Annotated in this window: 53 protein-coding genes (1 of these 53 only partly in view); 38 read left to right on the top strand and 15 right to left on the bottom strand. The window is 52.1% G+C overall.

Going from position 1 to position 57,513, the window contains the following annotated elements:
• Positions 1–1,704, bottom strand: the 5' portion of a protein-coding gene (locus ACO0LK_RS20790; protein ID WP_422978419.1) for a phytase. 165 nt of this gene lie to the left of the window's left edge; 1,704 of the gene's 1,869 nt are visible here — the first part of the coding sequence; it begins with the start codon at positions 1,702–1,704; its stop codon lies off the left edge, out of view.
• 14 nt (positions 1,705–1,718) lie between these two features.
• Complete coding sequence (locus ACO0LK_RS20785) at positions 1,719–4,256, bottom strand: TonB-dependent receptor (RefSeq protein ID WP_422978417.1); 2,538 nt, start codon at positions 4,254–4,256, stop codon at positions 1,719–1,721.
• A 494-nt stretch (positions 4,257–4,750) separates the two neighbouring features.
• Between ACO0LK_RS20785 and ACO0LK_RS20780 the strand changes: the two genes are divergently transcribed.
• Both ACO0LK_RS20780 and ACO0LK_RS20775 read left to right on the top strand, forming a co-directional pair.
• Positions 4,751–5,767: a GGDEF domain-containing protein gene (locus ACO0LK_RS20780; RefSeq protein ID WP_422978415.1), complete on the top strand. Its 1,017-nt coding sequence runs from the start codon at positions 4,751–4,753 to the stop codon at positions 5,765–5,767.
• Positions 5,767–6,810, top strand: coding sequence for an AraC family transcriptional regulator ligand-binding domain-containing protein (locus ACO0LK_RS20775; protein WP_422978413.1), 1,044 nt, complete (start codon positions 5,767–5,769; stop codon positions 6,808–6,810). The genes ACO0LK_RS20780 and ACO0LK_RS20775 overlap by 1 nt, the downstream gene beginning before the upstream one ends.
• Positions 6,811–6,828: 18 nt before the next feature.
• Here the strand turns inward: ACO0LK_RS20775 and ACO0LK_RS20770 are convergent, their stop codons facing one another.
• From ACO0LK_RS20770 to ACO0LK_RS20755, 4 genes are all read right to left on the bottom strand, one after another.
• Entirely contained in the window at positions 6,829–7,140 is a 312-nt protein-coding gene (locus ACO0LK_RS20770; protein ID WP_422978411.1) for a hypothetical protein, read from the bottom strand.
• A 782-nt stretch (positions 7,141–7,922) separates the two neighbouring features.
• Positions 7,923–8,216: a hypothetical protein gene (locus ACO0LK_RS20765; RefSeq protein ID WP_422978409.1), complete on the bottom strand. Its 294-nt coding sequence runs from the start codon at positions 8,214–8,216 to the stop codon at positions 7,923–7,925.
• A 195-nt stretch (positions 8,217–8,411) separates the two neighbouring features.
• Positions 8,412–11,099 carry a prolyl oligopeptidase family serine peptidase gene (locus tag ACO0LK_RS20760; RefSeq protein ID WP_422978407.1) on the bottom strand — a complete coding sequence of 896 codons (2,688 nt, stop codon included), beginning with the start codon at positions 11,097–11,099 and terminating at the stop codon, positions 8,412–8,414.
• 200 nt (positions 11,100–11,299) lie between these two features.
• Positions 11,300–12,103, bottom strand: a complete 804-nt coding sequence (locus tag ACO0LK_RS20755; protein ID WP_422978405.1) for a helix-turn-helix domain-containing protein — start codon at positions 12,101–12,103, stop codon at positions 11,300–11,302.
• Positions 12,104–12,208: 105 nt separating this feature from the next.
• On the opposite strand from ACO0LK_RS20755, the gene ACO0LK_RS20750 reads away from it, so the two are divergent.
• The gene (locus tag ACO0LK_RS20750; protein ID WP_422978403.1) at positions 12,209–12,901 is read left to right on the top strand and encodes an aspartate/glutamate racemase family protein; all 693 of its coding nucleotides are present in this window, start codon (positions 12,209–12,211) and stop codon (positions 12,899–12,901) included.
• Between the two features lie 13 nt (positions 12,902–12,914).
• Here ACO0LK_RS20750 and ACO0LK_RS20745 read toward each other — a convergent pair whose 3' ends face one another.
• Complete coding sequence (locus ACO0LK_RS20745; RefSeq protein WP_422978401.1) at positions 12,915–13,808, bottom strand: DUF2785 domain-containing protein; 894 nt, start codon at positions 13,806–13,808, stop codon at positions 12,915–12,917.
• A gap of 305 nt (positions 13,809–14,113) precedes the next feature.
• Here ACO0LK_RS20745 and ACO0LK_RS20740 point away from each other — a divergent pair, with 305 nt between their 5' ends.
• From ACO0LK_RS20740 to ACO0LK_RS20730, 3 genes are read left to right on the top strand one after another with little or no spacing between them, the layout of a single operon-like run.
• Complete coding sequence (locus ACO0LK_RS20740) at positions 14,114–14,482, top strand: GntR family transcriptional regulator (RefSeq protein WP_186947569.1); 369 nt, start codon at positions 14,114–14,116, stop codon at positions 14,480–14,482.
• 32 nt (positions 14,483–14,514) lie between these two features.
• On the top strand, positions 14,515–15,372 hold the full coding sequence (locus ACO0LK_RS20735; RefSeq protein ID WP_422978607.1) for an ABC transporter ATP-binding protein: 858 nt from the start codon (positions 14,515–14,517) through the stop codon (positions 15,370–15,372).
• Positions 15,369–16,316: a hypothetical protein gene (locus ACO0LK_RS20730; protein WP_422978399.1), complete on the top strand. Its 948-nt coding sequence runs from the start codon at positions 15,369–15,371 to the stop codon at positions 16,314–16,316. Before ACO0LK_RS20735 ends, ACO0LK_RS20730 begins: the two co-directional genes overlap by 4 nt.
• 61 nt (positions 16,317–16,377) lie before the next feature.
• On the opposite strand, the gene ACO0LK_RS20725 is transcribed toward ACO0LK_RS20730, so the two are convergent.
• From ACO0LK_RS20725 to ACO0LK_RS20710, 4 genes are all read right to left on the bottom strand, one after another.
• Positions 16,378–17,250: a DMT family transporter gene (locus ACO0LK_RS20725; protein WP_422978397.1), complete on the bottom strand. Its 873-nt coding sequence runs from the start codon at positions 17,248–17,250 to the stop codon at positions 16,378–16,380.
• A 191-nt stretch (positions 17,251–17,441) separates the two neighbouring features.
• Positions 17,442–18,020 carry a superoxide dismutase [Fe] gene (gene sodB / locus ACO0LK_RS20720; RefSeq protein ID WP_186947572.1) on the bottom strand — a complete coding sequence of 193 codons (579 nt, stop codon included), beginning with the start codon at positions 18,018–18,020 and terminating at the stop codon, positions 17,442–17,444.
• 178 nt (positions 18,021–18,198) lie between these two features.
• A complete protein-coding gene (xseA, locus tag ACO0LK_RS20715; protein ID WP_422978395.1) occupies positions 18,199–19,560 on the bottom strand; it encodes an exodeoxyribonuclease VII large subunit in 1,362 nt (453 codons plus the stop codon).
• A gap of 677 nt (positions 19,561–20,237) precedes the next feature.
• Positions 20,238–20,441: a hypothetical protein gene (locus ACO0LK_RS20710; protein ID WP_422978393.1), complete on the bottom strand. Its 204-nt coding sequence runs from the start codon at positions 20,439–20,441 to the stop codon at positions 20,238–20,240.
• Between the two features lie 290 nt (positions 20,442–20,731).
• Between ACO0LK_RS20710 and ACO0LK_RS20705 the strand changes: the two genes are divergently transcribed.
• The 21 genes from ACO0LK_RS20705 to ACO0LK_RS20605 all read left to right on the top strand — a co-directional run bounded on the left by ACO0LK_RS20705 (position 20,732) and on the right by ACO0LK_RS20605 (position 40,053).
• On the top strand, positions 20,732–21,337 hold the full coding sequence (locus tag ACO0LK_RS20705; protein WP_186947574.1) for a MotA/TolQ/ExbB proton channel family protein: 606 nt from the start codon (positions 20,732–20,734) through the stop codon (positions 21,335–21,337).
• Between the two features lie 2 nt (positions 21,338–21,339).
• Entirely contained in the window at positions 21,340–21,789 is a 450-nt protein-coding gene (locus ACO0LK_RS20700) for an ExbD/TolR family protein (RefSeq protein WP_186947575.1), read from the top strand.
• Between the two features lie 119 nt (positions 21,790–21,908).
• Positions 21,909–22,946: a tetraacyldisaccharide 4'-kinase gene (lpxK, locus tag ACO0LK_RS20695; RefSeq protein WP_422978390.1), complete on the top strand. Its 1,038-nt coding sequence runs from the start codon at positions 21,909–21,911 to the stop codon at positions 22,944–22,946.
• Positions 22,927–23,115, top strand: coding sequence for a Trm112 family protein (locus tag ACO0LK_RS20690; RefSeq protein WP_186947577.1), 189 nt, complete (start codon positions 22,927–22,929; stop codon positions 23,113–23,115). Before lpxK ends, ACO0LK_RS20690 begins: the two co-directional genes overlap by 20 nt.
• Before the next feature lie 56 nt (positions 23,116–23,171).
• Positions 23,172–23,930 (top strand): 3-deoxy-manno-octulosonate cytidylyltransferase, encoded by a 759-nt coding sequence (gene kdsB / locus ACO0LK_RS20685; protein ID WP_422978387.1) that lies wholly within the window; start codon positions 23,172–23,174, stop codon positions 23,928–23,930.
• Between the two features lie 195 nt (positions 23,931–24,125).
• Positions 24,126–24,782: an adenylate kinase gene (adk, locus tag ACO0LK_RS20680; protein ID WP_422978385.1), complete on the top strand. Its 657-nt coding sequence runs from the start codon at positions 24,126–24,128 to the stop codon at positions 24,780–24,782.
• Positions 24,783–25,037: 255 nt separating this feature from the next.
• Positions 25,038–27,260, top strand: a complete 2,223-nt coding sequence (locus ACO0LK_RS20675; RefSeq protein WP_422978383.1) for a sodium-translocating pyrophosphatase — start codon at positions 25,038–25,040, stop codon at positions 27,258–27,260.
• A 242-nt stretch (positions 27,261–27,502) separates the two neighbouring features.
• A complete protein-coding gene (locus ACO0LK_RS20670; protein WP_422978381.1) occupies positions 27,503–28,261 on the top strand; it encodes a 3-hydroxyacyl-CoA dehydrogenase in 759 nt (252 codons plus the stop codon).
• 311 nt (positions 28,262–28,572) lie between these two features.
• Positions 28,573–28,851 (top strand): type II toxin-antitoxin system ParD family antitoxin, encoded by a 279-nt coding sequence (locus ACO0LK_RS20665; protein WP_422978379.1) that lies wholly within the window; start codon positions 28,573–28,575, stop codon positions 28,849–28,851.
• Entirely contained in the window at positions 28,829–29,140 is a 312-nt protein-coding gene (locus ACO0LK_RS20660; RefSeq protein WP_422978377.1) for a type II toxin-antitoxin system RelE/ParE family toxin, read from the top strand. Before ACO0LK_RS20665 ends, ACO0LK_RS20660 begins: the two co-directional genes overlap by 23 nt.
• Positions 29,141–29,265: 125 nt before the next feature.
• A complete protein-coding gene (locus tag ACO0LK_RS20655; RefSeq protein WP_422978375.1) occupies positions 29,266–30,471 on the top strand; it encodes a patatin-like phospholipase family protein in 1,206 nt (401 codons plus the stop codon).
• Positions 30,472–30,693: 222 nt separating this feature from the next.
• Complete coding sequence (locus tag ACO0LK_RS20650) at positions 30,694–31,080, top strand: ribonuclease domain-containing protein (RefSeq protein WP_186947638.1); 387 nt, start codon at positions 30,694–30,696, stop codon at positions 31,078–31,080.
• A 2-nt stretch (positions 31,081–31,082) separates the two neighbouring features.
• Positions 31,083–31,505, top strand: a complete 423-nt coding sequence (locus tag ACO0LK_RS20645; protein ID WP_422978373.1) for a barstar family protein — start codon at positions 31,083–31,085, stop codon at positions 31,503–31,505.
• Positions 31,506–31,614: 109 nt separating this feature from the next.
• Positions 31,615–32,220: a phosphoribosylglycinamide formyltransferase gene (gene purN / locus ACO0LK_RS20640; protein WP_422978371.1), complete on the top strand. Its 606-nt coding sequence runs from the start codon at positions 31,615–31,617 to the stop codon at positions 32,218–32,220.
• Positions 32,221–32,404: 184 nt separating this feature from the next.
• A complete protein-coding gene (locus ACO0LK_RS20635; protein WP_422978369.1) occupies positions 32,405–33,664 on the top strand; it encodes an RsmB/NOP family class I SAM-dependent RNA methyltransferase in 1,260 nt (419 codons plus the stop codon).
• Between the two features lie 70 nt (positions 33,665–33,734).
• The gene (locus ACO0LK_RS20630) at positions 33,735–35,033 is read left to right on the top strand and encodes a mechanosensitive ion channel family protein (protein ID WP_422978367.1); all 1,299 of its coding nucleotides are present in this window, start codon (positions 33,735–33,737) and stop codon (positions 35,031–35,033) included.
• 169 nt (positions 35,034–35,202) lie between these two features.
• Positions 35,203–36,381: a DesA family fatty acid desaturase gene (locus ACO0LK_RS20625; protein WP_422978365.1), complete on the top strand. Its 1,179-nt coding sequence runs from the start codon at positions 35,203–35,205 to the stop codon at positions 36,379–36,381.
• A gap of 170 nt (positions 36,382–36,551) precedes the next feature.
• Positions 36,552–37,484 (top strand): chromate resistance protein ChrB domain-containing protein, encoded by a 933-nt coding sequence (locus ACO0LK_RS20620; RefSeq protein WP_422978363.1) that lies wholly within the window; start codon positions 36,552–36,554, stop codon positions 37,482–37,484.
• An 11-nt stretch (positions 37,485–37,495) separates the two neighbouring features.
• Positions 37,496–38,665 carry a chromate transporter gene (locus tag ACO0LK_RS20615; RefSeq protein WP_422978361.1) on the top strand — a complete coding sequence of 390 codons (1,170 nt, stop codon included), beginning with the start codon at positions 37,496–37,498 and terminating at the stop codon, positions 38,663–38,665.
• A gap of 10 nt (positions 38,666–38,675) precedes the next feature.
• Positions 38,676–39,596 carry a Fe-Mn family superoxide dismutase gene (locus ACO0LK_RS20610; RefSeq protein ID WP_422978359.1) on the top strand — a complete coding sequence of 307 codons (921 nt, stop codon included), beginning with the start codon at positions 38,676–38,678 and terminating at the stop codon, positions 39,594–39,596.
• Position 39,597: 1 nt separating this feature from the next.
• Entirely contained in the window at positions 39,598–40,053 is a 456-nt protein-coding gene (locus ACO0LK_RS20605) for a chromate resistance protein ChrB domain-containing protein (protein WP_422978357.1), read from the top strand.
• A gap of 241 nt (positions 40,054–40,294) precedes the next feature.
• Here ACO0LK_RS20605 and rpmG read toward each other — a convergent pair whose 3' ends face one another.
• The 3 genes from rpmG to radC form a co-directional block, all read right to left on the bottom strand.
• Entirely contained in the window at positions 40,295–40,462 is a 168-nt protein-coding gene (gene rpmG / locus ACO0LK_RS20600; RefSeq protein WP_110257750.1) for a 50S ribosomal protein L33, read from the bottom strand.
• Positions 40,463–40,487: 25 nt separating this feature from the next.
• Positions 40,488–40,724: a 50S ribosomal protein L28 gene (gene rpmB, locus ACO0LK_RS20595; protein WP_186947587.1), complete on the bottom strand. Its 237-nt coding sequence runs from the start codon at positions 40,722–40,724 to the stop codon at positions 40,488–40,490.
• A gap of 274 nt (positions 40,725–40,998) precedes the next feature.
• Positions 40,999–41,673, bottom strand: coding sequence for a RadC family protein (gene radC / locus ACO0LK_RS20590; protein ID WP_422978355.1), 675 nt, complete (start codon positions 41,671–41,673; stop codon positions 40,999–41,001).
• Between the two features lie 116 nt (positions 41,674–41,789).
• Here radC and ACO0LK_RS20585 point away from each other — a divergent pair, with 116 nt between their 5' ends.
• The 6 genes from ACO0LK_RS20585 to ACO0LK_RS20560 all read left to right on the top strand — a co-directional run bounded on the left by ACO0LK_RS20585 (position 41,790) and on the right by ACO0LK_RS20560 (position 47,409).
• Positions 41,790–42,245 (top strand): FKBP-type peptidyl-prolyl cis-trans isomerase, encoded by a 456-nt coding sequence (locus tag ACO0LK_RS20585; protein ID WP_186947589.1) that lies wholly within the window; start codon positions 41,790–41,792, stop codon positions 42,243–42,245.
• Positions 42,246–42,254: 9 nt separating this feature from the next.
• Positions 42,255–43,190 carry a 4-hydroxy-3-methylbut-2-enyl diphosphate reductase gene (gene ispH / locus ACO0LK_RS20580; RefSeq protein ID WP_422978353.1) on the top strand — a complete coding sequence of 312 codons (936 nt, stop codon included), beginning with the start codon at positions 42,255–42,257 and terminating at the stop codon, positions 43,188–43,190.
• A 580-nt stretch (positions 43,191–43,770) separates the two neighbouring features.
• Positions 43,771–44,700 (top strand): branched-chain amino acid ABC transporter permease, encoded by a 930-nt coding sequence (locus ACO0LK_RS20575; RefSeq protein WP_422978351.1) that lies wholly within the window; start codon positions 43,771–43,773, stop codon positions 44,698–44,700.
• An 11-nt stretch (positions 44,701–44,711) separates the two neighbouring features.
• On the top strand, positions 44,712–45,902 hold the full coding sequence (locus tag ACO0LK_RS20570; protein WP_422978349.1) for an ABC transporter permease subunit: 1,191 nt from the start codon (positions 44,712–44,714) through the stop codon (positions 45,900–45,902).
• An 11-nt stretch (positions 45,903–45,913) separates the two neighbouring features.
• Positions 45,914–46,684 (top strand): ABC transporter ATP-binding protein, encoded by a 771-nt coding sequence (locus tag ACO0LK_RS20565; protein WP_422978347.1) that lies wholly within the window; start codon positions 45,914–45,916, stop codon positions 46,682–46,684.
• Positions 46,684–47,409 carry an ABC transporter ATP-binding protein gene (locus tag ACO0LK_RS20560; protein WP_422978345.1) on the top strand — a complete coding sequence of 242 codons (726 nt, stop codon included), beginning with the start codon at positions 46,684–46,686 and terminating at the stop codon, positions 47,407–47,409. Before ACO0LK_RS20565 ends, ACO0LK_RS20560 begins: the two co-directional genes overlap by 1 nt.
• 213 nt (positions 47,410–47,622) lie before the next feature.
• Here ACO0LK_RS20560 and ACO0LK_RS20555 read toward each other — a convergent pair whose 3' ends face one another.
• Positions 47,623–48,189 (bottom strand): phasin family protein, encoded by a 567-nt coding sequence (locus tag ACO0LK_RS20555; protein ID WP_422978343.1) that lies wholly within the window; start codon positions 48,187–48,189, stop codon positions 47,623–47,625.
• Between the two features lie 355 nt (positions 48,190–48,544).
• On the opposite strand from ACO0LK_RS20555, the gene ACO0LK_RS20550 reads away from it, so the two are divergent.
• The 5 genes from ACO0LK_RS20550 to ACO0LK_RS20530 form a co-directional block, all read left to right on the top strand.
• The gene (locus ACO0LK_RS20550; RefSeq protein ID WP_422978341.1) at positions 48,545–48,979 is read left to right on the top strand and encodes an acyl-CoA thioesterase; all 435 of its coding nucleotides are present in this window, start codon (positions 48,545–48,547) and stop codon (positions 48,977–48,979) included.
• A 66-nt stretch (positions 48,980–49,045) separates the two neighbouring features.
• Positions 49,046–49,738: a nitroreductase gene (locus tag ACO0LK_RS20545; protein ID WP_422978339.1), complete on the top strand. Its 693-nt coding sequence runs from the start codon at positions 49,046–49,048 to the stop codon at positions 49,736–49,738.
• Between the two features lie 184 nt (positions 49,739–49,922).
• On the top strand, positions 49,923–50,945 hold the full coding sequence (pbpG, locus tag ACO0LK_RS20540; protein WP_422978337.1) for a D-alanyl-D-alanine endopeptidase: 1,023 nt from the start codon (positions 49,923–49,925) through the stop codon (positions 50,943–50,945).
• A gap of 619 nt (positions 50,946–51,564) precedes the next feature.
• Entirely contained in the window at positions 51,565–52,413 is an 849-nt protein-coding gene (locus ACO0LK_RS20535) for a sulfotransferase (protein ID WP_422978335.1), read from the top strand.
• A gap of 2 nt (positions 52,414–52,415) precedes the next feature.
• Positions 52,416–57,513 (top strand): DUF4347 domain-containing protein (locus tag ACO0LK_RS20530; protein ID WP_422978333.1); only part of this gene is annotated, 5,098 nt, incomplete at its 3' end.

Below are 57,513 nucleotides of genomic sequence, written 5' to 3'. Positions count from 1 at the left end.
GCCATCAATACCCTTGGCCAGGTTCATGCCTATGCGGAACTTGCCGCGCAGGCGATAGGGGGCTTGTGCTTCCAGCACCAGATAGCTGCTGTCACCCTGGCTCGATACCAGCAGGTAATTTGCCTGTTCACCAAAGTAAATGGCTAGCCCTTCGACGTCGGCGACCAGTTGCTTGCCCACGGGCATGACCATCTGCAAATCGGCAGCTTGATCCGCTTTGGCCGAAGTAACCCAGATGCCACGCTTTTCTTCACCCATGAACAGACGGTCAGTCTTGTCATCAGCCACACAGCCCTCAGGCTGGCTGCCCAGTTTGAAGCTGCGCACCAGGCCGCTGCTGAAACCCTGTTCATTGTGCGTAATGCGAAACTGCTGGTATGTGCCATCCTTGTCGTTCACAAAAGCTTCCAGGCCACCGCTACGTGGCTGGTACAGGCAAAAGCCATAAATCTTGTCCAGCGTGGTCGGAAAGCGTGCCGCCTCGGCCACGTCACCCTGGGCATTGATGACATACAGCACCAGGCTGTTTTCATCACGCTGGGTAGCCATGGCAATATCAAAACGCTGCTGGCCCCATAGTATGTTCTGGCGCACATCAACATTGTTCAGCCTGCCACTTTCAAGCAACTGGGTTTGCTTGCCCTGCATGTCATACACCAGCAAACCCTGTTTCTTGTTGGTGCCAAGCACACGGGAAAGTCTGGCATCATGCGGATGCACCCAGATGGCCGGATCATCAGCGGCATCGCCATGACGGGCGACGGTGTCGGTTTGTACTATCGGTTCGATAACAGCCACTTCCGTGTTTGACCGGGCTGCCGGCTTCCAGTTTGCGCTATTGGCGCGCCAGGTTTTTGCCTTTTCATCCTGCAACAGAATGTCCAGTTTGCCGGACGTTCCATGTACTGACCGTGCATACACATGGGCCGCGCTGTATGGCAGGTTCAGCACCTGCACCGACTGGAAATGATGTTCATCCTTTTGACTGAACAGATGCAGGGTTTTGCCGCTGGCATCGAGTACTGCCACGCCACCGGGCAAGGCACTGATGGCGCTGGCACCACCGTGCAGTTTCCCGAATGGTGCGGGCATGGCGACAGGATTCAGTTTGGCTGCGGTTTCTGCTTCTGCCGTAAATGCCCATACACCACTTTCCGGCACGCTCAGGTACAGGGTCTGGTTCAGGTCATCAACGCGGCAATGCTTGCTATGTGGTGGCAGTGCCAGCTTGCGCACCAGTTGTGCACTGCCATTATGCATGACCCATTGCTCACTCAAGCCCTCTTTACCGATCAGGAAGACATGATCCAGCTGTTGCGCGTCGCGATACAGACAAAGGCTTTCCAGTGAAAAATCCGGCGATGCCATCGTGGTTTGCAAACGCAGTTGCCCCGTTTTTACATCCACTACATAGGCATAGGTTTTTTGCGTATCCGCATCCGTCAATACCGACAACATGCCATCCGCATGTGGACGCGCATCCAGGTGTTTTGCCCGCATACTGACTTTGTTGCGTTCTTTACCGCTGGCGTCCAGCAGACGCAGACCCTGCTTGTCAAGCATGAGCCAGCCACCATCGGGTAGCGCCACGATTTCCTGGGCTCGACCAACGGCAGCCGGTGGCAGGGTTGTTGCGGCTGTGGATGTTCCGCAAGACAAAGCTGTCATTAATGCCAGACTGGATAATAGATATTTTGTTTTCATCGTTTTTCTTAGCATCAGAATGCACTGGCTTTTAGGCTGATTTTATAAGTGCGCCCATATTGTTCATACTGCGCGTTGTATTGATGTGAACCTTGGTAGACGTAGTATTTTTCATTGTTCAGATTTGCTGCTTCAAAGATCAGCTGGAAATTTTTATTGATTTGATAGGCTAGTGAAAAATCGATCTGCTTTTGGGTATCAACGATGCGGTCCTGATCGGCACGCAAAATATCCGTGCCCAGTTCCAGCAGGTAAGCTGATTTGTAATTGACAGCCAGACGGGTACTGACCGGGCCATGTTCATAACCCAGCATCAAGTTCATGACGCGATCAGACTGACCGGGCAGATTGATGGAGCGGCTGCGGAACTTGCCGAGCGCCGTATCAAAACGCGCAATGTCAGCGTTGGAACGGGTGAAGCTGGCATTGGCACCGACCAGCAGATATTTCCATGGAGCTGGCAACATGCGCAGTGGCTGTGAATAAGACAGTTCTATACCCTTGACGTTGCCGGTATCGCCATTTGCATAGGAAACGGCGCTGGTATAGCCTTTCCATGCATCAGAGCCGGCCAGATTGGTGGTGTAGGTGAAGTTCTTGATTTCTTTGTTGAACAGATAGACAGAAACACTGCCGTCATGGCTAAGGATTTTTTCGATGCCCAGATCCAGATTGCTGGCTTTCAAGGGTTTCAGATCCGGATTGCCTATGGTGGCTTCTGTCGTGCTGGTCAGATTGATACCGGGTGCCAACTGACTGAAGTTGGCACGGACTACCGCATTGGTCCAGGCAGCGCGCACGCTGGTTTTCTGGTCCAGGTCATAGCGCAGGTGCAGCGAAGGCAGCCAGTCAGAATAACTGCGCTGACGGTTGATGGCCTGCAGGCTGGTGCCGCCAGTGACTTGTGTGCCGGCAGCATCAAACTGTGTGCGCTCTACACGTGCACCTGCCAGTATGTGCAAGGCATCCATGTCAAAACTGTTTTGCAGATAGGCAGCGTCAATGTTTTCATTGATCTTGTAATCATTGATGGCAGATTCCAGCACCAGACGGGCCGCATTTCTGTCCAGCCCGGCCACGCGGGCGCGTATCAGGTCAGCGCTGATGGCCGTGCCTATAGTGCCCAGCGGATAATCGAGCGACTGGTTTTGCACAAAGGCTGTCATAGAGGTAGAGCCCGGCCCCCAGTAATTGCCGCTGGTAGTCTTGCTGCTGTTATATGTCCATTGATTGGTGTCGTTGGTTTTCTCACGACGGCTGGTCTTGGCACCAAATTTCAGATTCGATTCAAACTGGTCGAAATGGAATTTGCGGGCCAGATCAAATTTCAGATGCTGTTCAGTGTCCTTGGAAAAGCGCTGTTGCAGGCTGATGGCATTCAGACTGTAATTCGCCGGATCGTAGAGGCTGGCAGGACCGATGATCTTGGGAACTTCACCATTGGTAAAACCGACGCCCGCAAAATTGGCATTGCCGCGGAAGCGGCCATCGTTCAAGGCTTCTGGCGTGTCTTCGCTGGCGCGGCTGGAACCTGCTGCCAGATCCAGTTTCCAGTCCTGAAATTTTTGCTCAGTACCCAGCACGACAGAGCTGATGACCTGGGTATATTTACGCTGGCGAATGCGGCGTTCGGCCCTGGCCGTGCTTGTTGCACCTTCGGCCAGTGTGCCGCTGGCAAAGCTGCCTATGGTGAGACGGTCGCGGACTTCATCATCGCTGAAGTCACTCAAAAAACCATGCATGAAATAGGATTGCGCAGAGTTGGGTTTGTAATCAAGATTCAAGGCATAAGCGTGGCGTTCACGTACAGGCAGGTAATCGCGCAATTCAAAACTACCCAGTTTGCCATTGTCCCAGGCACCGCCGGTTTCCACATTGTCGGAACCAAACTTGCGTTTTTCAGCACTGATGCCAGCAGCAATACCCAGCTTGCCATCAGCAAATCGGTCTGCCCACAAGACACTGGCGTTCGGGCTGGTTTTACCGGTTACCTGGTCATAACTGGCACCGGTATTGAGTGTCAGAATTTTGCCTGGCAAGTCAAACGCGGTCAGGCTCTTGACTTCCACGGCACCGCCAAGTGAACTGGCATCCTGCTCCGGACGCAGGGTCTTGGTCACTTCCAGAGAACGTATCATCCCGGCCGGCAATACATCCAGTGCTACTGCACGGCGACTGGCTTCGGGGGAAGGCACCACGGCACCATTGATGGTCACAGCATTGAGATCAGCACCCAGGCCACGTACAACTATATAGCGTCCTTCACCCTGATCGCGCTGGACCGCGATGCCAGGCAGGCGTGCCAGCGCTTCTGCGGCATTTTTATCTGGCAAGCCACCGATATCGTCGCTGCTGATTACGCTGACGATGTTGTCGGCTTTTTCCTGCATTTCCAGTGCCTTGCGCAAGCTGGCACGCTGACCGCTGATGACGACACTGCCAGCATTGCTGACAGTCACATTCGGCCCTTGTGCATGCGCATTCAGCATGGCTGAAATGCCCAGCATCATGATGGAGAGTTGAGGAACAGATTTTTTCTTCAGAGTTTTCATGGATAAGGTTTCCGCAAATAGTGAATGGCAAAAGAGTGGGCGGATTCTAGGGGGCGTATATGTCGCTTCTGTGACAGGCTGGAGCAGGATTTTCTGTATCGCGAAAATACTGGAATGAATGACGGGAATATGAGCTGAAATGACTTTCTTCAGCCTGGGTAGTTATTTTTTTAAAACCAAAAATCTCACCACAGAGACACAGAGGCACAGAGGCACAGAGAAAGACAAGGAGAAAAGAACGTGGAATTGGAAGACGTAAGTTTCCTTAATCTTGCTAATCGATCTTATTGCCCTTCCTCTTGCTTTTCTCTGTGTCTCTGTGCCTCTGTGTTGAGAGGTCTTCTGTTTTTTTAATCTGGGCAGATTAATAAAAACTGAGCCGTTTGCACCCCCGTTGTTTTTCATCCATAAGCCGCGCAAGAAAACACCCATGTCATCGTCCTGTCATGGACTTCCATTAGTCTCGCGCGACCTGACCTTTGGATGTGAATGCAATGCTTAAAAATTCCATGTTGCGCCTGCATAGAAACTTCATCATCACTGCCTGTGTTGCCTTGATCGCCTTTATTTTTCTGTACGCCTATATGGGTACACCCAAGCCCTTCATTAAATGGAAGTGGATGGATATCGTTGGTGAAGGCGGTACCTCGTTGATGTCTGGCCTGTGGCTACTGATCATGCTCAGCAGCCGCCCCAAGGGCCTGGTGACGCGCCTGTTTGCGTTTGGTCTGGCAGCCATCATGCTGGGGTCATGGGCAGATTGTCTGGACGAGTTTTTTGCTATTCCCAAGGAAGATGTCTGGGACAACTGGCTGGAATCCATGCTGGTATTCGCCGGCATGCTGATCGTCACTGCCGGCATGTATTACTGGCGCGAAGAACAGTTCACGCTGAATGAACATCTGCAAAAGCGCGAACGCCTGTTTCGCGATCACCGCGCATTTGACCGGGTGACCCAGCTCAGCAATGCCGATTATTTGCGTCTGCAAATCAAGCTCGAACTGGACAGCCATCCCGGTGTGCCCTGTGCATTGGTGCTGCTGGACATAGACCAGTTCCATCTCATCAACCGTCAGTATGGCCAGCATGAAGGCGACCGCGTCTTGCAGGCAGTCAGTCATATGCTCTTGCTGAACTTGCATAATGACGATGTACTGTGTCGTTATGCAGGTGACAGGTTTGCCCTGGTCTTGCATGACACCAGCCTGGAAGACGCGCAGGCTTTGGCCATACACCTGTGCGATATGGTCAGACAGATGCGTTATTGCGCAAAAGAGGCAACGCTGGAAATCAGTATGCGGCATGCCTGCACCATGGCAGATGATGCGCCGGATGCCTTGCTGAGCAAGTTGAGCCGTGCAGTGGAAGCGAGTGCAACGGTAGACACTATTGCCACGGTCACCGCAGCCAACATAGCCAATACAGCCGACATAGCCAACATAGTCACCTCAGCTCCCACAGTCACTGCACCACCCGGCCTGCCAACGCCATTGGCAACGGGAGCACTCTAATGCGCTTCCATCAGGCTGCGGATATCTGCCTGCCGGGTGAATACCATGCGGCGCAGATACTGGCCTATACGCGTAGCCGCGAGCTCGATGACAATCTCATCCTGCGTGGCAGTGGGCTGGATGCCAATCGCATCACGCAGGGGCAATGCCGCATCAGTCCTTTGCAATATCTGCAATTGCTGGACAACGCACTACAAGCCTTGCGCAGTGCGGACAGCAGTTTCATGCTGGGCCAGCAAATGTTGCCCGGGCATTTCGGTAGCGTCAGCCATGCCTTGTTGCAGACGCAGAATCTGCGACAGGCTCTGGAGATATTATGTACCCACTCCAGCCGTCTGTGTCCCTTGCTGCGACCCAGGTTTAGCGAAGGGCAGGATGTCTCGGTCTTCTATTGGATGGATAGCTATGGCGCACCCAGCCTTCGTCCAGCCATCGTCGAAATGCATATGACAGCCGTGGTTGCCATGTGCCGCTGGCTGAGCGGTATGCGGCTGCCTTGGCGTTTCTGTTTCAACCGCAGCGCTGCACGGCATACCGAGCAACATGAAGTACACCTGGGTAGTGAGCTGCGTTTCAATTGCCATCTCGATGCCATGCTGATCGCCACAGAATACCTGGATCTGCCCTGGCCACGTGGAAATGCGCTGGCTGCGACACTTGCCTGCCAACAGGCGCAGCAAGAAGCCTTGTTGGCCGACGAGACGCCGAGCCTGCTTAATGCTGTCTATGATTATCTGCTGACGCATATACGCTGCACCCCCAGCCTGGAACAACTGGCGGCAGCATTCGCCGTCAGCCCGGCCAGCATGAAGCGCTACCTCGCCAAACAGGGCACACATTTTCAGGCCGAACTGGATCAGGTCCGCACCCATGTCGCCCTGTATTTATTCCAGAGCCGCCGCTATGACAACGAAGCCGTTGCCATGCACCTGGGTTTTCATGATGCGAATAATTTCCGGCGTTCTTTCAAGCGCTGGACAGGGTTGACGCCAAGTATTTTGCGAGACGGATTGGTGGCCGATTTGTTGGCGTTAGGGCGTTAAACCTGCGCCCTGTGTTGCTTATCGTTTTTCAGTATGTTGTTCAACATAAATAGTCTGAGCCGGCCTGCTTTTCGGTTTCGCTCTGGCTTGATTCTGGCCCATGCTCATCAAGACCACGGCCAGCAACAGTTTCAGCAGCACAAAGACGATAAACAAGGTAATGATCAGCGGGATGATGGCGATCAGCAAGGCGATGCCTACGCAGACCATCAGTACTTTGGGCAAAGGCGTACGCAACAGGCGTTCGCCGACTTTTTGTCCTATCTGACGAAATTCCTGTGCTACTTGTCTAAAAACAGAATACAGGTATTGGCGGGCGCTACTTTTCATGAGGGACTCCTGAGATGGTGCTTGCTTGCTATGAAGCGGTGTTGCCATTATCAGTAGACTGCCGCGAATAGTCTACGGTAATTTTCAAGAGAAATTGCCGATAACTGATGCTGATAGCGCAAGTACAAATAGAACTCATTTCATAAATAGGGGTGAGATGCGTTTGCCTCATAACGTGGGCTGGCAAGACGGACGAGGCAGTCAATAGCGGGTCTATTGACAACGAGTCCAACGCAGTCCAGCACGCGTTATGAGGCAAACCCTCCGGGAGCGGGCGATTCGGGCGCATTGCTGTGTTGCGCCGCTTGCCAAGGCACCAGCCTTGGCTACGCGACGCGCCTTGCACTGCATCCCGAATCGCCTTGCTCGCACTCATCCCTATTTATGAAATGAGTTCTAGTTATTGCGTGAGCCTGGATTCATAAAACTTGAGTGACTGTGTAAATTGCAGGCAGGTTTTATGCGTGCGTCTGTCTGCCAGTCTGCGTTTGTCTATGTCATCCATTTTCTTCCATACCTCAACCATGGCTAGAACTCATTTCATAAATAGGGGTGAGATGCGTTTGCCTCATAACGTGGGCTGGCAAGGCGGACGAGGCAGTCAATAGCGGGTCTATTGACAACGAGTCCAACGCAGTCCAGCACGCGGTATGAGGCAAACCCTTCGGGAACTGACGATTTGGGCGCATTGCAGCGTTGTGCTGCTTGCTAAGGCACCAGCCTTAGCAGCGCATCACGCCTTGCACTGCATCCCAAATCGTCTTGTTCGCACTCATCCCTATTTATGAAATGAGTTCTAGTCTGACTTCCGGTTTTGACAAACCCTTGTCTGTCATGAGGTGCTGCTCGATGGTGTTGATGGTTCTTTTGAGTACAGGGTCATTCTGGCGCTGCCATTTTTTCAGCGCAGGCAGAGCCTGGATGTTGAGTTTGTTTTCGCAGTAATCACCCTCATTGGAAGCTGCCTGAAAAAATATCAGATTATTGTAGGCTTCATTGACTGTCATCGCATCGACCTTGCCATGCAGACCGGCTACCATCAGTAATCCGATGACTGATATATGAGTTAGTTTCATGTTTGAACAGTCGGCATGGGGAGTGGGTACAGCACGCATTATCTGAAATTGGGCAAATTTTATCTACGGTAATCTTTGCACAACATTACCACTGCCGTCTTCGTCGCCTTTCATAGTACGCGGACAGAAAAAAAGCGGCTGAATATATCACTCAGCCGCTTCTTCACTTACCCATTTATTTACCCAGCTACTTACTTATTTAGCCTTGCCCAGATGTTGCAGGAAGAAGGCTTCATATTTCTTGTGCAAAGCCTTGGGTTTGACTGTGCCACCCAGGCCATGTTCGCCGTCCGGATCAAGGAACAGGTCAACCAGGGTTTCCTTGCCGTTTTCCAGCAGGGCGCGATAGACATTGACGGTGTCCTGGTAGAGTACATTTGGATCTTGCATGCCGTGTACCAGCATCAGTGGTTTTTTCAGGCCGGCTGTCAAAGGCAGCAGGGAGTATTTGCGCAGGTTAGGCTTGCTGCGTTCGGTCTTGCCTATGGTGCGACCGCTGTACCAGCTATTGTAGTTTTCCCATTCTGTCGGGCCGGCGCCGGCGATACCGGCAGCGAAGGTGTCAGGGCTGGTGTACATCGCGTACTGGGTCTGGAAGCCGCCAAAGCTCCAGCCTGTCAGACCTATGCGTTTACCGTCGACGCCCAGGTTCTTTTGCATGTATTTCGCCAGGTCTTCCAGGTCTTCGGTCTGCGGTTTGCCCACCTGTTCCCAGTTGGCGTCGCTGAACTTGCGGCCATAATTGGAATGACCGCGCGGGTCCACAGCCACGGTCACATAACCGTGTTTGGCTGCCATGTACATGCCGAACATATAGGCGGTTTGCTGGAAGCTGTCGGTTTCGACGATATGCCTGTCATTCAGCGGGCCGCCATAGGTGTAGACGATGGCAGGGCGGTGGTCGGATGAACTGAGCCCGGCCGGTTTGAAGACATAGGCCTGTATCTTGTCGCCATGGCGATTGGTGAAGCTGAAACGTTCAGGGCGTTGCAGGTCTATCGCGTTCCATTGCGGGTCATGGCTTTGTGTCAGTGTGGTGGACTTGGCTTTGCTGATGTCCACCAGTTTCAATTCAGGACGGCTGGCCCATTGCCCTGCCATGCTGGCCAGCTTGTCGCCGCTGTCGGTGACGGTGCTGGTACGGTGGAAATCACCGGTCTGGCCGACGGCCTTCATGTCGCCTGTTGCCAGATCAACCTTGTAAGCATTCATGGCTGCAAAATCATCCTTGTTGGCAAGTACAAACATGGATTTGCTGTCTGCGCTGAAACCGATAATATTGTGCGCTTCGAAATCGCCCTTCAATACCGGCCTGGCGCTGCCATTGCTGACATCAATCACATACGGCTGGCGATAACCCTGGTCATCCAGTACGGCGATCAATTGCTGGCTGTCGGGTGTAAAGCGGGGGGCCAGTACGTTGACAACTTCATGGCCGACATTGCCGCGTCTTTCCAGTACCATTTGTGGTTTAACGCCTTCTTCTGCCTTGCCGACATAGATGCGCAGCAAGTCTTTTTCGCGTTCCCAGGTAGAGAAGGTGTAGCGGCTGCCATCCTTGGCCCAACTGACCGGGCTCATTTCAAACCAGACGTCGCCACCATCATTGGTGAAGACGGGTTGTGGCTGACGTGCAGAGGCATCACCCACGCGGCGTATGTACAGTGCGGTTGCCGGTATCTTGCGTTTGTCATCCGACACTTCGCGCGGTACTTTTTTTGCCGTGGCGAAGCGTTCGCTGTAGTTCATGATTTCGACCTGGCGTTCAGACGGTGGTGCCGGTTTGCCGTTTTCTGGTTTTGCATCCGGTGCTTCAGCAGAAATGGCCATCCATTGCTTGTCTTCGCTCAGCACGGTATTGGCGATGCGGTATTTTTTGTCGGCATCGTCAGGGTGTATCAGTTCACGATTCAACTGGCGGATGGCGCTCTTGTCAAAGCTGGCGTTGTACAGGCGTTTTTCATCCATGTAGATATAGCCATTGTCATCTGCCTGATAAGCGACGATGCGTTCTGGTTTGTCGGTCTGGGTCAGGCGTTCTATCTTGCCGTCAGCCGCGTTCAGGCGGAACAGGTCGCCACGGTACTGGAAGATCAGTTCATTCTTTTTATTTGCCCAGACCAGGGCATCGACGCCAGGGTAGAGGTCAGTGGGTTTGAGCTTTTCTTTTTCGAGTTTCTTTTTCAGTTCGTCACGCAGTTCCCAGACTTCTTTTACCTTGTTGTCGTCTTTCTTTTCATCCTTCTTTTCGTCTTTCTTGTCGCCGTCGGCTTTGGCTACGCTGGCGGTACCGGTTTTAGCTGCTGCCGCAGCCGCTTTTTCCCTTGCGGCTTCGGCATCGGTTTCTGCTTTTTTAGCGGCGTCTTTGGCTTTTTTCTCAGCCAGTTCACGCTTGACCTCTTCCAGCGCGGCTTCTTCCCACTGCATCAGGTTAACTTTTTCACCACGCAGATAAGCGGCCTGGGCTTCGGCTTTGGCCTGGCGTTCGGCTTCTTCTTTTTCTTTTTGTGCGGCTTTTTTGTCGAAGCGTTCCCAGTCTTCTGGCGCATCGTAGGTTTTCATCAGGGCGGGTGAGGTAATGCGTTTGGTTTCACCGGTCTGGGTGTCATGCACATATAAATCAAAACCATTTTCACCGAAAGGATTCCAGGTGTAGGCCAGGTAACGGCCATCCTTACTGAACTGAATCACGCGCGCTGGCTGGCCTGCATAGCCTTTGGCGCGGTATACCTGCTCCAGCGTCAGGTCGGCTGGCTTGATTTTGGCAACATTGGCAACAGCGGATACTGCCGGTGCAGCCTGTGCCGTTTCTTGCGGCAACAGCAGACTGGCCGCGCCGCTGAAAGCAAGCGCAATACTGACAGTGAGAATTTTCGGAGACATAGTAAGAACCTTGGTTTTAGTTTAATTAGCAGGTATGGGGTGGATAAAGAGGTGATGCGCAAATAGCGATGTTATCAAGCAATAGACGAAATTAACGCATTTTCCATAGACAAATGTCTGTGAAAACAGTTCCTCAGGAAAATGTTTTCGATGAAAATCGGTAGAAAATTTGCTTTTGCATTGTCTGAACGCGGATCGGTTCAGTTTTTTGCTTGAATCAGCGCTGATTTGCGGTATTGAAGGGGGCTAGCACCCAGCCTGGATTTAAAGTGACTGCCGAGATGGGATTGATGTGCAAAACCACAATCCGCAGCGATATCGGCGATGCTTGCATTGCTATTCTTCAGCAAGTGCCTGGCTTTTTGCAACCTGCGTTCGGTAATGTAGGCATGGGGTGTGCTGCCCGTGGCATGGGTAAAACTGCGCAAGAAACGTAACAAGGGCATGTCTGCCAATGATGCCAATTCTTCCAGATGAATCTGGGTATCGAGGCTATCTTCGATGTAGTCGAGTATGCGTCCATGCAATGTGCGATCAGCCGCATAATCATTGGCAGTGGCACTGTGCTGGCTTGCCAATGATGCAAGCTTAAGGCCGCGTTGTAAAAACAATCCTGCTTTTTCTTCCAGAAGCAGAGGATCACAATTTGTCTGATGCAGCAGATAACGTAATTGCATGGCCAGCGTTACAGCCTGTTTGTCGCCACGGAAGATCTGGCGCGGCAAAGTGGTATGCAAGTCAGGCTGCAAGTCTGGTTTGGTGACATGCATCAGCAGATATTCACCCCCATGAGATGATTCTGAAAACACCGGCAAACCAGTCGCAGCAAGGGCCAGGTCACCGGGCCAGGCATCAAAGTCCTGGCGCACATCGCTGTCTATGGCGTGTACACCGGTCTGGCGTGCAAATGCCAGGCCCAGGCTGGGGCAGTACGATACACCATTCACTGAATAGGGCGCGGCAGGCAATAATTCAAGTGTGGCCCAGTTTGTTTCCATCTTCATGGCTAAAGCTTCCTGCTGAAATTTCCTGATAGCGTAGAAAAAGCGGTCTGCCTATTATAGAGCCGGAATCAAACGTAGAAATCAAATCAAATTACAGGAGTTGCGATGAAAACCATAGGCCTGATAGGCGGCATGAGCTGGGAATCAACGATACCTTATTACAAGCAAATCAATGAAACCATCAAGGAAAAACTGGGCGGCCTGCATTCGGGCAAGATCATTTTGTACAGTGTGGATTTTCATGAGATAGAAAAACTGCAATCGGCGGGTGACTGGGATGCCGCTGGCCTCATCCTGGCACAGGTTTCCCGTTCGCTGGAACTGGCGGGTGCAGATTTTCTGGTGCTGTGTACCAATACCATGCACAAGTTGGCAGCCAGTATTGAGTCTGCGGTGGCCATTCCGCTATTTCACATTGCCGACCCGACTGCGCAAGCCATCAAGCTGGCCGGCTTTGGCAAGGTGGGTTTGCTGGGCACGCGCTTTACCATGGAGCAGGATTTTTATCGTGAACGCCTGCATAGTCAGCATGGCCTGGAAGTGCTGGTACCAGCGCTTGCCGACCGTGACATCGTGCATCAGATCATTTACGAAGAACTGTGCCTGGGTAAAATCAATGCAGCTTCGCGTGAGCATTATCGCCGCATCATGGCGGGGCTGATAGAGAACGGGGCCGAAGCCATCATCCTCGGATGTACCGAAATCTGCCTGCTGGTCAGCCAGGAAGATGCCGGCGTGCCTCTGTTTGATACGACGGCCATTCATGCACGCGGTGCCGCAGAATGGTCCTTGTTATGAGCGTAAGGGCGTTTTAATTTACCTTGCGCAATGCTTCCCGCAACGCCGGCAAGAAATTTTCTTTCATTACCGGATCGGTGTTCTCTCTGACAGAAAAATACAGTGGCAGCAAAAAGGAGCTGACATTATGTCTTTGTGCCAGCCTTGCCTGTGTATACGGACCGGCTTGTATGCTGTTTTCCATCAGTTTATTGAACCATACATTCCAGTCGCGCATGCCGAAGCTGGGTGTTTTTGCCAGAAAAAACACCGCTGTCATCAGGCGCACGCCTTCGCCATATTGATAAAAATGTGTGGAAGGCGCAATTTGCGTAGTGATGGCTGTCAGCATGGTTTCATGCTGCGGTTTTTCTATCGCAGGATTCATCGCCAGTTGTAGCATCAGGTCGGCGCTGTGGGCAATGCCGTGGCGCCAGCCCTCTTTTTCATCAAAGCCACGATAGTCACGCAGGTTAGTCAGGTAATGGCTGCCGGCATTGACGATGTCTATACGTTCTTCTGCTGTCAGGTAGGGTTTGCGCCTGTCCACACGTACCAGTTCGGCCAGTGTCAGGATGGCAAACGGGCGCAGGAAGCTGGTTTCTTCTGCTGCGGGTGCCTGCACGGCATTCAGCATCCTGATACGCAGGGCAGTCAGGGTAGGCTCTGTCAGTTTCTCGGCGCGCATCCATGCTGACAGCGCGTCAAAGGCCAGTTCGTCCCGCAGTTCCGGGTTGCTCACACCCAGGCAGTCTGCTGCTGACAGTGCCAGTTGCTGGCGCTTGTCATCGTCGGCCAGTTTCCAGCCATCCGCTTTAAGGGCTTTCAACTCATTGTGCAGAGCTGAATTTGGCTGGCAATCAGCATGGGCTGTTGCCGTTAATGCCAATAGTAAGAACAGGCAGAGCAGTGACTTCAGGTGACGCATGGTGAATGTCCGTATCAAAGATGCAGGAAAGTGAGCTAGAGGCTGTTGCAAAATTAAGCTGGCTAGGCGTCGTTGCCGCAGACAGTACTTTAGTACGCCAAGGCAACGCAACAACGCCAGATTAATTTTGCAACAACCTCTAAGTTTGCCACGTCAGGTAAGTCTTGTCATAGCCCTCAAAAAAACTTGTGCATAAAGTATTGAGTTGGTGTTATAGTTAACTACAACACTAATCGACAAATGGTGAGACACGAGATAAGCGGGATTCGTGTTGTCTCACATAGTCCATAAAGGAAGGTGCAAGCATGAGTGTTAACTGGAACGATCAGACGCCGATTTACCGGCAATTGAAACAGCGCGTGCTGGGCATGATGCTGGACGGCTTGTTAAAGCCGGGGGATGCCTTGCCTTCGGTAAGACAGGTTGCGGCAGAGTATCAGCTCAATCCTATCACCGTCCTGAAGGCGTATCAGGAATTGGTGGATGAAGAATTGGTCGAAAAACGAAGAGGGGTGGGCATGTATATGACAGCAACAGCGCTCGATAAATTACTGGCAAATGAACGCCAGCGTTTCATTGATGAAGAATGGCCAGCCATGCTGGAACGCATACGCAGACTGGGGCTGGATGTGCAGCAATTGCCGGGCTTGCAGGATAAGGGAGAAGCCAAATGAACAGCGTAGCGGATACCTCTCAGAACAGCAGAATGAATAGCGTTATTTCAGCCCGCAACATCAGCAAGCAATATGGAAAACAGCGTGTACTCGATAACCTGAATTTTGAGATTGCACCCGGTCGCATCGTCGGCCTGATAGGGCCGAATGGTTCAGGCAAGACCACGACACTCAAGGCGATACTGGGCCTGGGTGATTTTGATGGCGACATGCAGGTGCTGGGCCTGGACCCACGCACCCAGCGAGATGCGCTGATGAATGATGTCTGCTTCATCGCCGATGTGGCTATTCTGCCGCGCTGGCTCAAAGTCAAGGATGCGATTGCCTTTGTCGAAGGTGTACACCCCAAATTCAACCGTGCCAGAGCTGAACAATATATCGCCCATACCAAGTTGAAGCCAAACATGAAGGTCAAGGCCATGTCCAAGGGCATGGTGGCGCAATTGCACCTTGCCCTGATTATGGCTATCGACGCGAAATTGCTGGTGCTGGATGAACCGACTTTAGGCCTGGATATTTTGTACCGCAAACAGTTTTATCAAAATCTGCTGGAAGATTATTTTGATGAAAACAAGTGCATCGTCATCACCACCCATCAGGTGGAAGAGGTCGAGCATATCCTCAGCGATGTGATCTTCATCGATGAAGGAAAAATCGTGCTCGATACCAGCATGGAGCAACTGGCAGAACGCTTTGTCGAGGTCTTGATCAGCCCGGATCGGATAGCGCAGGCGACGGCTTTGAAACCATTAAGCCAGCGTACGGTTTTCGGCAAATCAGCGATGCTGTTTGAAAACGTAGGTACAGACATATTGCGTGCCCTGGGTGACATTCGCCAGCCGGGCATTGCAGAAATTTATCTCGCCACCATGAAAGGAGTGCAAGCATGAAAAAACTGATGTGGTTGATACGCCGTGAGTATTGGGAAAACAAGGCCATGCTCCTCTGGTCAAATGCAGCGGTGGCTGCGCTGCTGGTGATCGTGTTTGCCTCACTCAGGGGCAGGCCCAGCTATCAATTTGAAGGGCAGGTTGTAGAGCCTGCGGTCATGACTGCAGCGCAGATCAGTTATGTGATCAAGGGGCTTAACGAATCTTTTTATCTGCCATTGTCGCTGCTCGGGGTACTTTTGCCCATACTCATTGGCGTGTATTGTCTGGGCTCTTTATATAATGAGCGGGATGACAGAAGTGTGCTGTTCTGGAAGTCGATGCCGGTCTCGGGAACTACCACTGTTCTGTCCAAAGTGCTATTTGCCTTGTTGTTGTTTCCGCTCGCGACTTTGGTGTTTTCCCTGATCGCTGGCATACCGATCTTTTTGAGTTTTGGCATACGCTTGCAAACGAGTGGTATCCAGACGAATGTATTCAGCGCAGCTTTCAAGGACAGTGATATGTTACTGACGCCTTTGAAAATGATCTCGCTTTTGCCAGTTTATATGCTGTGGGCTTTGCCTACGGTTGGCTGGTTGATGATGGTGTCAGCCTGGGCCAAAGCCAAACCCATCCTTTGGGCAATATGCATACCGATGCTGACAGTATGGTTGATCTACATAGTTAGTAAGAATCTGGATCTGGGTTTGAATATTCGCTGGTTGAACTTCAATATCATCGGTCGTGGTTTGATGAGCATTCTTCCTGCGTCGTGGATCGCTTATCAGAAAGTCGACAGCCCGCAAATTGACTATGCTCACTCCCTCACTGCCTGGTCAGGGGATATGTATGGGCCGTCGTTGGAGATGCTGGGAAAATCCGAGCTATGGGTAGGTGCCATCATCGGTATCGCCATGCTGGCAGTTGCCGTCTTCCTGCGGCAGAAAAAGGATGTGAGCTAAATATGAAACAGACGCGCAGCAAGCTCTTGTTGCGCGTCTTTCCTTGTCTTTTCTTGTTTTCTTATTTTGCCGGCCTCACCACCAGCGCTACACCGGCCAGTGCCACGACCATGCCAAGTATCGCTGTCATTGTCAGCTTTTCACCAAACATCAGCCAGGCCATGGCGGCAGTGACTGCTGGCACCAGGTACATATAGCTGGTGACCTTGGTGGCTTCGCCATGCCGTATCATGATGAACAGCACCGAGATACCAACGCCGGACAAGACAAATACCGACCAGGCCATGGCAGCAAAAAATTGCGGTGTCCAGATGATGGTCTGGGTTTCCAGCATCAGCGCAAACGGCAGAGTGACGATGAGGGAAGCGGCAAACTGTATGACTTGCCCGGTCCTGACATCAAAGCTGGGGCATGTTTTTTTCTGATACAGCGTGCCTATGGTCATTGCAGTCAGTGCCATGACAGCCAGTGCCACGCTGCTGCCAGACAGGCCGATGACCGATATTTTATTTGCCACCACCAGTGCCACGCCACAAATGCCGAGTGCCAGCCCGGCCCATTGTTTGCCGTAAATGCGTTCACCGATGGCGGGGCCCAGCAAGGCCGTGAAAATGGGCTGGGTATTGGCGATCAACGCGGCTACACCTGCCGGCATGCCGAGCTTGACGGCGCACCAGATGCCGCCCAGATACATGGCCTGCATCATGATGCCTGCAATCGCGATGGGTAACCAGGCACGGCGTTCTGGCCAGGGGGCGCGCATGGCCAGTGCCAGCACCAGCATGAAGATGATCACGCCCAGGTAACGCAGGCATAAAAACGTCAGCGGCTCGGCATAGGGCAGGCCATATTTGGCAACCACGTAACCGGATGCCCAGATGAAAATGAAAATGGCGGGGAGGAAGCGTAACAGGGGTGAGGCTTTGGTATGCATGGATGTAAGTAGTGGCAAAGAGTTGTTCAGAATGATTATCCGTCAACCCGTGAAGAGGCATGATCTTCGCACATCCACATGAAACGATGGGTGAAAAAAAACCTGCGATGCTTGTGCAAGCGCAGGTTTTTTTTCATCTGTTACGCATATGTTACGCGTATGTCACGATGCTGGCATCATGACAAGCTGGCTCAGCCCAGGTTTGCTGTCGCAAAATCCCAGTTAACCAGTGCCCAGAATGCTTCCAGGTATTTTGGACGTGCATTGCGGTAGTCGATGTAGTAAGCGTGTTCCCACAGATCGCAAGTCAGCAGCGGTGTGTCGGCTGTTGTCAGTGGTGTGGCTGCATTGGATGTGTTGACGATATCCAGTGTGCCGTCGGCTTTTTTGACCAGCCATGTCCAGGAAGAACCGAAGTTACCTACGCAAGACTTGGTGAATGCATCTTTGAATGCATCGAAAGAACCCCATTTGGCATTGATGGCATCAGCCAGTTTGCCGCTTGGTGCGCCGCCGCCTTCAGGTTTCAGGCCGTTCCAGTAGAAAGTGTGGTTCCAGATCTGGGCTGAATTATTGAACACGCCGCCAGAAGATTTCTTGACGATTTCTTCCAGTGTGGAATTTTCAAATTCTGTACCCTTGATCAGGTTGTTCAGATTGGTCACATAGGTCTGGTGATGCTTGCCATAGTGATATTCCAGCGTTTCTTTGGAAATATGTGGAGCCAGAGCGTCCAGTGCATAGGGCAGTGCCGGTAAGGTATGTTCCATATCGCGTCCTTTTATAGTGAGTCTATCCATTTCCGGCAATCCGGAAAAGCCAGACCAACATTGTAAGCTTTTGTACAAAAGCTTGCACGCAGACTGATGCAAAGGGGCCTGCTACTTTCCAAAATGATCAAGTGGATGAGTTTCAACCAGGCTGGCGCTTTTTTTCGCCAGTCCGCCTTCAATCCAGGCTGGCCTGTACGCTGCTGATGCCTATATCCGCAGTACCCTCGGCCAGTCTTACCTGTAACAGGGTTTGCGGTTTCAGTTCAGCGGTATTGCGCAAGACCTTGCCTTTATGATCACTGAGTATGGCATAACCGCGTTCCAGCGTGCGCTGGGGGTTCAGCATTTCCAGTTGGGCTTGCAGGGTTTGCAATTGCTGGCGATTGGTGTCCTGATGGCGTTTGGCGGCATTTTGCAGGCGTCGCTGCCATTCGGCCAGTATCAGCCTGGGTGTGGCGACGCCAGGGCGTTGCGCCTGCCAGGCTTGCTTCAATTGTGCCAGTTCATGCCTGGCCTGATTCAGGCTGGTGCTGGCGGTATAGCTGAGTGAGCGCGCCAGTTGGGTAACATGCAGGCGGCGGGCAGCAATCGCCGCTTTGGGGCTGAGCAAGCGGCGGCTTTGCCAGTCCAGGGTCTGGGCGTGATGATCGAGGCGCCTGTGCATGCTGCGGCTGAGCAACTGAGCCTGGCGCTGTAATAGCTGCATCCATTCACTTCGTGGTGTGGCTGCCAGTTCGGCTGCTGCCGTTGGGGTGGCGGCGCGCACATCAGCGGCAAAATCAGCAATGGTGAAGTCGGTTTCATGGCCGATGCCGGCAATTACGGGCATAGGGCAGTTGACGATGGTGCGGGCGACAATCTCTTCATTGAAGGCCCACAGGTCTTCCATGCTGCCGCCACCACGGCAGACCAGCAGTACATCACATTCTTCACGCGCAGCGGCAGAAGCGATGGCCTGCGCTATTTTTGAGCCAGCACCTTCACCCTGCACCGGGGTCGGGTACAGGATGACGTTGACATGTGGTGCACGTCGTTGCAAGGTGGTCAGTACGTCACGCAAGGCGGCGGCCTGCGGACTGGTGACGATGCCTATGGTGCGCACGAATGTTGGCAGGGGGCGCTTGCGGTCGGCATCAAACAGGCCTTCCTGTGTCAGTTGCGCTTTCAGGCGCAAGAAGGCTTCATACAGATTGCCGACACCGGCGCGGCGTATGGCTTCCACGCTGAGCTGGTAATCACCGCGTGGTGCATACAGGGTGACCAGGGCACGCACTTCGACCTTGTCGCCTTCTTTGGGCTGGAAGTCGGCATATTGGGCGCGGCCACGAAACATCACCGCCCGGACCTGGGCCGCATTGTCTTTCAGTGTGAAATACCAATGCCCAGAAGCGGCGCGGGTAAAGTTGGATATTTCACCGGAAACCCATGTCAGCGGCAGGTTGCGTTCCAAAAGCTGCGCCACAGCTTGGTTCAGCGCCGAAACTGTCATTACAGATGGCGTGTTTACTGGGTTTGCAAAACGAGAATCAGTATTCATAAAGCTTGGCGGCGTAAATTCTGTCCACAGAAGCGTGGATTGGTCATCAGCATGTCATTTTGCCTCTGCAATGTCAAAAGAAATGAAAGTTTAGCTTCTAAGTCATTGATTTTTAATATGAATCAATCTGCAAAAGAATAAGGCAATATGAAAATTCTCTTTCAAATCAAGGACCTTGCGGTGATTTGCCAAGCTTGTACACAAACTTATCCACAGAAATTGTGATTAAGCTGTTGAAAACTTTTTGCCAGCAGCCAGGGCCGGATATGCTCAAAATATTGGCACTGAAGTAATGTCGAATAAAATCAATGGCTTAGGATGTTTCCCTGTGCTTTTACACAAACTTGTCCACACATTTTGTGCAGAAAGCGGGTTTATGCAGGTAAAAAATGTCAAATAAGGCAATTAAATATTTATTTCCCACTGTTTATGCTAACTGCCACTTTTTTGGGCGCGACAATTTTTTGATTATAAATCAATGACTTGATCACATCTCCACGGCTTTTTCACAATCTTGTCCACATAATTTGTGCAAAACATGGGTTTTGTCCCCAGCGTATATTTTTGACGTTGCTGTTTTACACACTTTTACACCCCGGAGTGAGCAAATCGCTGTGGAAAACCCGATAATGAGCGATTTGCCTGTTTTTCTGGCAGTGGATAATCCTGTATATAAATCATGGGCTTAGCGCGTTTGCCGTGGGTAATGCACAATCTTGTCCACATTTTTTGTGCAAAACAAAAGGGGTTTTCCACAGGAATTTTTGTTTGCTGAAAACTTGTGCAGAAAAGCCCCAAATACGCCTTATGCCTAAATTATTGGCATGGCGATAATCTTCTTTGAAATCATGGGCTTGGCAAACTGTACCCGGCTTTTGCACAAACTTGTCCACATATTATGTGCAGAACCACGCCCCGGAACGGGCTGAAAAATAACAATATATCCACAGATTGGCTGTGCCTATTTCTTTGGCAGGGCTGAAAAAACCATACAAATCATGGGTTTAGTTGAATTGCACAGACTTATCCACAAGCTTGCACACAGATTTTGTGCAAAACAGTGGTCGAAGGTGATAAATTTTGTGCAGAGTTTTTTGCTGACGGCTCTTGCCCGCAGACAAACAACGCGCTACATTGCGGGCTTGGATTTAGGAACCTTCAAGGAGTTAATTTGTTCGCCATCATTCAAGCCGCAGGCTGGCCAATTTATTTGTTGCTGATTGCTTCAGTTATTGCGCTGACATTAATCATCGAACGCAGTCTGTCTTTGCGCCGTAGTCGTATCTTGCCACCGACATTGCTGGATGAAGTTATCCGCGTATATCAGGCCGGCAAGGTCAAACCCGAAGTGATACAGCAACTGGCGGGCAATTCACCACTGGGCAAGGTGCTGGCAGCCGGTTTGCGCAATGTCAATGCACCACGTGATGTCATGAAAGAGTCGATAGAAGAAGCCGGCAGCGCCGTTGCCCATGATCTGGAACGTTTCCTGACGACGCTCGGTACAATCGCTTCGCTGGCACCTTTGATGGGGCTGTTTGGTACTGTCGTCGGTATGATAGAAATTTTCGGTTCGCAAAATGCTTCAGGTGCCAACCCGGCACAACTGGCGCATGGTATTTCCGTGGCACTGTACAACACCGGCTTTGGTTTGATGATCGCTATGCCTGCGATGGTGTTCTGGCGTCATTTCCGGGCCCTGGTGGACAGTATCGTGGTGGATATGGAGCAACAGGCCATCAAGTTTGTTGATGTTGTCCACAGCGCCAGGAAGTAGTCATGAATTTTCGTAAAGGAAAGGGCAGGGAAGAGCCTGAAATCAACCTGATCCCGTTTATTGACGTGTTGCTGGTCATCCTGATTTTCCTGATGGTGACCACGACCTATAGCCGTTTTACCGAATTGCAGATCACCCTGCCTACGGCAGATGCCGAAAAGGCGCAGGACAAGCCTAACCAGATCGATATCGGTATTGATGCCCAGGGCCGCTACAAAATCAATAACCAGGCCGTGTCTTTCCTTGATACTGTGACGCTGGCAGAAGATTTGAAAAAAGCGGCAGGTGCACTCGATCCGGCCAAAACTGGCAACCAGCCTGACCCGGTCGTCATTATTAACGCTGACCGTGCAGCTACGCACCAGTCTGTGATTGATGTGCTGGAAGCTGCACGTCTGGCTGGCCTGGCCAAGGTTACATTTGCGGCGCAGGCATCGGCCAGGTCCAAATAAGGGCACAATATAAGGACACAGCACCGGCAGCGTCTGTATCGTTTATTCAACTATTCAGCTAGCCGGGGAGTGTGTATCGCTCCCCGGTTTCTTTTTTTGAACATGGCATGGGAACCCGCATGGAAAGCCTGTTGTTGAAAGCCTGGCAAAAGCGCGGTGTGCTGGCATGTCTGCTGTGGCCACTGTCCAAACTGTTCCAGTTGCTGGTGACGTTTCGCTTTGGCCTGTTTGTCATGGGTTACAAGCCGCAGACCAGGCTGGCGGTGCCGGTGGTGGTGGCGGGCAATATCTTCGTTGGCGGTACCGGCAAGACGCCGCTGGTGATCTGGCTGGTGCAGGAATTGCGCAAGGCTGGCTGGCATCCGGGCGTGATTTCGCGTGGTTATGGCGCTGAAGCCGATAACGTTAGCCTGCTTGGCCCGCATTCCAGTGCACAAGTGGTGGGCGATGAACCCTTGCTGATTGCCGAACGTGCCCAGTGCCCGGTGGCAGTAGGGCGCAACCGGGTGATGGCAGGCCAGGCTTTGCTGGCAGCTCATCCACAGGTAGATGTGATTGTGGCTGATGACGGCTTGCAGCATTATGCGCTGGCACGTGATGTTGAAATTATTCTGTTTGACCAGCGCGGTGTCGGCAATGGCTGGCTGCTGCCTGCTGGCCCCCTGCGTGAACCGGTGCAGCGCAGCCGTGATTTTACGGTTTGTAATATACCTAATCTGCCCGCTGGCAGCAGCACGGCAGTGCCTGGCGTACCGGCAGATGCGATACGCATGTGCTTGCAGCCCGGGGCAGCCTATCGCCTGAATGACAGGCAGCAGCAAAAGCCCCTGATCGATTTTAGTGGTAAGCGACTGGTAGCCGCCGCCGGTATCGGTAATCCTCAGCGTTTTTTTGACATGCTGGCGGGCCAGGGTCTGGTGTGTCAGGGGCTGGCTTTTCCTGATCATCATGCCTATGACGCGCAGAGTTTTAGCCGGGCTGATGCAGAATGCATCCTGATCACGGAAAAGGATGCAGTAAAATGTAGGCAAATTGCAGCTTTGCTGGACGATACCCGTATCTGGGTCGTGCCGGTGGAAGCAGAACTCGATGCCGGCTTTGCCGCATCGCTGATACAAAAGATTTCGGAGAAAAAGCATGGACGCACGTCTGCTTGATGTCTTGGTTTGCCCTTTGTGCAAGGGACCATTGGTCTACCACAAAGCCAGCCAGGAATTGATTTGCTATGGAGACAGACTGGCTTTCCAGGTCAGGGATGATATCCCCATCATGTGGGCAGACCAGGCCCGGGCACTGACGCCGGAAGAAGTGTCAGCCAGAGTCTGAATGATTTTTGGTTTGAATCTGAACTTGAATCTGAACTTGAGTCTGGATAGCTACGCATGAGCTTTATTGCAATCATACCGGCCAGGCTGGCGTCCAGCCGCCTGCCAAACAAACCGCTGGCCGATATCGGCGGCAAACCCATGGTGGTACGCACGGCGGAACGCGCACTGGAATCCGGCGCCAGCGCCATCATGGTCGCAACCGACCATGCCGACATCGTTGCAGCCTGCCAGGCTCATGGAGTGCCGGTCTGCATGACGCGCGCCGACCATCCATCCGGCACCGACCGCATTGCGGAAGTCGCTGCCAGCATGAACCTGGCGGATGATGCCGTCATCGTCAATGTGCAGGGTGATGAGCCTTTGATAGATCCGGCCTTGATTGCCGCCACTGCCGCTTTGGTGAATGCCGGTGTACCCATGGCAACTGCTGCCCACCCCATCCACGGTGTAGATGACGGTTTCAACCCGAATGTCGTCAAGGTGGTTTTGGACAGGCATGGCCGTGCCCTGTATTTTTCGCGCGCCACCATTCCCTGGCACAGGGATGCATTCGCCGTCAGCCGTACTGAGTTTCCGGCAGGCTATGCGCCTTTGCGCCATATAGGTTTGTATGCCTACCGCAACGATTTTTTAAAAAAATATCCGCAACTTTCTATTTCTCCATTGGAACAAATCGAGGCACTGGAACAATTGCGGGTCTTGTGGCATGGCTATGCAATTGCCGTCCACGTGACCGCTTCCAGCCCCGCACCAGGGGTGGACACGGCAGAAGACTTGCAGCGGGTCAGGCAATTCTTTACTGATAAGAAATAAAAAAACGGCGAACTTACCCCGGATTTCGTGGCAAAGCATCAAGAAACGGGAAAATTGTGGTAAGTTTCGTGAAAAGATACTGTGTTATCACTGCTAAATAAGAAAAAAAGCAAAATGGCAGAGTCGACCATGAAGCAATGGTGGTTCTGATAACTACATACACAAAAAATTCAAACTCGTCTTAGGAAATCAAAAATGCGTCTTATTTTGTTGGGAGCGCCGGGTGCCGGCAAGGGTACACAAGCCAATTACATTAAAGAAAAATTCAACATTCCTCAAATTTCCACTGGCGACATGTTGCGTGCTGCAGTCAAGGCAGGCACGCCGCTGGGTCTGGAAGCCAAAAAGGTCATGGATGCAGGCGGCCTGGTGTCTGATGACATCATCATCGGTCTGGTCAAAGACAGGTTGAAACAGGATGATTGCGCGAATGGTTATCTGTTCGATGGTTTTCCACGCACCACGCCACAGGCAGATGCGATGAAGGATGCTGGCGTCACAATAGATTATGTACTGGAAATCAATGTGCCGGATGAAGCGATCATCGACCGCATGAGCGGCCGTCGTGTTCACCCTGGTTCTGGCCGTACTTACCATGTCAAATTCAATCCTCCCAAAGTGGAAGGCAAGGATGATGTCACCGGTGAAGAACTGATACAGCGTGACGACGACAAGGAAGAAACCGTCAAGAAACGCCTGTCGGTGTATCACGAACAAACCGAAGTGCTATTGTCTTACTATGGTGACTGGGCTAAATCCGGTGCGCCAGGTGCGCCTAAATATCGCAAGATCGCTGGCGTCGGACCGGTAGAATCCATCCGCGACAGCGCTTTTGCTGCGCTGGCAGAATAAGTTTTAATAAGCGGACTTGATGGTCCGCTTTTTTTTTGGTCAGCCCTGGCCATGTCATGACACCTTCATGTCACTCCAAAAATATGGGCAACGTACAAGTTTCGCAGTGTGCAGGTTTCATCCTTATCCATGAACTGTTTTGGTTCTGATGCCCCGGCATCGTAAGAATGAAGAAATGTCCTTGTTTTACTTTGTCGTCAAAAAAGCATGCTCGCCCCCCAGGCAGACATGCCCATAACAACAGGAGGAGTCAACATGGCAGCAAGTCTGTGGTTTGTCATCGCATGTGGAGTCATTGCAGTACTGTATGGCCTGATATCGCGTAGCTGGATCCTGAAACAGGACCCCGGCAATGCGCGTATGCAGGAAATTGCCGCTGCTATTCAACAGGGCGCGGCTGCCTACCTGGCCAGGCAATACCGCACTATTGCCATCGTCGGCGTGGTGCTGTTTGTTGCCATTGCCGCCATGCCCGGTCTGGGCCTGATCACCGCTATCGGTTTTTTTATTGGCGCATTCCTGTCCGGAGCCTGCGGCTTCATCGGCATGAATGTGTCCGTGCGGGCCAATGTCAGGACCGCCCAGGCAGCGACCAAAGGCATGAACGAAGCCCTGGATGTCGCATTCAGGGGCGGCGCGATTACCGGCATGTTGGTGGTCGGTCTGGGCTTGCTGGGGGTGACCATTTTTTACTGGGTGCTGGTGGCCAACGCGGCTGGCAGTGCGCTGACCCAGCATGACGTCATCAAACCGCTGATTGGTCTGGCTTTTGGTGCCTCGCTGATCTCCATCTTCGCCCGTCTGGGTGGCGGTATCTTCACCAAGGGTGCCGACGTGGGCGCTGACCTGGTCGGCAAGGTCGAGGCGGGTATTCCTGAAGATGACCCGCGCAACCCCGCCGTGATTGCCGATAATGTTGGCGACAATGTCGGTGACTGCGCCGGTATGGCCGCCGATCTGTTTGAAACCTATGTAGTGACCCTGATTGCCACCATGCTGCTGGGCGCTTTGGTGGTGACCACCAATGTGACCGAAGCCATCGTCTACCCCTTGTTGCTGGGCGCGGTGTCTATCCTGGCTTCTATTGTCGGTTGCAGCATGGTCAAGGCCAAGGCTGGCAAGAAAATCATGTCGGCCCTGTACACTGGTCTGTGGTGGGCTGCCGGCTTGTCACTGATCGGTTTTGCCGTCGTCACCTGGCAAGTCTGGCCGGATGAAGCCATGCGCATGAAAATGATGGGCTCGGCCCTGGTCGGTATCGTCCTCACCGGTCTGATGGTCTACATCACTGAATATTACACCGGCACCGATTTCAAACCTGTGCAGCATGTGGCCCAGGCTTCGACCACAGGGCATGGTACCAACATCATCGCCGGTTTGGGCGTATCGATGAAATCGACGGCCTGGCCGGTGCTGGCGGTGTGTGCAGCGATATTGGTGTCCTTCCAGCTTGCTGGCCTGTATGGCATCGCCATTGCGGCCACGTCCATGCTGTCCATGGCGGGCATCATCGTTGCCCTGGATGCCTATGGCCCGATTACCGACAATGCTGGCGGCATTGCCGAAATGTCGGAAATGCCAGCGTCTGTGCGTGCCATTACCGACCCGCTGGATGCCGTCGGCAACACCACCAAGGCCGTCACCAAGGGGTATGCAATTGGTTCTGCCGGTCTGGCTGCGCTGGTGCTGTTTGCCGATTACACCCATGCCCTGGATTCAGTCGGCAAGAGTACCTCGTTTGATCTGTCCAACCCGCAAGTCATCGTTGGCCTGTTTATCGGTGGCCTGATTCCTTACCTGTTTGGCGCGATGGCGATGGAAGCAGTGGGCCGCGCAGCGGGTGCGGTAGTGGTGGAAGTGCGCCGCCAGTTCAAGGAAATCAAGGGCATCATGGATGGCACCGGCAAACCCGAGTATGACAAGGCGGTCGATATGCTGACCACCTCGGCCATCAAGGAAATGATCATTCCTTCACTGTTGCCTGTCATCGTGCCCATTCTGGTCGGGATGTTGTTAGGGCCGGCAGCACTGGGCGGCCTGCTGATGGGGACTATCGTCACGGGCTTGTTCGTGGCCATTTCCATGACTACCGGCGGCGGTGCCTGGGACAATGCCAAGAAATACATAGAAGATGGTCATTTTGGCGGCAAGGGTTCTGACGCGCATAAGGCTGCCGTGACGGGTGATACCGTTGGTGACCCGTACAAGGATACTGCTGGCCCGGCAGTCAACCCGCTGATCAAGATCATCAACATTGTCGCTCTGTTGCTGGTACCTTTGTTGCCTGCTACGGGTACGACATCCGATGCGGCCAGCAGCCATGCCAGCCCGCCGGCGCAAATGGCTGCACCGGCGGCTTCGGCATCGGCATCAGTTACTGCTCCGGTCGTGCCACCGGCAGCAGCGTCTGCTGCATCGGCCCCGATGGATGTGCCACCACCTCCGCCCATGGGTGAACCGGCATCTGCCAGTAAGTAGAAAGTAGGGCAGGTAAGAGAGCAGGTTAGAGGGTAGGTCAGAGGTAGATAAGCAATTAGCTGTACAGCAATCAACAATGAAAAATGGCAGCGAGAAAGTCGCTGCCATTTTTCTTTTTGCCTTGGGAAGAATATTCGCTACAATAAGAATATGTGACGTTTACGTAAACGTAAACAAAAGAGACCTTATCTTCATAACCCAATCAACTTGCTTCATTAAAACATTCATTGAAAGAGACCATTATGCAAATTCAAAACCATGTATTTATTATTACTGGCGGTGCTTCCGGCCTGGGTGCAGCAACAGCAAGAATGATTGTTGCCAATGGCGGCAAGGTCGTGCTGGCCGATGTGCAGGTTGAAGCCGGTGAACAACTGGCGGCAGAACTGGCTGGCAAGTTCGTCAAATGTGATGTGACTTCCGAAGCCGATGGCAAAGCCGTGGTGGATGCCGCAACGTCCATGGGCACCCTGCGTGGCCTGATCAATTGTGCCGGTGTTGCCCCTGCCATCAAGACCGTAGGCAAGGATGGTCCACATCCGCTGGATGTATTCCAGCGCGTAGTCAACATCAACCTCATTGGGACTTTCAATATGTGCCGCCTGGCAGCAGACGCCATGGGCAAGACCGAAGCTGCTGAACATGGCGAGCGCGGCATCATCATCAACACCGCGTCTGTCGCTGCCTACGACGGCCAGATCGGCCAGGCAGCCTATGCCTCTTCCAAAGCCGCCGTCGTCGGCCTGACCCTGCCCATGGCACGCGACCTGTCACGCAGCGGCATCCGCGTCATGACCATCGCCCCAGGCATTTTTGAAACCCCCATGCTGCTGGGCATGCCGCAAGAAGTGCAGGATGCTTTGGGCAAGATGGTTCCGTTTCCACCACGCCTTGGCAAGCCGGATGAATATGCAAGCCTGGCCAAGTCCATTATTGAAAATGTGATGTTGAATGGGGAGACAATCCGGTTAGATGGCGCCATTCGCATGCAGCCCAAATAGTAAGTGTTGATAAAGCTACTGCGCGGCGCGATTTTTGATCTGCTATTTTGTAAATTCGTCGTCGTACCTGAGTACGACTGTGCTTCTTAATCAAAACTAGCGTCGCTCGCTACGCTTTCTCAACACTTACTGCGTTTCAGTGTGCGGGGGAAGTGGCTGTACTTCTTGCAAAGCTAAGGGCGTTCGCTCTGCTTTCTCAGCACTTCATGCAATGTAATTCAGCAGTATCAGCTTGATTTGGGAAAATTATGTCAAACTTTGACAAAGTTTGTTATTCTTCTTGTGTCTGAATTTTTCTTGAGGATGCTGCTATGAATGTTAGCTTGACGCCAGTGTTGGAGTCCTTGGTGAAGGCCAAGGTTGAAAGTGGCTTGTATAACAACGCTAGTGAAGTTGTGCGTGAAGCTTTGCGCTTGATGGAGCAGCGTGATCAGCATACGCTTTTGCGTAAGGAACTTGAACTTGGTGTCGCCCAACTGCATGGGGGAAAAACGACCGTATTCGACATGAATGCAAGTAAAGCCAAAGCCATAAAAAACGCAAAAACAGGGCGCAAGGTGAATCCTCTTGTCACAACAGATAACCCATAATTTTGCGGTTGTTCTTTCCGATTTGGCGCAACAGGATCTGAGCGATATTTTGCAATATACCCTTCAGACCTGGGGTGAAAATAAGATGGATGCGTATGCAGACAAATTAGAGCAGGGGATACACTTGCTGGCAAACCACCCGGCTATTGGCCGTATCAGAGATGATTTGTTTGATGGCTGCCGATTACATCTGATTGGGTCTCATCTGGTTTTTTATGAGATAGGTGAGCATGAAATTCGGATTGCCCGCATTCTTCATGAGCGAGTGGATGTCGGTGGATATCTTTGAATTCCGCCATCAGCGAATGAAGGGATGTTGTATTTCCCGAGCGCAGCAGTTTCACTGTGCCGTGCAGCATGACAAATTGCTGATGGGCTACTACACTAGGGCAAATCTGGATTTGCCCTTTTTTTATGCCTACACCAAATAGCAAGAACGCTGCGACAGGATTGATCTTGACCGGGGGTGGTGCGCGTGCTGCTTACCAGGTTGGGGTGCTGAATGAAATAGGGGCGATCCTGGCGGAGGCGGGCTGGCATCCGGCGGAAAACCCGTTTGGTATCATCTGCGGCACCTCTGCCGGGGCCATCAATGCGACGGCGCTGGCCTGTGGTGCGGATGATTTTGGCGATGCGCTCAAGCGCATGCTGCATATCTGGGAAAACTTTGAAGCAGCACAAGTCTACCGGGCTGATTCGCTGGGCGTGATGCGTAGCGGGGCGCGCTGGCTGACCCTGTGGTCGTTTGGCTGGTTGCTCAACAAATGGCGCAAGGCCCCCCCCAATTCCCTGCTCGACAATTCACCGCTGGAAGCACTGCTGACGCGTATGCTCGATCTGTCCAGCCTTGACAGCGCCTTTCAAAACGGCAGCCTGCATGCTCTGGCGGTCACCGCTTCATCTTATACCGCCGGGCAGCATCTGACGTTCTATCAGACCTTGGCCGATATTGAACCCTGGATCAGGAGCCAGCGTCTGGCACAGCGCGATTTTATCGGCGTCCAGCACTTGCTGGCCTCATCGGCGATACCGTTCATCTTTCCTGCCGTGCCACTGAACTGGAGTGGCCGCATGGAATATTGCGGTGACGGCTCCATGCGCCAGTTGGCACCGATTTCGCCAGCCATCCATCTGGGTGCCAAGAAGATCATGATCGTTGGTGCCGGTCGTCTGGCCGAACCACCAAGCGTCAGTACCGAAACCGCACGTTACCCCAGCCTGGCGCAAATCGCCGGTCATGCCCTGTCCAGTATTTTTCTGGATAGCCTGGCGGTAGATATAGAAAGGCTGATGCGGGTCAACAAAACCCTGTCCATGCTGCCGCCGGAATTGCTGGAAAAAACGCCCTTGCGTCCAGTGGATATTCTGGTCATTGCCCCGTCCGAAAGGCTGGATGAAATTGCCAGTCGCCATACCCAAAGTCTGCCTTTGCCTGTCCGCACCATGCTGGGCGGTATCGGTGCCACCGAGGCGCGCGGTTCGGCACTGGCATCCTACCTGCTGTTTGAATCGAGCTATACGCGAGAGCTGATAGAACTCGGCAGGCGAGATACCCGTGCCCGCAGCGACGACGTATTGCACTTTTTTAATGCCGACGCAGCAGGGCGGGTAGCTGCCTGAATGCCTGATTGCTTGATTGATGCTGCCGGGAAACTGAAGTGTACTTGCCATGACAGACGCTTCTGGCGGGTATTTCGGTGCTTCATTTCCCACAGGTATTTTTCTGTCACAAATATGACAAAACCGTGAATTTTCACATTGTAACAAGTGCAACAATGGTTGATTCATCATCGACAAACCGTTACTCTATGCCCTGTTTAAGCATGTGCGGATTTGAAAATCATGGTAAATCCAACATTTTTTAGAAAATGGCTGGTACTTCTGGCGCTTGCTTTGCTCGCTGCTACGTCTTTTGCGAAAGACACTGGCGGCTTGCCCAATATTGCCTATGTCAATGTTGCTGAATTGCCAAAAGAAGCGCAGACGACATTAAAGCTGATCAAGCAGGGCGGACCATTCGCCTACGATAAAGACGGCGTCGTATTTGGTAATTATGAAACCAGACTTCCCAAGCAAAAGCGTGGTTATTACCACGAATACACGGTAAAAACGCCACGTGCCCGCAATCGGGGTGCGCGCCGCATTATTGCCGGTGCAGACCCGCAGACTTCGGGTGAATACTATTACACAGAAGACCACTACGAAAGTTTTCGACGAATTAAAGAGTAAATATGATCTCAGCAACAGAGGGAGAAGAGAGTTTGTTGGCACCGGTAGCGCCAAATGTCGTGCAGTCGATACGGGCGTTTCGCGTGCCTGACCTGCAGGCAGAGGCGGCCCATCTGGGCCAGCACTTTCTGTATGCTTATTGCCTGGACGCCGTCACCAAGCAGCAAGTATTGGGCAAGATTGCCTTGTCTTTTGGTTTTCCCAAACCACTTTGCCGGAATTTTGATGCCCTGTCTGATTGTCTGACCGACATGATCTATAAGGCAGGTACGCAACCAGGTTTTGTGATTGTCATTGAACAATTGCCAAATACGCAAAAATTCGACAGGGAAGCAAGAGAAACCCTGCTCGATGTCTTCCGTGATGCCGCTGATTTTTGGGCGGAGAAAAAGGTCGCTTTCCGGGTTTTTTACTCGTTTGAGTAAGTAAATCGGCACTAAAAGCCAGATTTCGCAGCTAAGTGACATCATGCCGGTTGGCTGAATCCGGCATTTTTATTTGGGGCTGGACCCCTGTCAGCGGTACAATGCCGCCATGAAAAAGATTGTTATCCTCATTTCTGGTCGTGGCAGCAATATGCAAGCCATCGTTGAAGCAGCCGCAAAACAGCAATGGCCAGCACAAATTGCTGCCGTCATCAGTAACCGTGCCGATGCCGGTGGTCTTGATTATGCTGCCAGCCGTGGCATACCAACTGCCGTGGTCGTCAGCAAACAATTCCCATCGCGCGAAGCATTTGATGCCGCCTTGCGGGCAAAGATTGATGAATTTGCCCCGGACCTGGTAGTGCTGGCAGGTTTTATGCGCATACTGACCGCAGGCTTTGTTGAGCACTATGCCGGCAGGATGTTGAATATCCATCCTTCGCTGTTGCCCAGCTTTATCGGCCTGGCAACCCATCAGCAGGCAATTGATGCCGGAGTCAAGCTGCATGGCGTGACGGTACATTTTGTGACTGCCGAGCTGGATCATGGCCCCATCGTTGCCCAGGCCGCCGTGCCTGTGCTGTACGATGACACCGAAGACAGCCTGTCACACCGCGTGCTGGAACAGGAACACCAGATTTATCCACGTGCCGTACTACAATTTGTCGAAGGCAAATTGCGTATAGAAGGCAATCGTGTCCGCATCACGGATTGATGTATTGTCGTCAGTCAGCGCAGTCAGTCAGCGTAGTCAGTCAACTTAGTCAGTAAATATTAGTAGTGGGACCTACGCAAAGTTGTCACAACCAGGGGTGGTAACGCCGCTGTGGCTGCTTTGTGTCAGTCCCAAATGGTAACAAGACCCATCCGGGTCATATCAGCATATAGAAGGAAGCAGCATGAGATTACCTCCAGCCATTCTCGTCAACACGGAAGAAGTATTGCGTGAGATTTTGCGTTTTACCGGTCCGGCAGATGGCACCTTGTCGCGTTATTTTCGTGATCACCCACGCCTGGGTTCACGTGAACGCGGCGTGATTGCGGAGGCTATTTATGGCTTGTTGCGCAATAAATCGGTGTACACCAATTTTTCTGAATCTGGCATAGGTTCACCCATGCGTCGCCTGAGCCTGCTGGGCCTGGCCGATGCCGTTGGTGTCGATGCCCTAGGTGGCCTGACTGAAGATGAAACCGCCTGGCTGCAACGCGTGATGGAAATTGACCGCACGCATTTGCCGCTGACCATGAAGGCCAACCTGCCTGAATGGATATGGACCAAGTTGCAGGAACGCTTTGGTGAAGAAGATGCGCTGAAGCTGGCCATTTCACTCAATACCCCGGCTCCGCTGGATTTGCGGGTCAACACCATCAAGGGTGACCGCGATACCGTTATTGCTTCTCTGGCGCAGGCGCCCATCATTGCTGAACCTACACCGTATTCCAGCACGGGTTTGCGTGTAATAAAAAAACCGTCTATTCAAAATTTGCCACTGTTCAAGGATGGCACGATAGAAGTACAGGACGAAGGCAGTCAGCTGCTGGCTCAACTGGTTGGTGCCAAGCGCGGCGAAATGGTGGCAGATTTTTGTGCCGGTGCCGGTGGTAAAACGCTGGCACTGGGTGCATTGATGCGCAACACCGGTCGCCTGTATGCCTTTGATATTTCTGAAAAACGTCTGGCCAAGCTGAAACCGCGCATGGCGCGCAGCGGTTTGTCGAATGTGCATCCGGTGGTCATCGCCCATGAAAAAGATGCCAAGATCAAACGCCTGGCAGGCAAGCTTGATCGCGTGCTGGTGGATGCACCTTGCAGTGGTCTGGGTACCCTGCGCCGCAATCCCGATGTCAAATGGCGTCAGACACCGGAAGGCGTGGCTGAACTCAACGTCAAGCAGGCATCCATCCTCGCCAGTGCTTCACGCATGGTGAAGCCGGGTGGCCGTCTGGTCTATGCTACCTGCAGTATTCTTGATGAAGAAAATGAAGGCATCGTCCAAGCTTTCCTGGCTGAACACGCTGACTTTACGCTGGTGCCTGCATCCCAGGTGCTGGCTGAACAAAAAGTCGAACTGGAAATGGGCGACTACCTGAAGCTCTATCCGCATCTGCACCAGACTGACGGTTTCTTTGCCGCCATTATGGAACGCAATAAAGTCTGATCACCAGCAATCCCTGCCCAGGATACAACGGGGCAGGGATGCATCCCAAATTCACTCTTGAGCACGCACTATGAGCACGCCACTACTCGCCAGTTTATTGTCTGATTTATCAAATGATGTGGGCCAGCCGGATTTTTACTGGCAGGTGGGCGTGGTGCTGTTCTGTGTTGGCCTTGCATGGGTCTTGTCACGCACGCTCAGGCGCAGCGTGGCGACCAAAGAAACCGATTCTGATGTTGTCAAACTGGGGGTGGAAAGTTTCACCCGGGTGTTGTCACCGGCACTGGCGCTGGTATTTATACTGATTGCCCGAGCGATTTTGGCTAAATGGCAGCATACGCATCTGCTGACCCTACTGCTTCCCATCATAGGTTCACTGGCGCTGATACGTTTTGGTTTTTATGTCGTTCGCAGAACCTTTGCCCGCGACGGATATATCGGCAATTTGCTGGCAGTGTTTGAAAAACTGTTTGCCGGCCTGGTCTGGCTGGGTGTGGTACTGCATTTCACCGGTTTGTGGCAGGAGTTGTTTACTGCCCTCGATGACATCAGTCTGCCGGTGGGCAAGAACAAGGTATCCATACTCACCATCTTGCAGGCATTAGCCTCGGTAGTGTTGACGGTGGTGGTGGCGATGTGGGCCAGCGCGGCGCTGGAAGCCCGCCTGATGCAATTGCCCAATGCGCATACCTCGCTCAAAGTGGTGCTGTCGCGCGTGGGCCGTGCCGTGCTGATCTTGCTGGCCATCCTTGTCAGCCTGACCCTGGTTGGCATAGACCTGACCGTACTTTCAGTATTTGGTGGTGCATTGGGTGTGGGTCTGGGTTTTGGTCTGCAAAAAATCACCAGCAGCTATGTGTCTGGTTTCATCATACTGCTGGACCGCAGCATGTCCATCGGTGACATGATCACGGTCGATAAATTCAGCGGACGCGTCACCCAGATCAATACCCGTTACACCGTACTACAGGGCCAGGACGGCGGCGAATCGGTGATCCCGAATGAAATGCTGGTATCCACTCCGGTACAGAATTATTCGCTCAGCGACCGCACGGTTGCCATGTGGACAGACCTGACGGTGGATTACCAAACCGATCTTGACAAGATTTTACCCATGCTGGGTGAAGCTGCTGCAAAAGTAGAGCGGGTCTGTGCTGACCCGGCACCGTCCGCCTATCTGATGAAGTTTGGCGCAGACGGCTTCGAGCTTCGCGTCGGCTTCTGGATCAGTGATCCGGAAAACGGTCGTTCCAGTGTGATGTCGGGCGTTAACCGTGCCTTGTGGCAAGTTTTGCAGGAACAGGAAGTCATCCTGCCGTACGCACACAGGGTTATCACCTTAATTAACAATCCACCTCAAGAAACTTGAAGCCAGGCAATAAATTTAGTTCTAAAATTGGTAGATATCCTCTAAACCGGCGTACAATGCCGTCCGATGTCTATAATGGATACAGGTTGATCATTTTTTCGCAATCAACCAAGATGCCGTCAATAACAATGGAGTACATGTCATTTTGAGCACTTTTATCGATACAGTAATGGATTTTCTGTCCAATGGCCTGACCCGGGCTACAGGATGGCAGGTATTTATCTTCATCATGGTCGTGACACATATCACCATTGCCAGTGTGACGATATTCCTGCATCGCTGTCAGGCACACCGGGCTTTAGAACTGCATGCCATTCCTAGTCATTTTTTCCGTTTCTGGCTGTGGTTGACGACCGGCCAGGTCACCAAGGAATGGGCGGCAATTCATCGCAAGCACCATGCCAAATGTGAAACAGAAGAAGATCCGCACAGCCCGGTCACACGTGGTATCAAGAAAGTCTTGCTCGAAGGTGCGGAACTGTATCGTGCCGAATCCAAAAACCTGGAAACCATGGAAAAGTATGGTCATGGCACACCAGATGACTGGATGGAACGTAATGTGTATACCCGTTTCAGCTGGCAGGGCGTGGCGCTGATGCTGATCATCGACTTCTTCCTGTTCGGTGTGATCGGCGTGACTGTCTGGGCCGTGCAGATGCTGTGGATACCTGTCACCGCTGCCGGCATCATCAACGGCATTGGGCATTACTGGGGCTATCGCAACTATGATTGCACCGATGCGTCCCGCAATATCCTGCCTATCGGTATTCTGATCGGCGGCGAAGAACTGCATAATAATCACCATACCTTTGGTACATCAGCCAAGCTGTCTTCCAAATGGTATGAGTTCGACATCGGCTGGCTGTATATACGCTGCATGGAAATCGTCGGTCTGGCCAAGGTCAAGAAAGTGGCACCGGAACCAAAGTTTGCCGAAGTCAAATCCGTGGTGGACCTGGAAACCCTGCAAGCCGTCATCACCAATCGCTATGACGTGATGGCCAAGTATGCCAAATCCCTGCGTCGTACCTGGCGTGATGAAGTGGCCAGCCTGCGCGAAAAAGCCATGTTTGAAGCGCACCTGCTGAAGTCCACCAAGAAACTGCTGCAACGCGAGCCAACCAAACTGGAAGCACCACAACAGCAGCAATTGTCTGAAGTGCTGGCCCACAGCCGTGCCCTGAAAACCATGCACGACATGCGCGTGGAACTGGGTTTGATCTGGGAACGCTCCACAGTCAGCCGCGAGCAACTGGTACAGCAACTGCAAGACTGGTGCGTACGTGCCGAAGCATCCGGCATCCACACCTTGCGTGAATTTTCGTTAAGGTTGCGTACTTACGCCTGATATGGCCTATGGTGGCCTGTGGTGCAATTATTTACGACTAAAAGAAAACGGCACTTCGGTGCCGTTTTTGTTTTTTGAACTGATGTATTGGTGCCGTTGAATCGTTACTTGTAATGCTTAATAAAAATATTAGTATACTATTCTACATAAAAGTAGAATAATCTACTTTTATGAACTGGATATTACTGATTATCAGCCTGCCCACTGAGAACGCGACCGTCAGGATGCGTGCATGGCGTGGCTTGAAAGCCTCGGGGGCGGTGGTGCTGCGGGATGGTGTCTATTTGATGCCAGAGCGTGCACCCTGCCGTGCAGCGCTGGAGGCAATTGCTGCCGATGTGTCAACAGGTGGCGGGTCTGCCACTGTATTGCGGGTGGAAGAGCCAGAGCAGGCAAATTTCGTCAGCCTGTTTGATCGCAATGAAGATTACGCCAGCCTGCTGGCCGATATTGCCCTGGCCAAGCAGGCCATGACTGTCGACACCCTGACCGAAGGCATCAAGCAGGCGCGCAAGCTGCGCAAGGCATTTGCCGGTCTGGCAGAAATTGATTTTTTCCCCGGCGCAGCACAAGCACAGGCCGACGCTGCCTTACAGGAACTGGAACTGAAGATTGCCCGCTTGCAGTCACCGGATGAACCGCATGCCGTCCATGCACAGATAGGGCAGTTGTCCATCGCGGCTTATCAGGGAAGGGTGTGGGCAACACGTTGCCGCCCCTGGGTTGACAGGCTGGCCTGTGCCTGGCTGATACGGCGTTTTATTGACAGCCAGGCCCGGATATTGTGGCTTGCGTCTGCCAGCGACTGTCCCGCTGATGCGCTAGGCTTTGACTTTGACGGTGCCAGCTTCAGCCACGTCGGTAATCGCGTCAGCTTTGAAGTCTTGCTGGAAAGTTTTGCGCTGGAAACGCCAGCCTTAAAGCAACTGGGTGCCCTGGTCCATTATCTGGATGTGGGCGGGGTACAACCACCCGAATCAGTGGGTATAGAAAGCGTACTGGCTGGCATGCGCGCTGCCATTAACGATGATGACCAGTTACTGACGGCAGCCAGTGCCGTGTTTGACGGCTTGCTGGCATCGTTCCAGAAAATGTCACCATAGGACAACTGATCATGGCTGTCATCCCTTCCGCAAACTACACGCTTTGGCAACTCATCAGCTATTTTGTACGCCTGGGAGCGCTGGGTTTTGGTGGCCCGGTTGCCCTGGTCGGCTACATGCATCGCGACCTGGTTGGCGAGCGCAAATGGATCAGTGAGGCTGATTATAAAGAAGGGCTGGCGCTGGCACAGTTGGCCCCCGGGCCACTGGCCGCGCAACTCGCGATCTATCTGGGCTATGTGCATTACCGCATCCTGGGGGCGACCCTGGTTGGCATTGCCTTTGTGCTGCCATCTTTTTTCATGGTAGTGGCACTGGGCTGGGCTTATGTGCATTTTGGCGGTCTGTCATGGATGCAGTCGGTATTTTATGGCGTTGGTGCTGCGGTCATTGGCATCATCGTCATGAGCACAAAAAAACTGACAGAAAAAAGTGTAGGCAAAGACAAATTGCTGTGGGCAATCTATCTGCTGCTGGCAGCGGTGACAGTGATTACGGAGTCAGAAATTGCCTGGCTGTTTATTGCTGCCGGTGTCCTGGTCTGGTTTCTGCGTGCTCCGCCCAAATTCCTGAACAGAAATACGCTGAACTCGGTCGGTGTTTCCCTGCCATTGATGGCAACCATGTTTGGACCACTGGATTTGCCTTTGCTGACACAAATCGGCGTGTTCTTTGCCAAGGCGGGTGCTTTTGTATTTGGCTCTGGCCTGGCGATTGTGCCGTTTTTGTATGGTGGCGTGGTGACTGAACATCACTGGCTGACGGACAAACAATTTGTCGATGCCGTGGCTGTGGCCATGATCACACCTGGCCCTGTGGTGATTACTGTTGGTTTTATCGGTTATCTGGTGGCGGGTTTGCCGGGTGCTGGCGTGGCTGCGCTGGCGACATTTTTACCCTGCTATCTGTTCACTATTGTCCCCGCGCCTTATTTTAAGAAATACGGCAAGGTACCCGGCGTGCTGGCTTTTGTGGATGGCATTACGGCTGCCGCCATCGGTGCAATTGCCGGTTCAGTCATCGTGATCGCCAGACGCTCGATCATCGATATACCCACTGCCGCAATTGCCCTCGTCACCATCGCGCTGTTATGGAAATTCAAGAAACTGCAAGAGCCGATCATTGTTGCCGTGGCGGCCTTGCTTGGCCTGCTGATTTACCCGCTGCTTTCTCACACTTAAAGGTGGAAACATGGACATGACATTACGCCCGCTGACACTGGATCTGACACAACTCAAGGGCTTGAGCAGTAATCTGATACTCAGCCATCACGAAAACAATTATAGCGGCGCAGTAAAGCGATTGAATACCTTACGCCAGCATTTATCGACCCTGGATTGGGCTGCAACCCCCGTTTTTACAGTCAATGGCCTGAAGCGAGAGGAATTGATTGCTGCCAATTCAGCCTACCTGCATGAATTGTATTTTGATGCATTGGGTGGCAATGGCGTGTTGCCTTCTTGTGGCTTATCCAGTGCACTGGAACGTGACTTTGGTTCCGTCATCCAATGGCAGACAGAATTTACATCGCTGGCCAAGGCCATGGGTGGCGGTTCTGGCTGGGCATTGCTGTCGTGGTCAGCACGGGAAGGGCGCTTGATCAATCACTGGGCTGCTGATCACACGCAATTGCTGGCAGGTGCCACACCTTTGCTGGCGCTGGATATGTATGAACACGCCTATCACATGGACTTTGGTGCCAAAGCGGCAGCCTATGTTGATTCCTTCATGCAGAATTTGCACTGGGAACGTATTTATCTCCGTTATGGTGCGGCAGTTGCTGCCGATGCCGCTGCCTGGGCAGTGGATGTTGCTGCCTGTGAGCAGATGAAAGCTGAGACGCAAATCATAGACGTAAGGCGAGCGCAATTTTTTGCTGAAGGCAAGGATATGCTGCCAGGCGCGCAATGGCGCGATCCATCTCAGGTTGGGCTTTGGAGTAAAGACCTCAATCAATCCCAGCCAGTATTGATTTATTGCGTGCATGGACTCGATATCGGCAGATCAACCGCCTTATCCCTGCGTGCACGTGGTTTTGATGCACGTTTCCTGACTGGCGGCATAGAAGCCTGGCGTACGGCAAACTTACCTTTACAGAGTAAGGAGAGCTGACATGCAATGGATTACCAGAGAACGTCCAAAGATAGACCGCATAGCCTGCCCCTGGCTGATCACCCGCTTCATAGACAAGACGCCAGAATTTTTATATGTCCGCGCCAGTGAGATTACCGGCATTGCGGCCAAGACCGGTTCCATCCCCTACGATATCCCCGGTGTGGAACTGACGCACGTCGGCGAATTATGCAGTTTTGATGCCTTCCTTGACAAATACCAGCTCAACGACCCGGCCTTGCAACAATTGGCAGTGATCGTGCGAGGTGCCGACACATCAAGGCTGGACCTGACACCACAATCAGCGGGGCTATATGCCTTGTCACTGGGCCTGTCGCAGAATTTCAGTGATGATCATGAGATGTTGAAACAGGGAATGGTCATTTATGACGCCCTGTATGCCTGGTGTAAAAGCTGCCAGGCAGAAAGTCATCAATGGCCGCCAGTCATGACATGATGCCTGTAGTTACCAGTAGTTGCCGTAGCGGTAATGATGATGGCCAAAATGAAAAAGCCCTGCGATGCAGGGCTTTTTTTTAGAACCTGTTTTCGATCTTACTGCGCGTGCGTGATCGGGGCTCATGTGCTGCTCAAAATGCTCATGTACCAAAGTACATTCCGCTTTTTGCGCTGCTCTTCACTCCCGCTGACGCGCGCTCGCTACAGATCGTAAACAGGTTCTTACGCAGAAAGCAAAATTACTTGATTTTGGTTTCTTTGTAGATGACGTGCTTACGTGCTTTAGGATCGAACTTCATGATCTCCATTTTTTCAGGCATAGTGCGCTTGTTTTTGGAGGTTGTGTAGAAGTGACCTGTACCAGCAGTCGATTCCAGCTTGATTTTGTCGCGACCAGATTTAGCCATGATATTTTCCTAACTATAGTTTAGCTTAAACTTTTTCGCCGCGAGCGCGCAGGTCAGTCAAAACAGCATCGATGCCGATTTTGTCAATGACGCGCAGACCAGCATTGGACAAGCGCAGAGAAACCCAACGGTTTTCTGATTCTACGAAAAAGCGACGATTTTGCAGATTAGGCAAAAAGCGGCGTTTTGTTTTGTTATTAGCGTGGGAAACGTTGTTGCCAACCATTGGCCCTTTCCCAGTCACTTGGCAGACACGTGCCATGTTTAACTCCTCAGTGCATTCCGAAATTGGAAAAACGCAAGTATAAACAAAATTCCATGAATTATCAACGACTTGCGAAAAACAAATGTGTCTTATTTGAAAAATTAATTTAACAATTTGATTTTCAGGATGAAAAAGCTGCTACTTCGCTGCTACTTCTATAGGCAACAGGCCTGCCCTCAGTCTGGAAACCATGGTTTTAGCCTGGTCAGGCGCGGATGATGAAACAGCGTAGTGCTGTGACAACAAACAACCTGATTTTCAAGCAGTAGCGTCAAATCTGCCCATTTTCAGCAAACGAATATACCTTGGGATTGGCCACGATGAAGTGATCCAGTACCCGCACATCCACCAGTGCCAGTGCCTGTTTCAGGGTAGTGGTCAGTTGCAGGTCGGCTGAACTCGGCTCGCATGAGCCAGAAGGGTGGTTGTGGGCAATGATAATGGCTGCGGCATTGTGTTGGAGTGCGCTTTTGACCACTTCGCGTGGGTAGACGCTGGCATGGTTTAGGGTGCCGCGAAACAATTCTTCGGTCGTGATCAGCCGGTTTTTGACATCCAGGAACAGCACGGCAAAGGATTCATGTGCCTTGTTGCCTATTAATAGTTGCAGGTATTTCTTGACGGATTGGGGGGACGATAGCGAGGTGTTTTCTTGCAATTCTTCAGAAATGGCACGTTTGGCCAGTTCCAGTACGGCCTGCAATTGTGCAAATTTGGCACTGCCCAAGCCGTGAATCGCTGAAAACTCGCGGATATTGGCTGAAAACAGGCCCGATAGAGAGCCAAACTGGCTGATCATGTCGCGCCCCAGGTCCACTGCGCTTTTGCCTGCCACGCCGGTTCTGAGGAAGACGGCCAGCAATTCGGCATCTGACAGGCAGGCGGCACCATGTTTGATCAGTCTTTCCCTTGGCCGTTGTTCTTCCGGCCATTCATTGATTGCCATCCAGGTTTTCTCCACAGAATGCAGGCCCGCAGCCTGATTTATCCAAAGCTGGCTTACAATACCAGCTTACCAAGCGTTCTCTTCAAGTTATTGCCTTACTTTCAAAGCTTCATACCATGTCTGCTACCGCCAATCTTACCGTTACCCCCAACGCCTATCTGACTTTGCACTACCGCCTAGCTACTTTGGACGGCGAAGACATACTCAGTACCTTTAATGAACGTCCTGCTACCCTGCAACTGGGTACCGGCCAACTGGCGCCGGAACTGGAGGCATCATTACTGGGGCTGGAAGAGGGTTCGCATACTACCCAAGAGCTGGCGCCGGAAAAAGCCTTCGGTCCGCGTAATCCAGAATTGATACAAAGAGTATCGATGGCTACACTAAAAGAAAACTCGGCATTTGGCGAGCAATATGTGATTGGTGACCTGGTGGAATTCGCCGCACCTGCTGGCGGCAAGTTTGCCGGCATCCTGCGGGCGCTGGATGATGAGGGCGCGCTGTTTGATTTCAATCACCCGCTGGCTGGTCAGACCGTATTATTTGAAACAAAAATCATTGGGATACTTTAATTGACTGCCATGGACAAGGAAATTCTATTAGCCCAGCCGCGCGGATTTTGCGCCGGTGTGGACCGTGCGATTGAAATTGTTGAGCGTGCCTTGCAGCAATTCGGTGCACCTATCTATGTCAGGCATGAAATCGTGCATAACGCTTATGTGGTCAGCGACCTCAAGGCCAAGGGCGCGATATTTATTGAAGAGCTGGATGATGTCCCTGCTGGCAATACCCTGATTTTTTCTGCCCACGGCGTGTCGCAAGAAGTGCGCAAGGAAGCTGAATCCAGGGGCCTGACGATTTTTGATGCGACCTGTCCGCTGGTGACCAAGGTGCATATCGAAGTGGCGAAGATGCGCAAAGAGGGGCGTGAAATCATCATGATAGGTCATCATGGTCACCCCGAAGTCGAAGGTACCATGGGCCAGTCCGAAGGCGGTATGTATCTGGTTGAAACCGTGGACGACGTGCAGAAACTGCAGGTCAATGATGCCGATATGCTGGCCTTTGTATCGCAGACCACGCTGTCGGTGGACGATACGATAGAAATCATCGCGGCGCTGAAAACGCGCTTTCCGTCCATCAGTGAACCGAAAAAAGGCGATATCTGTTACGCCACCACCAATCGCCAGGAAGCCGTCAAGTTTATGGCACCACAGGTAGATCTGGTGCTGGTAGTTGGCAGCCCCAACAGTTCCAACTCCAACCGTTTGCGTGAAGTGGCTGAAAAGAAAGGCGTGACGGCCTATATGGTCGACAATGCCAGTCAGATCAAACCGGAATGGCTGGAGGGCCGTCAGCGCATAGGTGTCACTGCTGGTGCATCGGCCCCCGAGATATTGGTGCAGGAAGTCATCAGCAGTCTGCGACAATTGGGTGCACGCAGTGTACGTGCACTGGATGGGGTAGAAGAAGCGGTGACTTTTCCCATGCCGAAAGGGCTGTCTGCCAAGGTGTGACAAGTTAATGTAGCTATGCCCAGGCCGCCTGGGCTTATTTATTGACGTAATCGTTTACTTATTTGTTTTCTCTAGGAGTTATGTGATCTGCTTTTGATTAATAATTTGTTGCAACTGTTGTTTTCGATATTTTATTTTGTAAATACGTGTTTAAGATTGCGGCACTATTCAAATCCGGCTTTTGCCGGACTGGCATAGCGTGTATTCTGGTGCGTGGCTGTTGTGGAAAATACGTAGCTTTCGGTGGCTTTTTTACCACTGCGGCAAGATTCAAACTCTGTATAATCCGGCCCACTTTACTGGTATAACCATTAAGTACAAATATATTACAAAAAGCTTTTACCAAAAGTTGCAGAGGAGATTTTAATCATGTGTATCGATCACGCTATCGTTGCTCCCAGTATGATGACGCGCTTGTTTGGATAGCGCTCGTTCGAATTCCGGCGGCACCCACACCAGGGTGCCGCTTTCGTTATCAGGAATGATTTTTGCTGAACTTTTTTCAGTTGTATTGATAGGTACTCAGTTCATCGCCTGTTTTTAATCAAAATTCGATTCGTTCATAAGAGAGAAGCAAAATATGGATACCTTTATCCAACAAATTATTAATGGTCTGGTGTTAGGCAGCATGTATGCGCTGGTGGCACTTGGTTACACCATGGTGTATGGGGTACTGAACCTGATCAACTTCGCCCATGGCGACGTGCTGATGGTGGGTGCCATGGCTGGCCTGAGTGTACTCAAGCTGTTGCAGGCTGTCGCGCCAGATTTGCCCGGCATCGTCAAACTGATCATTGCCATCCTGGGTGCCATACCTGTCTGTATCTTTGTCAATGTGGTGATAGAACGGGTGGCTTATCGAAAGCTGCGCAATGCACCGCGACTTGCTCCCCTGATTACTGCGATTGGTGTTTCCATTCTGGTGCAGACCTTTGCCATGATGTTGTGGGGACGTAATCCGATTCCTTTCCCATCCGTGATGCCATCAACACCGATTGAAGTCGGTGGTGCGGTGATTTCGCAAACCCAGATATTGCTGCTGTTGCTGGCGACACTGGCGATGACTGGTCTGGTACTGCTGGTTGAAAAAACCAAAATGGGGCGTGCCATGCGTGCTACCGCAGAAAACCCGCGTGTTGCCGGTTTGATGGGGGTTGATTCCAACAAGGTTATCGTGGCGACCTTTGCGATTGGTGCCGCGCTGGCAGCGATTGCCGGTGTGATGTGGGCAGCGAATTACTCTTCTGCACAGTTTGCGATGGGCTTTGTGCCAGGTCTGAAGGCTTTCTCCGCAGCGGTACTGGGTGGTATCGGTAATATTTATGGCGCGATGGTGGGCGGTATTGTGCTGGGTCTGATCGAAAGTCTGGGTGCCGGTTATATCGGTGACCTGACTGGCGGCATCCTTGGCAGCCACTATCAGGATATCTTTGCTTTCGTCGTTTTGATTATCGTACTGACCTTGCGTCCATCCGGCATCATGGGTGAGCGTGTTGCTGATCGTGCGTAAGGAGAAAATCAATGTCAACCATATTTGATGTAAAAGCCAATCCGAAAAAAGCCTACACCAGCTTTGCTGTGCTGGCCGTCGTGATTGTATTGTTCCCCTTCGTGGCTTCCAATTTTGGTAATTCCTGGGTCAGGATTATCGACTTTGCGCTGCTGTATATCATGCTGGCCCTGGGCCTGAATATCGTGGTCGGTTTTGCCGGTCTGCTGGATCTGGGCTATATCGCTTTCTATGCAGTCGGTGCCTATCTGGCAGCGATTTTTGGCTCGCAGCAATTTGCGGTCATCCTGGAATCCTTCGTCAATAATTATCCGGCTGTTGGTGCTTTTCTGGTCGCTGTCTGCGGTCCGGAAATTACCCAGAATGGTATTCACCTGTCGGTATGGGTGATCGTGCCTTTTGCGGCAGCGGTGGCTGGTTTGTTTGGTGCCCTGCTGGGTGCCCCAACCCTGAAACTGCGCGGTGACTATCTGGCGATCGTGACATTGGGCTTTGGTGAAATTATCCGTATTTTCATGAACAACATGAATTCACCGATCAACTTCACCAATGGTCCTCAAGGTATCAACCTGATTGATCCTATCCGTATCTTTGGCGTGTCACTGGCGGGTGAAGCAGGTTCCAATGCGACCGTACATTTCCTTGGCATGAGCATGCCTTCGGTGAATGCCTATTACTTCCTGTTCCTGGCTTTGTGTATTGGTATCGTGATCGTCTCCATACGTTTGCAGGATTCCCGTCTGGGCCGTGCCTGGGTGGCGATACGTGAAGATGAAATTGCTGCCAAGGCCATGGGTATCAACACCCGTAACGTCAAGTTACTGGCGTTTTCCATGGGCGCGTCGTTTGGTGGTGTATCTGGTGCCATGTTCGCCAGCTTCCAGGGCTTTGTTTCACCAGAATCTTTCTCGCTGATGGAATCCATCGTCATTCTGGCGATGGTGGTATTGGGTGGTATTGGTCATATTCCTGGTGTGATTCTGGGTGCAGTATTGCTGGCTGCTTTGCCAGAAGTATTGCGTCACGTTGTCGAGCCAGTACAAAACCTGATTTTTGGAAAAATCTGGATCGAGGCCGAAGTATTGCGTCAATTGTTGTACGGCTTTGCCATGGTTGCCGTCATGCTGAATCGTCCTGCCGGCTTGTGGCCCGCACCGAAGCATGAAGACCGTATGTCCAAGAACAACGAAGCGGCAGCTTAAGGAAGATCAAGATGATTGAACAGACTATCTTAAAAATCGAAGGCGCCAATAAACGTTTTGGCGGCTTGCAGGCATTGTCCAACGTCGGCATCAATATCAAGAAAGGCCAGATTTATGGCCTGATTGGTCCTAACGGTGCTGGCAAGACAACCTTCTTTAATGTGATCACCGGCCTGTATCAGCCTGACACCGGCACGTTTGAACTGGATGGCAAACCGTATTCACCTTCCGCCCCGCATGAAGTGGCGAAGGCAGGTATCGCCCGTACTTTCCAGAACATCCGCCTGTTTGGTGAAATGACAGCGCTGGAAAATGTCATGGTCGGCCGCCACATACGTACCCATCAGGGCGTGTTCGGTGCCGTGTTCCGCCATCCTGCTGCACGCAAGGAAGAAGCAGAAGTCCGTCAGCGTGCCCAAGAACTGCTGGATTTTGTTGGTATAGGTGCCTTTGCTGACCGTACCTCCAAGTTCTTGTCGTATGGTGACCAGCGCCGTCTGGAAATTGCACGTGCACTGGCGACCGATCCAAAACTGCTGGCGCTGGACGAACCCGCTGCCGGTATGAATGCCACAGAAAAACTCGCCCTGCGTGAATTGCTGGTCAAGATCAAGGCCGAGGGCAAGACCATCCTGCTGATCGAGCATGATGTGAAACTGATGATGGGGTTGTGCGACAGGATGACTGTGCTGGATTACGGCAAGCCGATTGCTGAAGGCTTGCCAGCAGATATACAGAAAAATCCGGCAGTTATCGAAGCGTATTTGGGAGGAGGTCACTAATGGCTGAGAACGTATTAAAGATAAGCAACCTGAAAGTTGCTTACGGCGGTATCAAGGCCGTTAAGGGAATCGACCTGGAAGTCAACAAGGGTGAACTGATCACCCTGATCGGTGCCAATGGTGCCGGCAAGACCACCACGCTGAAAGCCATTACCTCCACGCTGCCCAGTTGCAAGGTGGAAGGCGATATTGTTTACCTGGGTAAATCCATCAAAGGCGTGAACTCCTTTGAGATGGTGAAAAACCACTTGGCCATGGTACCTGAAGGCCGTGGTGTATTTACCCGCATGACGATCCAGGAAAACCTGATGATGGGTGCCTATATCCGTGATGACAAGGCTGGCATCGCAGCCGATATCGAAAAATGGTTTGCCGTGTTCCCACGCCTGAAAGAACGGGCTGCACAACTGGCCGGTACCCTGTCGGGTGGTGAGCAGCAAATGCTGGCCATGGCGCGTGCGCTGATGAGCCATCCCAACCTGCTGCTGCTGGATGAGCCATCGATGGGCTTGTCACCGATCATGGTGGAAAAGATTTTTGAAGTCGTGCGTAATGTGTCTGCCCAGGGGATCACTATCTTGCTGGTGGAACAGAATGCCAAACTGGCTTTGCAGGCAGCGCACCGTGGCTATGTCATGGATTCAGGTTCCATCACCATGAGCGGCAATGCCAAAGACATGCTGAACGACCCTAAAGTGCAGGCGGCTTATCTGGGTGAAGGCTGATACCGGTTGAAGTAAGGTAGCCCTCAAGTACAGTGCATTCTGTGCCGGGCATTTGAAATACCTGCAAGCGATTGCAGGTATTTTTTTGTCTGCAATTTGTCTGCGATTTGTCTGCGATTACGACAAGCAGAACTCATCACTATTGATGAAATGCGCTTTGGAAAAATCGATATCATGCCGGAGCAGGGGAAGCCTGCCCCGACAAATTCAGACTTACTTCTTGGAAGCTTTGGGAGCTGCCTTGGTTGTTGTCTGGGAAATTGTGGACACCGCATTGTTCAGATTGGCTTCCAGTGCTTCAACTGCCTGCTTGGTGGTTTTGGTCAGGTGATCGTAGCTGGCGTTGGCATTGTCTATCGATGTTTTGAAGAAGGACACAAACTGTTCGGAACCGGCAGGTGCATTCTTGGACACCTCATCGATCAAAGCCAGTACCTTGCGATTGGTTTCAGCGATTTGTACTTCTGCCGCGTGCGTGAATTCTGCCTGGGCGCTGGATGTGATGCTGGCCAAGTGACGGTTATAGGCCAACACTTTTTCAGCAGTAGGCTGTGCCTGTGCTGCTGTCAGGTTGAAAAATTCCTGTGGGTCTTTGGCAGCCAGCAATTGCTTGGTTGTCGCAGCGCTTTCTTCCAGGGTGGATTTGACGGCATTCAAATTCAATTCCATGAATTTTTCTACGCCTTCAAATGCCTTGCCTGTCAATGTAGTGATCAGCGACAGTTGGGCATCAAAGTTTGCTTTGGTGGCGGCGGAAAACTGTTCAGGTGCTGTAAACATATAAGTCTCCTGGATAGGAAAAAATTAAATAGAAAACTGGCGATTGCTGGTGGTGGTGTTGCAATGCATGCTACATGAATGCGAATTAATTGTGCGATGCAATAATTCGTATTCTATTGATTCAAATAACGAAGTCAAGTGGAATTTGTGCGTTGCAATATAAAAATATGCCTATTTCTTGAGCAGAATCAATAATCTGGGGCGGGAAAAAGAAAACACCTGTAACTTACTTTTCCCCCAAGAATTATGTATGGCAATTATGACCAGGAAATGAAGTGATACTCCATCGACGACATTTTCAGTTAGACTTTCAGTTTAGGTTTGATCCGGGCATGTTGAATAAAGCGAGCAGACGATGGCAATTGAGGCAAGGCAACGTAAAGACTTTCAGCATTTTCACACCATCACCACGCGCTGGATGGACAATGATGCCTATGGGCATGTCAATAATGTGGTCTATTACAGCTGGTTTGATACGGTAGTGAATCAGTTTCTCATCAGCAATGGTGTGTTGAATATAGAAACCAGCCCTGTGATTGGCCTGGTGATTGAAACGCAGTGCAACTACCTTGCATCAGTCGCTTTCCCGGATGTGGTGGAAGCGGGTGTGAGTGTCACCAGACTGGGCAATTCCAGTGTGCGCTATGAAGTTGGCATCTTCAAAAGCGGTGAAGACAGTGCCGCTGCGCAGGGGCATTTCGTACATGTTTATGTAGACAGACACAGCCGCCGGCCCACACCCATACCAGAACCCATGCGGCAGTTGTTGCAAACCATACAAGCAGCCTAAATCAACTATTTGTCCTTATTCGCCAGCCTGCTGCTGGCACGGCCTATTTCCATCAGGTAGATACCCATGCTTACTTCAGCGACCCAGCAACTGATAGACGACACCATTATGTCGCGCCGGTCCATACGTGCTTTTTTGCCTACGCCTGTCGCGCGTGAAGATATACGCCAGATACTGGATGTGGCAGCGCGTGCTCCCTCCGGCAGCAATACCCAGCCCTGGAAGGTGTATGTACTGACGGGCGCCAGTTTGCATGCTCTATCCAATGCCATCTTGGCTGCCCACAATAGCGAAGGGCAGGGCGGGCATGAGCAGGAATACAATTATTATCCGGTGAAATGGATTACGCCCTATCTGGAACGTCGCCGCAAGGTTGGCTGGGATTTATATGCCTTGCTGGGCCTGGGGCGAGAAAACAAACTGGGCATGCATGCGCAGCACGGTCGCAACTATGCCTTTTTTGATGCGCCGGTGGGCTTCATCTTCACCATAGACCGGGTCATGGAGCAGGGATCGTGGCTGGACTATGGCATGTTCCTGCAAAATATCATGATTGTTGCGCGCGGTCGCGGTCTTGATACCTGCCCCCAGGCAGCCTTCACTCAATATCACAAGGTAATTGCTGAGCAATTGCAATTGCCCGCAGATGAAATGCTGGTATGCGGTATGTCGCTGGGTTATGCCGATCACAGCAAAATTGAAAACACCCTGGTGACCGAAAGAGCGAACCTTGCTGATTTTGTCCGATTTATCGAATAAAGAAGACAATTGAATATTTCTGGAAATTGAATTGTGAAATTTGTTTAAAAGCCAGATTGATTTTGCAACTTAGTCTAAGACAGGAAATGAATAAACGTAGCTAACTCCTTATTTTGCTTGCGGAATTTCCTCGTTTTGCTACACTGCAATTTCTTTCAAGGCATATTTAATCAGGGAGTCATTGATGGTGAAATTTGCCCGTCATGCAGTGGTTTGTACATTGATTACGCTTTTGCCCCTGGCAAGCGCGATTGCTGCGACAAATTCACATAAACATCCAGTTAAAAAGCATACTGTTCATAAAAAAGTGGTGGCTATTGCTGCCTCGGGAAAATCCGTCAAGCGTACGGTTGTGGTGAATGGCAAACGCAAAGTGGTTGTGCAGCGTGTGTCCATGGTGCGCGAAGTACCTGAAAAACCGAGCTCAGGCGATATCGCCGGCCTGAAAAACACCCAGGACCCATTGGACCTGAAATCCAGTGTTGCCTATGTGGTCGATCAGGACAGCTCCAAAGTGCTGTTTGAAAAAAATTCTGACGTATCCCTGCCTATCGCTTCCATTACCAAACTGATGACCAGTCTGGTTGTTGTAGAAGCGCATCAGGACATGGATGAAGTGATCGAAGTCACCAATGAAGACATCGATAAAGAAAAAGGGACCGGTTCCAGACTGAAAATAGGTGCCAAACTGTCGCGTTCTGACATGTTGCATATCGCCTTGATGAGTTCGGAAAACCGCGCTGCGTCGGCTCTGGGCAGGAATTATCCCGGTGGTTTGCCAGCTTTTGTCGGCGCGATGAATGCCAAAGCCCGTCAATTGGGTATGAGTGACACACATTATGTCGACTCTAGTGGCTTGTCCAGCCAGAACCGCGCCAGTGCGCGTGATCTGGTCAAGCTGGTCAATGCGGCCTATCAGCATCCCCTGATCCGTCAGTATTCTACTGATTCCAAATATGTCGTGGCACCAGGCGGCAGGCCGCTGGAATATGGTACATCGAACAAGCTGGTCGCTAACCCCGCATGGGAAATCGGCCTGCAAAAAACGGGTTACATTGCCGAAGCCGGGCGTTGTCTGGTGATGCAGGCAATGATAGAAGGGCGCGCCATCGTCATGGTCTTCCTCGATTCCAAAGGTAAATACTCCCGTCTGGCCGATGCTGATCGCATCAAGAAATGGCTGGAAACCATCAAGCCACATGCCTGAAACGTATTGCTGAATAAAGAAAAAGTCCGGCATGATCCGGATTGAGTTGTACGTAATGAACTGGGAACCTGCACTTGTTGCAGGTTTTTTTTTGCCTTTAGCGAAGCAATCCTATCCCTGGGTGAATGATGATTTATTACGAAGCGCTTACGGTCGTCTTCTACAATCCCGATGTTGCCTTTTTTGTCTGATTAACATTTTTTATTTTGCCCGGTGTGTGTGCAAGCTGACTCATGCCCAAATTGTAAAAATAGGATACAACTATGTTGATTACAAACCAATTATTTCGGTGATAGTATTCAGGGTTTGCCGAATGCTGTATTGAAACGAGTTGGCTGGTTTTGATGTGAGATAGTTGCTTTTTGGAACCATTTGCTAAGGTTGTCTGTTTTTTATTGTCATGCGAGCTTATGCCCCATGACTATGGATGGCATTTCATTCGCTTGAACTTGCATTCTCTTAAACTTGAATTGTTGTATGAAGGATAGTAAATGAAGCTGGCAACACCATTTCGAATTTATAAAGCCTTGTCTGCATCAAGTCCAACTGGCGGCACATTCATTTTTTCATTTCACCATAACGCCTGTCCGCCGGACCGGGTGTTGTCTCGCGTGCTACCATGACACAAGCAACTTATCACTTCATCTCTGGCCTGCCACGTTCTGGCTCCACCCTGTTGGCAGCATTGCTGTTGCAAAACCCGCGCTTCCATGCAGGCATGACCAGCCCGGTCGGTACTTTATATACCAGCATGTTGCATCAGTTTGGCGCTGGAACTGAATTTGGGCCTGTCATCACCAAGCCTGAACGCAAACGTCTGGTGCGTGGTCTGTTTGATTCGTACTATGCCGAACACGCCGACAAAAGCGTGGTGTTTGATACCAACCGCATGTGGACAGCCCATTTACCGATGTTGATGGATCAGTTTCCCGGCTCCAAAGTGATTGCCTGTGTGCGCAATGTCGCCTGGGTGATGGATAGCATAGAACGCAAATATGCAGCTGACCCTTACGAAATCACACGCCTGTTCAATGACGACAATGAGCGTGCAACGGTCTACAGCCGGGTCGAGACCCTGGCAATGCGTAACCGCATGGTCGGTTATCCTTGGGCTGCACTGAAAAGTGCTTTTTACAGCGAACATGCAGCGTCCATGTTGCTTATTGATTATGACTTGCTGGCACAGGCGCCACAAAAAGTGCTGCCACTGATTTATGACTTTATCGGTGCCGAACCATTCGAGCATGACTTCCAGAATATCCAGTATGACGCGCCAGAATTTGATGCGCCCTTAGGCATGCGTGGCCTGCACAAGGTCAGGCCCGAAGTCAGCTTCCAGGCCCGCGACACCATACTGCCCCCCGATTTGTTTCAGCAATACAGCCAGCTATCGTTCTGGAAAGATACGACCGGTAGCCGTGCCAATGTAATCACCGCCAAATTTGTTCCAAATTCTACTGAAGACTGAAGATGATACCGACCAATTCCCTGAATCCAGCCATTGCTGACACCAATTTATCTTCCAGTTCTTCGTCAAGTTTTGCATTTGACCCCTTGCATCCAAACCAGGCCGATGGTTTGCCGTCTGTCGCTGCTACAGCCCCAGCCCCAACCGTTCCCGTCATTACCCAAGCAGCAGTTGCGCCGTCCATTGCTGCACCTGCGGCTGCCGCAACGCCCCATGAAGTGGTGTTTGTCGATACCACGCTGCAAAACTGGCAAAGCCTGGTTGGCAATCTCAAACCTGGCACCGAAGTCATCACGCTCGATCCCTTAAAAAACGGTGTGCAGCAAATGGCAGATGCCTTGCAAGGCAAAGCTGACATCACCGCTGTGCATATCGTGTCACATGGCGGTGAAGGCTATCTGGTGCTTGGCAATACCATGCTGTCTTCCTATAACATGGCTGATTATCAGGCCAGCCTGGCGACCATACAAAAGGCAATGGCACCAGGGGCTGATATTTTGCTGTATGGCTGTGATGTCGCCAAAGGCGATACTGGCACAAGTTTCGTGAATCAACTGGCCAAAGTGACCGGCACTGATGTCGCAGCATCTACCAATGACACGGGGGCACATGGTGACTGGGTGCTGGAATACCATAGCGGCGTGGTAGAAACGACAGCAATCGCGGCCCAGCATTATCAGTATGATCTCGCCACCATCAAGGTCACCAATCTGAATGATAGCGGCGCAGGGTCTTTGCGAGACGCTGTGGCTGCCTCTAAAGGTGATGGGTTTGCTGACACAATTGTTTTTGATCCGGCCCTGTTTGCCAGCGGTGCCGCAACGCTGACATTGACTGGTGGTGCGATCAATGTAGATTCGACAAATAACGGTGATGCACTGACCATCGTTGGCGCGGGTGAAAACCTGCTGACCATCAGTGGCAACAACAGCTCACCAATTTTTACCTCTGTAGCGACGTTCGGTTCACCCAATACGTCGGCACTCAGCATTTCTGGCATGACCTTGTCAAACGCAAGTGGTGCGTATGGTGCGATTGCCATGATGTACTCAGGCTCATTGACCATTGATCACGTTGCCCTCAGAAATAACAATTCAACCAGCAAAGGCGCTGGATTGGTATTCTATGATGCGGGAGCAACTGTCAGCATCAGCAATACCACCATTGCCAACAATACCGCTACTGCCACGTACTCATCTGGCAATGGTGGCGGTGCGTATGTCAATGCAGCGAATGTCACCATCTCCAGCACCACCATCAGTGGCAATGCTGCAAGCAATGGCCGTTACGGCGGTGGTATTTCTGTTACTGCCGGTACCATTGCGACCCTTACGAATCTGACGATATCAGGCAACTCTGCCGGCAAGGCTGGTGACAATAGCGGCGGTGGCGGCGGGATCAGTCTCTCAGGTCCCGGTGCGAAAACACTGACGAACTCAACTATCGTCGGTAACTCTTTTGTTGGCGGCAATAGTGCGGCAATTGGCGGTGGCGGTTTGTATGTAACGCAAAATGGTGGTGTTGTCACGCTAACAAATACCATTATTGCCAACAATAGCAGTACCAATAATCTCTCTGCTGACGATGATGTTTTTATCGGCACCCTGACTACACTGACAGGTAGTAATAACCTGATCGTCAGTACGGTAGGAACGACTGGCAGCGGTAGTAACACCACGACTGGAACCATTACTACGCTGGGCAGTGCCCTGGGTGCTCTGACCAATAATGGTGGCGCAGTACAAACCATTGCAATTCTGTCGGGCAGCAATGCCATCAACGCCGGTACCTCCGCTGGGGCACCGGCGACAGACGCCCGTGGTTTTGGTCGCGGTGGTTCGACTGATATTGGTGCGTATGAGTCAAGCGATAATGGCAGCTTCAATTTCAGCGGTGTTGTATCACCCGCCAATGGTGTTGTTGATGTTCCTGTCAATTACGATCTGGTCATAGAATTTGGTGAGGCTGTTAGCGCTGTCGCAGCAAAAAATATCGTCATCTACCGCCAGTCTGATAATGTGATACTGGAAACCATCGCTGCTACAGACAGTAGCAAGGTGACATTCAGTAGTGGCACCGGCGGTGCCAACAGCAAGGTCACGATCAACCCCACAGCCAATTTTGCTGGTACCACGGGATATTATGTCCTGATAGACAGTGGTGCTTTTAAAGATGGTGCGAACAAGACTTTCAACGGTATTTCATCAACCTCGACCTGGACATTTACCTCGGCAGTGCCACCGCCATCCGTCACCAGCGCCGTGTATGATGCCAGCACAGGTACGCTGACCATTACTGGTGTGGATATCATCAATGGTGGTGCAGTTGATGTCACCAAGCTGTCGCTTACCGGCCAGGGTGGCTCTTATACGCTGACCACTACACCGGGTGTCACGGCCAGCAGCGTGACGACGATCAGTTTTGCGCTGAATGCGACCGACAAACTGGCCATCAACGGCATCCTGAACAACAACGGTACAACGGCTGTAGATACAACGACTTTCAATGTAGCGGCAGCGACTAACTGGATGACAAGTGCACCAGCCGACCTGACCAGCAATGCTGTCACCGTATCCAACGTCACCGCCCCAACGATCACCTCAGCGACCTACGACGGTACTACCCACGTCTTCACCGTCACCGGCACCAACCTTGTCAAGACTATCGGTGCGACGAATGACGTCACGATTTCCAAACTCACCATCACTGGTGAAGGCGGCGCCACCCGCACTTTGTCCACAACTGGCAATGTAGAAATCACCAGCGCCACCAGCTTTACCTTTACTTTGGCCGGTGCCGATATTGCTGCTGTCGATAACCTGCTCAATAAAAACGGCACGTCTTCCGCCGGTAGCTCCACAACGTATAACCTGGCAGCAGCCGATGACTGGGACAGCGTCATCACCGGCGGCAACATCGCTGACCTGACTGGCAACGGCATTACGGTATCCAATGCCGCACCAAGCATACTGAGCTCCAGCTACGATGCCAGCACCGGCATCCTGTCGGTCTCCGCCGTCAACATCATCGCTGGCGACACCATTGATGTAAGTAAGCTGTCCATCACAGGCCAGGCCGGTTCCTACACCCTGACCACTGCCAACGTCACCGCCAGCAGTGCAACTGCGTTTGCGGTCACCCTGAACGGCGCCGACAAGCTCGCCATCAACGGCATACTGAACAACAACGGCACCACTGCCGTTGATACCACCACCTTTAACCTGGCTGCCGCTGCATCCTGGGATGCCACCACGACATCAGCCGCCGACCTGACCGGTAACGCCGTGACCGTCTCCAACGTCACCGCCCCAACCATTACGTCCGCGACCTATGATGGCACCACCCACGTCTTCACCATCACCGGCACCAACCTCGTTAAAACCATAGGTGCCACCAATGACATCACCATTACCAAGCTGACCATCACTGGTGAGGGCGGTGCAACCCGCACTTTGTCCACCACTGGCAACGTCGAAGTCACCTCCGCCACTAGCTTCACCTTTACCTTGGCCGGTGCCGATATTGCCGCAGTCGATAGCCTGCTCAATAAAAACGGCACCTCGTCCGCCAGCAGTGCTACGACCTACAATCTGGCCGCTGCCGATGACTGGGATAGCGTCATCACCGGCGGCAACATCCAGGATTTAACCGGCAATGGCATCACCGTATCGAATGCCGCACCAAGCATTCTGAGTTCCACTTACGATGCAGCAACCGGCATCCTGTCCGTCTCTGCCGTCAACATCGTCGGTGGTGACACCATTGATGTGAGCAAGTTATCCATCACAGGCCAGGCCGGTTCCTACACCCTGACCACCGCCAACGTCACCGCCAGCAGTTCAACAGCTTTTGCAGTCACCCTCAACGCTGCCGACAAACTCGCCATCAACGGCATACTGAACAACAACGGCACCACCGCCGTTGATACCACCACCTTCAACCTCGCCGCTGCCGCTTCCTGGGATGCCACCACCACTTCCAGTGCAGATTTGACCGGCAATGCCGTGACCGTATCCAACGTCACTGCACCAACGATCACCTCAGCGACCTACGACGGCACCACCCACGTCTTCACCGTCACCGGCACCAACCTCGTTAAAACCATTGGTGCGACGAATGACATCACCATTTCCAAACTCACCATTACTGGTGAAGGTGGTGCAACCTACACCCTGTCCACCACCGGCAATGTCGAAATCACCTCCGCTACCAGCTTTACATTTACCTTAGCTGGTGCCGATATCGGTGGTGTCGATGCCCTGCTCAACAAGAACGGTACAGCGTCAGCCAGCAGTGCCACGACCTACAATCTTGCCGTTGCCGATGACTGGAACAGCGCCATCACCGGTGGCAACATCCAGGATTTGACCGGCAATGGCATCACCGTCGCCAATGCCGCACCAAGCATCTTGAGTTCCAGCTACGATGCAGCGACCGGCATATTGTCCGTCTCCGCCGTCAACATCGTCGGTGGCGACACCATTGATGTGAGCAAGTTATCCATCACAGGTCAGGCTGGTTCCTACACCCTGACCACCGCCAACGTCACCGCCAGCAGCAGTACCGCCTTTGCCGTGACCCTGAACGCCGCCGACAAACTGGCCATCAATGGCATATTGAACAAGAACGGCACCACCGCCGTTGATACCACCACCTTCAACCTCGCTGCCGCCGCATCCTGGGATGCCACCACCACCTCCAGTGCTGACCTGACCGGCAATGCCGTCACCGTCTCCAACGTAGCCGCCCCGACAATTACGTCTGCGACCTATGACATCACCACCCACGTCCTGACTGTCACAGGCACTGGCCTGGTCAAGACCATCGGTGCCACCAATGACATTACTGTCACGGCCCTGACCATCAAAGGCGAAGGCGCGGCTACCCGTACGCTGTCGACCACCGGCAATGTCGAAGTCACCAGCGCCACCAGCTTTGCCGTGACACTCGCCGGTGCCGACCAGGCTGCTGTTGAAGCCCTGTTCAACAAGAACGGTACTACCTCAACCGGTGGTACCACTTACAACCTGGCCGCAGCCGATGACTGGGACAGCGCCATTACCGGCGGCAACATTGCCGTCACCACCGCAGCGATTACCG

This window comes from Undibacterium sp. Ji49W (assembly GCF_049340205.1).
Taxonomy (GTDB): Bacteria; Pseudomonadota; Gammaproteobacteria; order Burkholderiales; family Burkholderiaceae_D; genus Undibacterium.
This window is presented reverse-complemented; position numbering and strand designations above follow the sequence as displayed.

Bases quoted from the DNA above. Each gene is read 5' to 3' on its own strand.
- ACO0LK_RS20785 (WP_422978417.1), bottom strand. From the start codon at position 4,256: ATGAAAACTCTGAAGAAAAAATCTGTTCCTCAACTCTCCATCATGATG.
- ACO0LK_RS20780 (WP_422978415.1), top strand. From the start codon at position 4,751: ATGCTTAAAAATTCCATGTTGCGCCTGCATAGAAACTTCATCATCACT.
- ACO0LK_RS20775 (WP_422978413.1), top strand. From the start codon at position 5,767: ATGCGCTTCCATCAGGCTGCGGATATCTGCCTGCCGGGTGAATACCAT.
- ACO0LK_RS20770 (WP_422978411.1), bottom strand. From the start codon at position 7,140: ATGAAAAGTAGCGCCCGCCAATACCTGTATTCTGTTTTTAGACAAGTA.
- ACO0LK_RS20765 (WP_422978409.1), bottom strand. From the start codon at position 8,216: ATGAAACTAACTCATATATCAGTCATCGGATTACTGATGGTAGCCGGT.
- ACO0LK_RS20760 (WP_422978407.1), bottom strand. From the start codon at position 11,099: ATGTCTCCGAAAATTCTCACTGTCAGTATTGCGCTTGCTTTCAGCGGC.
- ACO0LK_RS20755 (WP_422978405.1), bottom strand. From the start codon at position 12,103: ATGAAGATGGAAACAAACTGGGCCACACTTGAATTATTGCCTGCCGCG.
- ACO0LK_RS20750 (WP_422978403.1), top strand. From the start codon at position 12,209: ATGAAAACCATAGGCCTGATAGGCGGCATGAGCTGGGAATCAACGATA.
- ACO0LK_RS20745 (WP_422978401.1), bottom strand. From the start codon at position 13,808: ATGCGTCACCTGAAGTCACTGCTCTGCCTGTTCTTACTATTGGCATTA.
- ACO0LK_RS20740 (WP_186947569.1), top strand. From the start codon at position 14,114: ATGAGTGTTAACTGGAACGATCAGACGCCGATTTACCGGCAATTGAAA.
- ACO0LK_RS20735 (WP_422978607.1), top strand. From the start codon at position 14,515: ATGAATAGCGTTATTTCAGCCCGCAACATCAGCAAGCAATATGGAAAA.
- ACO0LK_RS20730 (WP_422978399.1), top strand. From the start codon at position 15,369: ATGAAAAAACTGATGTGGTTGATACGCCGTGAGTATTGGGAAAACAAG.
- ACO0LK_RS20725 (WP_422978397.1), bottom strand. From the start codon at position 17,250: ATGCATACCAAAGCCTCACCCCTGTTACGCTTCCTCCCCGCCATTTTC.
- sodB (WP_186947572.1), bottom strand. From the start codon at position 18,020: ATGGAACATACCTTACCGGCACTGCCCTATGCACTGGACGCTCTGGCT.
- xseA (WP_422978395.1), bottom strand. From the start codon at position 19,560: ATGAATACTGATTCTCGTTTTGCAAACCCAGTAAACACGCCATCTGTA.
- ACO0LK_RS20700 (WP_186947575.1), top strand. From the start codon at position 21,340: ATGAATTTTCGTAAAGGAAAGGGCAGGGAAGAGCCTGAAATCAACCTG.
- lpxK (WP_422978390.1), top strand. From the start codon at position 21,909: ATGGAAAGCCTGTTGTTGAAAGCCTGGCAAAAGCGCGGTGTGCTGGCA.
- ACO0LK_RS20690 (WP_186947577.1), top strand. From the start codon at position 22,927: ATGGACGCACGTCTGCTTGATGTCTTGGTTTGCCCTTTGTGCAAGGGA.
- kdsB (WP_422978387.1), top strand. From the start codon at position 23,172: ATGAGCTTTATTGCAATCATACCGGCCAGGCTGGCGTCCAGCCGCCTG.
- adk (WP_422978385.1), top strand. From the start codon at position 24,126: ATGCGTCTTATTTTGTTGGGAGCGCCGGGTGCCGGCAAGGGTACACAA.
- ACO0LK_RS20675 (WP_422978383.1), top strand. From the start codon at position 25,038: ATGGCAGCAAGTCTGTGGTTTGTCATCGCATGTGGAGTCATTGCAGTA.
- ACO0LK_RS20670 (WP_422978381.1), top strand. From the start codon at position 27,503: ATGCAAATTCAAAACCATGTATTTATTATTACTGGCGGTGCTTCCGGC.
- ACO0LK_RS20665 (WP_422978379.1), top strand. From the start codon at position 28,573: ATGAATGTTAGCTTGACGCCAGTGTTGGAGTCCTTGGTGAAGGCCAAG.
- ACO0LK_RS20655 (WP_422978375.1), top strand. From the start codon at position 29,266: ATGCCTACACCAAATAGCAAGAACGCTGCGACAGGATTGATCTTGACC.
- ACO0LK_RS20650 (WP_186947638.1), top strand. From the start codon at position 30,694: ATGGTAAATCCAACATTTTTTAGAAAATGGCTGGTACTTCTGGCGCTT.
- ACO0LK_RS20645 (WP_422978373.1), top strand. From the start codon at position 31,083: ATGATCTCAGCAACAGAGGGAGAAGAGAGTTTGTTGGCACCGGTAGCG.
- purN (WP_422978371.1), top strand. From the start codon at position 31,615: ATGAAAAAGATTGTTATCCTCATTTCTGGTCGTGGCAGCAATATGCAA.
- ACO0LK_RS20635 (WP_422978369.1), top strand. From the start codon at position 32,405: ATGAGATTACCTCCAGCCATTCTCGTCAACACGGAAGAAGTATTGCGT.
- ACO0LK_RS20630 (WP_422978367.1), top strand. From the start codon at position 33,735: ATGAGCACGCCACTACTCGCCAGTTTATTGTCTGATTTATCAAATGAT.
- ACO0LK_RS20625 (WP_422978365.1), top strand. From the start codon at position 35,203: ATGGATTTTCTGTCCAATGGCCTGACCCGGGCTACAGGATGGCAGGTA.
- ACO0LK_RS20620 (WP_422978363.1), top strand. From the start codon at position 36,552: ATGAACTGGATATTACTGATTATCAGCCTGCCCACTGAGAACGCGACC.
- ACO0LK_RS20615 (WP_422978361.1), top strand. From the start codon at position 37,496: ATGGCTGTCATCCCTTCCGCAAACTACACGCTTTGGCAACTCATCAGC.
- ACO0LK_RS20610 (WP_422978359.1), top strand. From the start codon at position 38,676: ATGGACATGACATTACGCCCGCTGACACTGGATCTGACACAACTCAAG.
- ACO0LK_RS20605 (WP_422978357.1), top strand. From the start codon at position 39,598: ATGCAATGGATTACCAGAGAACGTCCAAAGATAGACCGCATAGCCTGC.
- rpmG (WP_110257750.1), bottom strand. From the start codon at position 40,462: ATGGCTAAATCTGGTCGCGACAAAATCAAGCTGGAATCGACTGCTGGT.
- rpmB (WP_186947587.1), bottom strand. From the start codon at position 40,724: ATGGCACGTGTCTGCCAAGTGACTGGGAAAGGGCCAATGGTTGGCAAC.
- radC (WP_422978355.1), bottom strand. From the start codon at position 41,673: ATGGCAATCAATGAATGGCCGGAAGAACAACGGCCAAGGGAAAGACTG.
- ACO0LK_RS20585 (WP_186947589.1), top strand. From the start codon at position 41,790: ATGTCTGCTACCGCCAATCTTACCGTTACCCCCAACGCCTATCTGACT.
- ispH (WP_422978353.1), top strand. From the start codon at position 42,255: ATGGACAAGGAAATTCTATTAGCCCAGCCGCGCGGATTTTGCGCCGGT.
- ACO0LK_RS20575 (WP_422978351.1), top strand. From the start codon at position 43,771: ATGGATACCTTTATCCAACAAATTATTAATGGTCTGGTGTTAGGCAGC.
- ACO0LK_RS20570 (WP_422978349.1), top strand. From the start codon at position 44,712: ATGTCAACCATATTTGATGTAAAAGCCAATCCGAAAAAAGCCTACACC.
- ACO0LK_RS20565 (WP_422978347.1), top strand. From the start codon at position 45,914: ATGATTGAACAGACTATCTTAAAAATCGAAGGCGCCAATAAACGTTTT.
- ACO0LK_RS20560 (WP_422978345.1), top strand. From the start codon at position 46,684: ATGGCTGAGAACGTATTAAAGATAAGCAACCTGAAAGTTGCTTACGGC.
- ACO0LK_RS20555 (WP_422978343.1), bottom strand. From the start codon at position 48,189: ATGTTTACAGCACCTGAACAGTTTTCCGCCGCCACCAAAGCAAACTTT.
- ACO0LK_RS20550 (WP_422978341.1), top strand. From the start codon at position 48,545: ATGGCAATTGAGGCAAGGCAACGTAAAGACTTTCAGCATTTTCACACC.
- ACO0LK_RS20545 (WP_422978339.1), top strand. From the start codon at position 49,046: ATGCTTACTTCAGCGACCCAGCAACTGATAGACGACACCATTATGTCG.
- pbpG (WP_422978337.1), top strand. From the start codon at position 49,923: ATGGTGAAATTTGCCCGTCATGCAGTGGTTTGTACATTGATTACGCTT.
- ACO0LK_RS20535 (WP_422978335.1), top strand. From the start codon at position 51,565: ATGACACAAGCAACTTATCACTTCATCTCTGGCCTGCCACGTTCTGGC.